The sequence below is a fragment of the Bacillus sp. AMCV2 genome, assembly GCF_056033925.1.
In genome coordinates this window covers 650,001-707,671 of the sequence record NZ_JBVYIB010000002.1, presented here as the reverse complement: position 1 = coordinate 707,671, position 57,671 = coordinate 650,001, and the positions used below count along the sequence as shown (strand labels likewise).

Sequence of the window (57,671 nt, the reverse complement as noted above, 5' to 3'; positions counted from 1 at the left end):
TCTTCATGTGTGGAAGTATCAATGCCGTAAAAGCACGGATGAGCGATCGGCGGTGAACTGATTTTCACATGCACCTCTGTCGCACCTGCTTCTCTAAGCATCGTCACAATCCGGCGGCTAGTTGTTCCGCGTACGATAGAGTCATCCACCATCACGACGCGTTTGCCTTCTACAACCCCGCGCACTGCAGACAGCTTCATTCTGACGCCTTGCTCACGCAGAGCCTGGGACGGCTGAATAAATGTTCTGCCGACATAGCGGTTTTTGATTAAGCCCAGCTCATACGGAATGCCTGTTGCCTCTGCATAGCCGATCGCCGCAGAAATACTGGAATCCGGAACCCCGGTTACGACGTCAGCTTCAACTGCGGATTCCTGAGCCAGCATTTTTCCAAGGTTTTTACGGGCACTGTGCACATTAATACCGTCAATATTGCTGTCTGGTCTGGAGAAATAAATGTACTCCATGCTGCAAATGGAACGGTTGATATTCATGGAAAAACGCTCTGATTTCATGCCTTCATCATTAATGATCAGCATTTCCCCCGGCTCTACCTCGCGAAGGTATGTTGCGCCGACGACGTCAAATGCGCATGTTTCTGATGCGACCACATAAGCGTCGCCCATCATGCCGATGGATAGCGGTCTCAGCCCGTTTGGATCAAGCGCGACAATCATTTCTGTTTCGGTCATGATCAGGAACGCGTAGGCGCCTTTCAGCATAGAAAGCGAGTTTTTAATTTGGTCCTTCAGCGTGAAATGTCCGCTTCTTTTGATCAGGTGAGCCAAAACCTCTGTATCCGAAGAGGTTTGAAAAATGCTCCCTTGATTTTCGAGCTGCTGCTTCAGCTGAGTGGCGTTGACAAGGTTTCCGTTATGAGCAAGCGCCAGGCTGCCGTTGTTTTGGGAACGGAAGAGGAGCGGCTGAACATTTTCGTATCCGCCGCCTCCAGCCGTTGCGTACCGAACGTGCCCGATAGCGCCTTTTCCCTTTACTTTGCTGAGTTCGCCATTTTGAAATACTTCAGTGATCAGCCCTTGGCCTTTGTGAGCCGTCAGCTTTTCACCATCAGTCGCTACGATGCCCGCACCCTCCTGTCCTCTGTGCTGAAGGCTGTGGAGACCGTAATACGTGATCTGCGGGGCTTCTTCATGTCCCCAAATCCCAAAAACGCCGCATTCTTCATTTAAGCCTTTGATTTCAGCAAGCATGGGATAGCTCCTTTCCATACGCGTTCAAGCTCTTTCGTTTGCGCATGAATCATTTGTTGTCCATCTTGGTTTTGAATCGCCAGAATTCCGTCAGCCGTTACCTCACCAATATGAACCGCATCTTTGACAGTTGCTTCAAACGCTTCTTGATGTTCTTTTTTCACTGAAACAACGAAGCGGGATTGAGATTCAGAGAATAATAATGCCGCTTCCCCTTCTACAGTCACATTAGCGCCAAGGTTTTCCGTCGTCATGACACTTTCCGCAATCGCTACGCCTAAGCCGCCTTCAGACACATCATGCGCAGATTGAACGAAGCCTTTTTTAATCGCGTCAAGCAGTGCTTTTTGACGAGACAGCTCTACATCAAGATCGATTTGCGGCGCTTTGCCGTAAATACGGCCTTCTGTCATTTTTTGCAGCTCGCTTCCGGCAAACTCTGGTTTTGTTTCACCGATCACATATACGAGATCTCCCGCTTGTTTGAAATGCTGTGTTGTAATGTGTGCTGTATCTTCAATTAAGCCAACCATGCCGATAACTGGTGTCGGATAGATCGCCGTGCCGTTTGATTCGTTATAAAGCGATACGTTACCGCCGATAACCGGTGTGCTGAGAACATTGCACGCTTCGCTTATGCCGTCTGCCGCTTTTTCGATCTGCCAGAAGATTTCCGGCTTCTCCGGGTTTCCGAAGTTAAGGTTATCTGTGACCGCAAGCGGTTCTGCGCCTGAGCAAATGATGTTGCGCGCTGCTTCAGCGACAGCAATTTTCCCGCCGACTTCAGGATCAAGATAGAGATAACGCGCGTTACAGTCTGTCGTCATCGCCAGCGCCTTTTTCGTTCCGCGGATTCTGAGAACACCAGCATCAGACCCAGGAGCGACAACTGTATTCGTGCGCACCATGTAGTCATACTGATCGTAAACCCACTCTTTACTCGCAATCGTCGGCTGCTGAAGAAGGGCCTTCAGCGTTTCATTCGCATCTTCAATTTGCGGAGCCGGAACGTCCGTTTCCAAAAACTCGCGATAATAAGCAGGCTCTTGAGAAGGCTTATGGTAAACCGGTGCTTCTTCTGCCAAGGCATCAACAGGCAGCTCGCACACAACCTCTCCTTTGTGTGTCAGGCGAAGCATTTTATCATCTGTCACATGTCCGACAGAAACCGCTTCAAGATCATACTTGTCAAAAATATCGATGATTTCCTGCTCACGTCCGCGCTCAATAACCAAAAGCATCCGTTCTTGTGATTCAGAAAGCATCATTTCATACGCGGTCATGCCTGTTTCTCGCTGAGGAATCAGGTCAAGGTTCATTTCAATGCCAGAACCGGCTTTACTTGCCATTTCTGCACTTGAGCTTGTTAAACCGGCAGCTCCCATATCCTGAATGCCGACTAAGGCGTCGCATTGGATGACTTCCAGACATGCTTCAAGCAAAAGCTTCTCCATAAACGGATCGCCGACTTGGACAGCAGAACGCTTTTCTTCAGACGAGTCTGACATTTCTTCAGAAGCAAACGTAGCGCCGTGGATGCCGTCACGCCCTGTTTTCGCTCCTACGTACATTACTGTGTTGCCGACACCCTTCGCCTGGCCTTTTTTGATGTCTTCATGGTTGATTAAACCGACGCACATGGCGTTGACGAGCGGATTTCCTTCATAGCTGCTGTCAAACTGCACTTCTCCGCCGACTGTCGGGATGCCGATACAGTTGCCGTATCCGGCGATACCCGCTACTACTTCTTCAAACAAGTACTTCACGCGGGGTGAAGTCAGTTCACCAAATCGAAGAGAGTTCAATACAGCGATTGGACGTGCACCCATTGAGAATACATCACGGATAATTCCGCCTACGCCAGTCGCAGCGCCTTGGTAAGGCTCGAGAGCTGATGGGTGGTTATGTGATTCAATTTTGAACACAACCGCTTGGTTATCACCGATATCAACGATTCCGGCGCCTTCTCCCGGCCCCTGCAGCACACGCTCGCCGCTTGTCGGGAATTTACGCAGAATCGGCTTTGAGTTTTTGTAGCTGCAATGCTCAGACCACATGACAGAAAAAATTCCGATTTCTGTGTAGTTCGGCAATCTTCCAAGAATGGATTCTATCAATGCAAACTCATCATCACTGACACCCATTTGCTGATACAGTTTCTCTTCTTTTATTTGTTCTTTACTTGGTTCAAGCAGTAGTGACATGAGTTTCCCTCCAATTTTTCACGATAGACTGGAACAATTTAAGACCGTCGGCGCTTCCAAGCAGTTCATCGACCGCGCGCTCAGGGTGAGGCATCATGCCTAATACATTGCCTTTCTCATTCACGACACCGGCAATGTCGCTGACACTTCCATTAATATTAGAGCCGTATGTGAAAGCAATTTGATTGTTTTCCTTTAATGAAGCAAGCGTCTCGTCATCACAGTAGAAATTCCCTTCACCGTGGGCAACCGGGATTGTAATCGATTGTCCCTTTTCGTAGGAAGCTGTGAATAATGTTTCGTCGTTCTGAACAATTAATTCAACCGGACGGCAAATGAACTTCAAATCTTTGTTGCGTCTCATTGCGCCTGGCAAAAGGCCAAGCTCCTGTAAAATCTGGAATCCGTTGCAGACGCCAAGAACAGGTTTTCCTTCAGCCGCTGCTTGTTTGACAGCTGGCATAATATTCGCAAATCGGGCGATAGCGCCGCATCTTAAGTAGTCGCCGTAAGAAAATCCTCCCGGAATTAACACGCCGTCGAAGCCGTCAAGGCTTGTTTCCTCATGCCAGACGTATTCCACTTCATGGCCGAGCTCATCCTTTACAGCATGATACATATCGATATCACAGTTGGAGCCGGGTAACACAATCACCGCAAATTTCACTGTGCGACTACCTCCTCAACCTCGTATCTGTAATCTTCAATCACTGTGTTCGCAAGAAGTTTTTCGCACATTTCTTTCACTAGCACGTCAAGATCACGGTCAGATTTTTCAATGGTAAGCTCCATGTATTTCCCGATGCGCACATCTTGAACTTCGTTATAAGTCATACTGTGCAAGGCATGCTGGACAGCGCTCCCTTGTGGATCTAGTACACTTTCTTTTAAGCTGACATAAACTTTTACTTTATACATGATGAATGCCTCCCAGTCTTTTGAAAATCTCTTCGTATGCGTCGGTTAAGCTTCCCAGATTGCGTCTGAATAAATCTTTATCCAGCTTTTCGTTCGTATCTTTATCCCACAAGCGGCATGTGTCAGGAGAAATTTCATCCGCCAAAAGCACTTGCCCTTCTGCATCTAAACCGAATTCAAGCTTGAAATCTATTAATCTGACATGACAATCGTCGAAGATGCTTTGAAGCTCTTCATTTACTGTTTTTGTAATGGACTTAATGGTTTCTACCTGCTCAGGAGTCGCCGCCTTCAAAAGCCAAATATGATCTTCTGTGATGAGCGGATCACCCAGCGCGTCATCCTTGTAGTAAAACTCGATAATCGGCTGTTCAAGTTCCGTGCCTTCTGGAATGCCGAGACGTTTGGACATGCTTCCTGCCACAACATTTCTGACGACGACTTCAAGCGGCACGATCGTTACCTTTTTAATGAGCTGTTCTGTTTCAGAAATGCGCTCGATAAAATGATTGTTAATGCCCTTTGCATGAAGATGTTTGAAAATCAAGCTTGAAATCTCGTTATTTAAGCGCCCTTTTCCGCTGATTTCTGCTTTTTTCTCGCCGTTAAAGGCAGTAGCGGAGTCTTTATACACGACATACAGCGTGTTATCGTCATCGGTTTTGTAGATCTTTTTTGCTTTTCCTTCGTATAAAAGTTCATTCTTCACAATATTCACGGAAGGCCTCCTAACCCGAATGTTGGGAATTTTCAAACTGCGGCGGCTTAGAAGAAGCCGCTAAAAGCTTCTTCTATGCTAAACCTAAACGTTCAAAGATCAGATCAACATTTTTCAGATGGTAATTGTAATCAAAGCAGTCAGCAATTTTTTCCGGAGAAAGACGTGACGTGATTTTCTCTTCCGCTTCCACAAGCTCGCGGAACGGCACTTGTTTTTCCCACGCTTCCATTGCTTTCGGCTGCACTGTATCATAGGCTTCTTCACGTGTAAGGCCTGTGTCAATCAAAGCAAGCAGCACACGCTGAGAATAGATAAGGCCGAGAGTGCGGTCCATGTTGCGCTTCATGTTTTCCGGGAAGATCGTTAAGTTCTTCACGATGTTGGAGAAGCGGTTCAGCATGTAGTTCAGCGCAATTGTCGCATCCGGAAGAATAATCCGTTCTGCTGAAGAGTGAGAAATATCGCGCTCATGCCATAATGGAACATTTTCGTAAGCTGTCATCATGTAGCCGCGGATCACGCGCGCCATGCCTGTCATGTTTTCAGAGCCAATCGGATTTCGTTTATGCGGCATTGCAGATGAACCCTTTTGCCCTTTCGCGAAAAATTCCTCAACTTCACGTGTTTCACTCTTTTGCAGTCCGCGGATTTCCACAGCAAATTTCTCGATGCTTGTCGCGATCAAAGCAAGTGTTGCCATATAGTCAGCATGGCGGTCACGCTGAAGGGTTTGAGTGGAAATCGGTGCTGCTTTCAATCCGAGCTTCTCACAGACATATTGTTCAACAAATGGATCAATGTTCGCATATGTGCCGACAGCGCCGGAAATCTTTCCAACCTCGATGCCTGCTTTCGCTTGTTTGAAGCGCTCAAGATTACGTTTCATTTCTTCATGCCAAAGCGCAAGTTTTAAGCCGAAAGTTGTAGGCTCAGCGTGTACGCCGTGCGTGCGCCCCATCATGACTGTGTATTTATGTTCTTTCGCTTTTTCTTTTATAATGTCAACAAATCTCTCAAGATCCTTGAGCAGAATATCGTTTGCCTGTTTTAATAAGTAGGAAAGGGCCGTATCAACAACGTCAGTTGACGTTAATCCGTAGTGCACCCATTTTCTTTCTTCGCCCAGTGATTCGGAAACGGCGCGTGTAAAAGCGACAACGTCATGGCGCGTGTCCTGTTCGATTTCTAAAATGCGGTTGATGTCAAATGACGCGTTCTCGCGCATCAGCTTTACGTCTTCTTTTGGAATGACGCCAAGCTCCGCCCACGCTTCACAGGCAAGAATCTCTACCTCCAGCCATGCTTGAAATCTGTTTTCATCCGTCCAAATCGCGGACATTTCAGGTCTTGAATAACGTTCGATCATTCTGCTTGTCCTCCGTCTCTATTCATCCATTTATTTGTGATCTCCTGAATCCATTCGTCTTCAGGCTGCTTCATAAATGTAATATGCCCCATTTTGCGGCCTTTTTTGATTTCATGTTTTCCGTATATATATAGCTTTGCCTCTTTTAAAAGCTCCGGGTCTTCCTCAACAAGCTTCACTTCATCGCCGAGAAGATTCACCATCATGCCCGGCTTCAGCAAATCTGTCTTCCCAAGCGGAAGCCCGCATACCGCTCTGATATGCTGTTCAAACTGGCTCGTCTCGCAAAGGTCCAGCGTATAATGCCCAGAATTGTGCGGTCTTGGCGCCAGTTCATTGACCAAAAGCTCTCCGTCCTCTGTCAGGAACATCTCAACTGCAAGCGGTCCGACAAGGTTAAGCTCATCTGCAAGCTTACCTGCGAGATCAGCAGCCTTCTGCTGAATCCCTTTCTCTACCCGTGCGGGCACGATGCTTTGGAAAAGAATATTGTTGTGGTGAATGTTTTCAGCTGTCGGAAATGTTGAAATTTCACCGTTTACCGATCTGACGACGATCACCGACAGTTCCATTTTAAAAGAAACCCAGCTTTCAAGAATGCAGGTTCCGTGTTCTAACAGAGCGGCTGCCTGCTCCATTTGCGCCGCTTCTTTTATCACAAATTGGCCTTTGCCGTCGTACCCGCCGCGGCATGTTTTCAGCACTGCCGGAAGCCCAAGCTCCTGTACCGCCTGTTTCAGTTCATCCTTTGTTTTGACGATGCTGTACGGTGCGACTTCACATCCCGCGGCTTGAATTGCTTTTTTCTCTGTTTCACGGTTTTGGGTAATGAGCAGCAGCTCACTTCCTTGCGGGAGATACGCATGATCTTTTAGCCAATGTAGCGCATCATAGTCGATGTTTTCAAACTCATATGTGATGATATCGCTGATTTCAGCCAATTTTCGAATCGCTTCACGGTCATTATAATGAGCGGTAATTTCGACATCCGCAACCTGCCCGCACGGCGAATCTTTCACCGGATCAACGACCGCGACTTTATACCCCATTTGTTTGGCGGACACAGCCATCATTTTCCCAAGCTGGCCGCCGCCGATAATGCCGATTACAGCTCCCGGATAGATGATTTGTTTAGACAAGCTGATCACTGCTTTCTAACACTGTCTGTTTTGTATTTTCTCTTCTCTCATCCAGCTTACGGGCAAGGTCTTCGTCAAAAGCTGACAAAATTTGCGCCGCTAACAGGCCTGCGTTCACAGCACCCGCTTTGCCGATGGATGTTGTCGCAACAGGCACGCCTCCAGGCATTTGGACGATGGAAAGAAGTGAATCCATTCCGTTCAGCGCCTTGGACTGAACCGGAACTCCAATGACTGGCAGTGTTGTTTTCGCAGCCGTCATCCCTGGCAGATGCGCCGCTCCTCCGGCACCGGCAATGATCACCTTGATGCCTCTTTCTCTAGCAGTTTCAGCATATTCAAACATGAAATCAGGCGTCCGGTGAGCGGAAACGACCTTTTTTTCGTACGGAACATTGAGTTCGTCAAGTATGTCGCATGCGTGTTTCATTGTCTCCCAATCGGAAGTGCTTCCCATGATGATTCCTACTAGCGGCTGCATTCTGTTCCCCACCTTCTAATGCTTTTGTTTTCAGAAAATAAAAAATACCCGCTCTGCATTGCACTTATGAGGAAGCAATACAAACCGGGCATGGTACATGTATCGTCAGTCGTTCGCTTCTGCGATATATCCATGTCAGTTTTATCGATCACTTTCCTGCATAGTCCGGCAATTTACGGTTGCCGGGTAGAAACTTATGGGCCATATTCCCAAGATTATATGAGGTCGTGTTTTGATTTCATGTTTATCTTAACAACGGACATGGATAATGTCAACGATATTATCGAACGATACAAAAATTCATTCTACTAATGTTCGTGTTTTAGATCAATTTCCCTTCAAATACGATTTTTTTCCCGCACGGAACGATCTGAATTGACCCATTTTCCTTTTTTTTCCATAAAAATAGGCTCTTCCATTCGCCTTACAGGCAGATATCCTTCTTCTTTCATTTGCTGAAGCACCGCATCAATCGTTTGCTGCTCTGTCACTTCAAACTTTTTCTTCTTCGGCTTTGCCATTATTCTTTAATTCTCCTCTTCTTCACCGCTTTGACCCAGAAGCCGCCGTGGATTGTTTTTGGTTCGTACGCAATAATAAAGGCTTTTGAATCAAGTGTTTTAATCGTATCATATAGCTGGAGTTCATATTTTCTCGGCGTCAGGATCTGAAGGGCTGTGCGGTCGCCTTCAAGCCCGCCTGCCACCCAATTTGTCACGCCGTAGCCTTTTTCACGGAGCTGCTTCGGAAGATCAAGATCGAGCTCCTTCGTAATCACATTGACCATAATATAGCCAAGCGCTAACTTTTCTTCTATTTTCATGCCGACAATTACGCCAAGACCGTAACCGAGCGCGTACGCGATCACATTTTGAATCTGGTCTAAGTTATCTAGCACCAGACTCAGCCCTGTCACATAAACCAGTATTTCAATCGTACTGATGCCGGCCGCTAAATAACGCTGTCCTTTCAGCGTTAAAATCATTCTTATCGTAAAAAATGACACATAGACAATATTAATAATGAGAATTATGAGAACCATGGCTATCCCATTTGATAAGATGGTTTGCATCATTTTATTCATCCCCCTACTCTTCAGCTTGCACAAAGCATTCATATTCTACTAGAGAAATGAGCCGTTTACAATCAGCTTCGCCCGTAAGCTTAAGCAAAATATTTCGACATGCTTTTATGCGTTGAACAGTAGTAGTTTACCCTCTTTCTCGCCTTTTCAAAATCAAAACAAAAAAGCCCGCTTTTCAGCAGACTCACCTCTTTATATCTATTGTCAGATCTCTTTTTTCATTTTCTGAAGGGACTTGTATTCTTTCTCAAGCTCACTCAGCGTGTAGTCAGCAAGCTGTTCCCCTCTTCCTTGATAAAATTCCGAGAGCAGTAATTTGGTTTTTAAAAATTGCTTCTTTTGTTTAATTGCTCGGCGAAGCACATCAGCCATGTCCATCATCCTCCTTAAACATAAAGGTTTTTGCGCTGGACGTTTTCAGCATTTTCCCCATCATACACGGGTTAATCCTACAAATCAACTATGTTTTTTAGATATATTTGTAAAAAGTGTGACATAAAAAAACCGGCTAGGATTAGCCGGTTTTTTCATTAAAGCGGAATCAGCGACGCCGTAAAATATTCAGAAATAAACGGCCAAGTCACTGCCGTAAACAGCAGCGCTATCGCAACCACTGCAAATACACAATAGATATAATCAATTGGTGCATCTTGTGCCGCCTGGTACACACGCTGTACATACAGCGCGATGATAAAAAAGATGGAAAACAAGATCAGCACCGTAAACAGTACTGTCAGCATTGGGATATTTACGATCGCAAAGATCAGCCAAAGGATTGAAACAGCAATTACCGGTACAAGCAATGAACCCAATACGGCAGCCGCTTCTCTGAACGTCACCTTCTGCTTCATCATATAGCGGGAGACAGCCCATATAGCAAAGACCATTACCGCGAAAAAGATCAGCAGATACACAAGAACAACTAAAAACCCGTCATAGAAAGCATGATGGCGTTCTCCGAAACCGAGCGGCCGATTCCAGCTTGCCTTTAACTGAAACCAATTCCCAATTGAAAAAATGATACTGAATATAAGCATTGAAATGAGACCGTACTTATAATGAGAAAAACCATCCGTTACGACAGTTTTCGCCGGTGATTTTAAAATCGAGAACGCAAAACCGCAATATCTGTTGATGGCTGCCCAAACAGACGCAAGCTTGTCTTTAACAGTTGATTCACCGCGTTCTTGGCGCGGTTTCTGCTTTTGTTTTTGCTTCTGCTTGCTTTGCCGGCTCGCCTTTCTGGACATTCTCGATAGCGGTTCTTCATCTGCATCTATTCTTTCACTCTGGTTAATTTCTTCTTCAAACGTTTCTTTTCTTTCTTCCGTCATGTCAGCAACTCCTATCAAAAAAATACGGCGGAATACCATTCAGCAAGAAAATAAAACACTTATATAAGGTACCGAAGCCTTCCTGAACAGTCAAGTCATTTCCATTTAAGTAAAGCATGGCGGCACATCTACATGACGGTATATCGTATGAAATGGTTTTATCTTTTGCAACAAAAAAACCAGCTGCCGGTGCAGCTGGTTTTTCAATTCTTATTTTAAGAAGATAAAGTACAGGATAAATACGATAAATAGCCCGTACATGATTGGGTGTACCTCTTTGGCTTTTCCTTTACACACCATCGTAATCGGATAGAAAATAAATCCGATGGCAATACCAGTCGCGATGCTGTACGTTAACGGCATCATGATCATGGTAAGGAAAGCAGGAACGGCCACTTCGAACTTATCCCAAGCGATTTTGCCAAGCGGCGCCACCATCAATGCACCAACGATAATAAGCGCCGGCGCTGTTACATTTGACGTAACGACTGATAGGAGCGGAGAGAAAAACGTAGCCAGTAAAAAGAGAATCCCTGTTACAATTGCGGCAAATCCTGACCGGGCACCCGCAGCGACACCTGAGCTTGATTCCACGTAAGAAGTTGTTGTAGACGTACCAAGCACGGCACCGATCACAATAGAAGATGAATCAGCTAAAAGCGCACGGCCCGCACGCGGCAATTTGTTTTCCTTCATTAAACCAGCTTGTGTTGCCACAGCAACAAGTGTACCAGCTGTATCAAAAAATCCGACAAACAAGAATGTTAAAATAACGATCAGCATTTGTACAGAGAAAATATCCGGGAGGTGAATCCACGCTTGTCCGAAAGTCGGCGCAAGGCTTGGCACACTGCCGATAATTTGAGTCGGAACCGGAACCAAACCGAAAATCATGCCGGCTACCGCTGTTAATAGCATCCCGATAAACACGCCTGCGTTCACCCGAAGCACCATTAAAATAACCGTGACAATCACACCGAAAATCGTTAATAGCACAGGACCGCTGTGAATGTTTCCGATCGTGACGAGCGTAGAAGGATTTGCAGTAATGATTCCTGAGCCTTGCAAACCAACGAATGTAATAAACAGGCCGATCCCCGCACCGACTGCCAATTTCAGCTCAGGCGGAATGGCGTTGATGATTTTTTCACGAAAACCTGTTAAAGAAAGAGCAACGAAAATAAGACCTGAAATAAAAACACCAGACAAAGCTGCCTGCCATGAAATGCCCATACCAAGGACAACAGAAAACGCAAAAAACGCGTTCAGCCCCATACCCGGCGCGATGGCAATCGGATATCTCGCTATTACTCCCATTAAGATACAGCCTGCTGCAGACGCCAGCGCTGTCGCCGTAAAGACCGCACCCTGGTCAATTCTCAGCGCCTCCGGAAAATCTTTCACGCTCTCCAAAGCAAGCGTAATCGGATTGACGAACAGAATATATGCCATAGATAAAAAAGTCGTTAATCCGCCAATGATTTCATTGCGATAGCTGGTGCCCAGCTCATCAAACTGAAAATACTTTTTCAAGCTATTTGACTCCCTTCACTCTTTGCTATTTATTCTGTCCTGAAATCGCCAAATAAAAAACGCCCCAATAATTTTGGGACGCTTGACTACAGACGGATTTCAGTTCGAATAAATAAACGTGTTTTATTTATATCAAACGAAAGAAATGTTTACGTAGTCAAGCCATTTACGGTAGCTTGGTAGAGACTTGCGAGCCATATTCCCGCGATTATACGAATTCATCTTATTTGATTTCTGTGTCTATTGTACCAAGTTCATTTTGAATTGACAATATAAACAACGAACATTACTTATTAAAAAAATTGGTTTATTCGTCTATTGACTAAATTGGTAACAATGATAAAAACCGTATGTATGGCAACATACGGCTTTTCAACTTATGATTATTTTTTTTCGGTCGGCTGACTCACCTGATGCACTGGTACAGTAAACGAGAATGGCTTTAGTTGAATCAGGTCATTTAAAACGCCGTTATCAATATACAGACCGTATTCATTAAACTCAAAATGCTTTAAAGACAGCTTATCATTATAATCATCATCCAGTTCAAAAGTAGATACCATTTCGGCTGTTTTCATATTTTTCACTTTAGCAATATTTCCTTTCAAATAATAACCTTCTTCATAATCACCTACTGGATCAGGCCAAGATTGCATTTTTTTTATATCACCAAGGCCAATCGTTTCACCGATATTCACTAATTTATTTTCGTCCACGCTTGAGGTATCAATTCCAGTGAAATGGTAATGAACCAATACTTTCTTTCCTTTTTGGTTAATGTTGTTGATTTCAATCCCTATGTTTTGATGGTTTGTTTCTGAAACATGAAATGGCATCTCTGCATTTAACGGGATAATTTCACTGCCCTCTGCCTCAGATTTAATATCAGCTATTAATGTTAGCTTTTTCGCTTTTGGATTAATTGGTGATTCTAACTGTGTTTGTCCTTTTGCTCTAACCGTTCTCTCGTTTACTTTTTTGCGGTCTCCAAGTTCGATGTTTGACGATGTCATCTCATATGTGTTTCCTAAATCATCTTTGACTTCGTTAATTTCAACCGTATCATGCTTTGCTATGCCTTGATAATCGATTGTAAATTGAAGGACAGATCCAAGTTTCCCGTTTTCCACTTGAATATTGGAAAATTGATAACGATTATGATAAGCCGATATAACTTTTGAGCTTTCTAAATAACCCGCATTCTTTTTGGTAATAGGCAGTTTGAATCTCCAATTTCCCTGTATTTCATTGATATGAGTAATTACAAAGGGCACGGTTTCCCCATTTTTTATTTCAGTACCATTTGTATAAATCCTTAATTGTCCTGCGTATTGCTTGTTATTTAATTTTTTAAGCATTAAGGAATCGTAGTTGATTGAAAAGTTGTCGCTATAACTCGTTTCGTCGACATCATACATGATCTCTTTTTCATCAGAGTGGAAGTTATCAACAGTGAAGTTATAAACAAGCTGTCCGGCATCGTAATAGGAGCTGTTTACAGAAACAGTGATTCCCCTGGAGTCTGCTTTTTCATTTAAAGCTGTGACCAAATTGCTTTTAAACAATGATAGACCAACTTTATCTTGAAAATCCTTATAAATTTGTCCGACAATGGGTATGCTCCCCATCGCTTTGTTTACAGAGGGAAGAAAAAGACCAGATGATAAATACAATATACATACCACAGCAGCAATAGCCATTCCATTTGTAATAGTTCGTGCCCATTTAAAACGGCGCCTTGTGTTACTTTCATTTTCAGCACGAACGACAGCTTGATGTATTGCCTTTTTGAGTGCTTTCTTTGGCACTGCTATGTCATCATACATCTGCTTCATTTGGTGTTTGTCCATTTGTTTTGATCCTCCTTTTCCAGCTCCTGTTTCAATGCTTTTCTCGCTCTATGTAAATGGGTTTTAATTGTGCCTTCTGCCATTCCTGTTTGTTCAGCTATCATTGAAATCGAATAATCTTGAAAATAATAGAGCTGAATCGTGAGCTGAACATGTTCATCAAGTGTATCAAGTGCATTTCGCAGGTCTATATATTCCTCAATATTACCTTGATCGATTCCAGTATCGTGATGTTTCTCGAACGGAACCAATTCTCCTTTCTTTTTATTCATGGCAAAAATGGAATTGATCAATATTCGAGTAAGCCACGTTAAAAAATACTTTGGCTCTTTTAGTTTTTCTATACTGATAAAAGCTTTATAAGCTGTTTCCTGTACAGCATCAAGTGCATCTTCTTTATTTCTTAAATAGAGATAAGCTGTTTTATATAAAGTCTCCTGATGTGCCAGCATAAGCTTTTCAAAGGCCCGAGCATTTCCTTTTCTCGCCTTTGTAATCAATCTTTCTTCCTTCACCTTATCCACCTCCTATGTTGTTAGATACGAAAACTGTCGAAACGGTTTCAAAAAGTTAACAAAAAAAACGCCCCTTTTGAAAGGGACGTTTTTCCTTTGTTATTTACTTATTCCCACTCAATCGTCGCAGGCGGCTTACTTGTAATATCGTACACCACGCGGTTAATGTGCTTCACTTCGTTTACGATACGTGTCGAAATGACTTCAAGCACATCCCACGGGATACGCGCCCAGTCAGATGTCATGCCGTCGATTGATGTAACGGCGCGGATTCCGATTGTGTAATCATATGTTCTTGCGTCACCCATAACACCAACGCTGCGGATGTCAGGTAGAACAGTGAAGTATTGCCAGATATCACGCTCTAACCCGTGATTTGCAACTTCTTCACGCAAGATTGCATCTGATTCACGAACGATTTCCAGTTTTTCTTCTGTTACTTCGCCAAGAACACGGATTCCGAGGCCCGGTCCTGGGAACGGCTGACGCCATACGATTTCATCCGGAATGCCGAGCTCTGTGCCAAGCGCGCGCACTTCGTCTTTGAAGAGCGTGTTTAACGGCTCGATCAGCTCAAACTGCATGTCTTCAGGAAGTCCGCCGACATTGTGGTGAGATTTGATCGTTTGCGCCGTTGCTGTACCGCTCTCGATGATATCTGTGTAAAGCGTACCTTGTGCAAGGTAGTCGATGCCTTTGAGCTTGTCCGCTTCATCATCAAACACGTAAATGAATTCATTACCGATGATTTTGCGTTTTTGTTCAGGATCAGAAACGCCTTTTAGTTTGTTTAAGAATCGATCTTTTGCGTCTACTTTAATCACATTCATGTTAAAGCCTTCGCTGAATGTTTTCATAACACCCTCAGCTTCGCCTTTACGGAGAAGACCATGGTCTACAAAGATACAAGTCAGCTGGTCGCCGATCGCTTTATGAATCAAAACAGCAACAACAGAGGAATCAACGCCGCCGCTTAGCGCGCAAAGAACCTGTTTGTCTCCGACCGTTTCACGGATTTTTTGCATTTCGATTTCGATAAAGTTCTCCATTGACCATTCGCCTTCGCATTCGCAAACACCGAATACAAAGTTTTTCAGAAGATCATTGCCGTATTCAGAGTGGCGCACTTCCGGGTGGAACTGAACGCCATACCATTTTTTGTCCGCTTTGCTCATTGCTGAGTTCGGGCAGTGATGGCTTGTCGCGTCAACAGTGAAGCCTTCAGGAACTTCTACAACCAAATCGCCGTGGCTCATCCAAACCACTTGTTCGTTTGGAAGATCTTTGAACAAATCAGGTGTGCCTTCGATGCGGATGTTTGCTTTTCCGTATTCACGCTGGCTTGCCGCTTCAACTTTACCGCCAAGGTAATGAGTCATCAGCTGCATGCCGTAGCAAATTCCCAAAACAGGAATATCAAGCTCGAAGATTTTCTCGTCACAGCGGAAAGAGTTTTCATCATACACACTGTTTGGACCGCCGGATAAAATAATTCCTTTTGGATTCATTTTTTTAATTTCTTCAGCCGTCAATGTATGTGGATGCAGCTCGCTGTAAACACCGAATTCACGGATACGGCGTGTAATCAGCTGGTTATACTGACTGCCGAAATCAAGGACAAGAATCATTTCATTCACTAACTTTGTCATGGTTGTCACCTAATCTCCTCTAAGTTTTTTGACACAGAAAAAAACGAGGACAGATATGAAGCTCGCTCCGCCCTCTTTGGCAAGGCCGTTTGCCGGAGTCAGGCCAACTCGCTCCCAGACTCCGATAATATTCACTAATTCTAACAACACGTCGATAAGTGGTCAAGACCATCTTCTTTTAATTAAATTTTCCCATAACTCTCTCGAATCATTCCATAGCGCCGAAGAATCTTCATTTCTGTAAAGCGCCCTTTCATAGCTTAATGTCAGCTTTGACATGTCTTCTATGTCGTATTTTTCATCGATTCGTTTTGCATAATCACGCAGCGTTTCACTGCCTCGTTTCGGCAGCCCTTTTCTCTTCAGTTGTTTCAGCAGCGCGTCATATGCCTCAAAAAACGCGTGCTGATCGCTGCGCCGCTTCAATTTCCTCACGGCGAAAACAGGAATCCATAACGAGCGGAAAACATACAGCAATACAGCTGCCACCAGGAGGACTGCAAGAACCGCAAGCGCTGCATACAAGCCCGCACCGGCATTGGTATGCGAAGCGGACGGCTTTTTAGAAACAGCTGGCTCCCGCTTTTCCTTTTGTTTTTCCTCTTTTTGCGGCTGTTTTTTCTCTTCTTTCTGTTTCTCTTTTGCTTTCTTCGGCGAGCTGCTGTTATCGCTGCCGGAGTCCTTTGCGTCAGAAGAAGTAAATTCAGCCGGATTTGTAAACCCTTTAGTCGGCTCAAATGTAACCCAGCCCTGTTCCGGGAAATACACCTCTACCCAGGAATGGGCATTGTTATTTGTCACTTCGTAGATGCTGCCATTTTTGTTTCCTGCTTCTTTGTATTCGCCGGACGTATAACCCTTTACCCAGCGGGCCGGAATCCCGGCCGAGCGCAAGAGCACCACCATGGCGGAAGAAAAGTTATCACAATAACCCATTTTCGTTTCAAAGAGAAATTGATCGACATAATCTTCATCATTCTTAGGAATGGTCACGTTTTCTGTTTCATATGTGAACGCATTTGACCCTAAATAGTCCTCAACCGCTTTCACCTTATCAAACATATTGTCGTGATCCTGAGTCAGTTTGACCGCAAGGGTTCTCACCCGCTCTGGCAGTGAATCTGGAAGCTGCATGTAGCGATCGCTGAATGTGTACTCCTCACTGTTTTTTCTCACTTTTACCTTTCTCAGTTCATCCAGCTTATAGACCGGGGAATTGTACGTTACAGTATAATTCCCCATATTTCTGATTTCACCGGCTTGTTCACTGATCGGAGAAATTTGCTCCGTGTTGCCGTTCATTTCAAGTGAGACAGCCTGCTTTGGCTGAATGGTTTCCGCACCAATCGGATACATCAGATGGTTATACCCGTAGTGCTTATCGATTTTTACACGGACGGTGCGGCGCTCTGTCGCAACCTTATGGTCAAACCACAGATTTTCAACTTTTCCATTGCTAAGCTGATACGACATGCCTGTGTCTGTTTCAATCCAGCCTTTTCCGGTATACGTGTCCTTCGTTTCCACACGGAAATACGTACGCTCTTTTCCCTGCCATGTAAAAACAGGTGTAGCATCCTGCTGGAACGGGCCGCCGAGTGATTCATCATGATTCCCGTATCCGATTTTGCTTTCCCCTGCAGACACGCGGTCTTGATGAGTGATTTTTTTAAGAAAAGGCACCGGATCAGGCCAGGCCGGCTCTGATTTTGGAGCGGCGAGTCCGAATCCCGTTGCAGCCAAAACCAATACAGATAAAGGAAGAAACCATTTCAGGACAGATGTTTTTGGCAGTGTGATTCTTTCCATCAGCTTAATGCGTTCCAAGTATAAAAGGCCCAGCATAAAGAAGCCGATCAGCACGATACGGATGACGGCAAAAGTGGCATCATATGGCGTAAAGGTATCAAGAATCGTAATATACGCTACTGTCATCAAAAAGAAAAACAAAATTCTTCTCTGGTAAATCACCCAATAATGCAGGAGATAGACCAGCAGCCACAGCAGCACAAAAAACAGCAGGGTCCGAAATGAAGGAATCATGTCATTCCATTGCCCAGATTGAATCAGCGTGATATTCAGATAGACATCCTGCAAAAAAGAGCTGACCCAGCTCAAGTCGAATATAGATCCTTGATAGAACAGGATGTGTATCGAGATCAATGTAAATATGACACAAAAAGGAACGGTGACAAACCACCTCATCCTGAAAAAAGTCAGCAGAAACGTCAAGCCGATAAAGACACTAAAAAAGCCTGTATGTTTCGTTTCAGTAAAACTGTCCAGCGGCCTGAGCCACTCCCACAGCAATAAAAAAGCCAGAAAATAAAATAACAGCAAGCTCAAACGGCTTCCCTTGTGATCATCGTGCGGCATGTGAACCAGTCACCTCTCTTTCTAAACAACACGCGAAACTCGCCCGCCCCTCATGACCCGAACTCTGATTTGGCGTTTCATCATGCGTTCAATCATGACATTTTCAGCTTGAGAGAGCTCAGCATCTTTCTCTTTTGCCAGTATCACCGTAACCCGGCCGCCTCCTATTTCTGCGAGGTGCAGCATATCTTCCGTTAAATGTCCCGTGACAACAACTTGATCAGCTTGGCGAACAGATGGCTTTCCCAGCTCTTCCCGTGCATGTCGGCTTATCGGGTCTGCCGCATCACAATGAGCGATGGCTAAATGCCGAAGCATGTGCTTAAAATGCTGATCCCCTTCCTGAATAGGGAAAATGTTTTTTTCCTTTCCGATGGAAGCCAAGCCAGCGCCAGCGCCGTTTTTTAAAACAGAATGAAGAATCGAAGCTGTCACTGAAACGACCTCTTCGAATGCTTCTGAGGAAAAACGGTCCATCAGCAGAAACAGATTTTTGCTGCGAGAAGGCTCAAATTCCTTCGTCATCAGCTGGCTCCGCCGTGCAGAGGTCTTCCAATCTAACGCAGCAAACCGGTCTCCGGGCTGATAATTCCGCACACTTGCTGCGACTGAGGAATGGTGCTGATGAATAGGAGAAGAACCGCTTACACCGTCTTCCTGATGCCTCTCATTCACCTGATAGGAAAAACGCTGAAAGAATGGATAAACAAACAGGGTATCATCCAGCTCAAAAAATGCTGTTTTTTCAATCAAGCCAAGAACATCCCCGGTTCGCACCCTGACAGAATGAAAGTGATGCTCTCCGCGCGGTACCCGAGCTAATTCATACGACATCGTCATGCTCCGTTTAAACCAAGGAAAAACGAGCCGTTTGGCCGCGGCTCCGTCTCGGTTGAAGGACTCAATTCCTTCTGGCAGGCAATCTTCAATTACCATATACATCAGCGGAAACGGCAGCTTTCTTCTCAGCGTAACAGTTACGCCCAGCCTGTCCCCCGCATGCAATTGTGTTCTATCCATTTGCCTTGAAGCCTGAAAAGAACGGAGCGGATACAAGGCCAGCAGCCCGGCATACAAGACAAAAGGGAGAAACGCGTAAAACAAAAACCAGCTGACAAAGCCGCCCTGAAACATCGCATAAGAAAAAACAGCAGCCGTCAATAAAGTTAATATAATCAGCTTCCAACCATATACGAGCCATTGCCATTTCTTATTCATCAGCGGACCGACGACCTTTGAACCGGCACCTTCACAGCTGACATGATCTCCCTTACGATCGCTTCTGCCTGAATCCCTTCAAATTTTGCCTCAGGATGAAGCATCATCCGGTGCGGCAGCGTGAAAGGAGCTAAATATTGAATATCATCCGGGATGACATAGTCGCGATGATGCAGCAGCGCGTATGCCTGTGCCGCTTTCATGAGGGCGATTGAGCCGCGCGGACTGACGCCTAATTGAACAGAAGGATGCTGTCTCGTTTTCTGCACGATTTCAACGATATATTCCTTAATGCTGTCATCAGCACGGACATTTTGCACTTCCCGCTGTAAACGGATGAAGTCTTCTTTTGCAATGACCGGCTCAAGCGTCTCAATCGGATGGCTTTTTTCCTGAAGAGATAAGACGTCAAGCTCTTCATTAAAGGACGGATAACCCATCCGAAGTTTGAATAAAAAACGGTCAAGCTGAGCTTCAGGCAAAGGATAGGTTCCTTCATATTCGACCGGGTTTTGCGTTGCCATCACAAAAAACGGAGCGGCAAGCTGCATCGTATGGCCATCTACCGTGACGCTTCCCTCTTCCATCGCTTCGAGCAAAGCCGACTGTGTCTTCGGAGAGGTACGGTTGATTTCATCGGCCAGCACGATATTTCCCATAATCGGGCCGGGACGATATTCAAATTCCATCGTTTTCGCATTATAGATAGATACCCCTGTTACATCAGATGGCAGCAAATCCGGAGTGAATTGGATTCTTTTGAAATCGGCGCCGATAGACTTTGCCAGCGCGCGGACCATCATCGTTTTTCCGACTCCGGGTACATCCTCAAGCAGCACATGCCCTTTGGCAAGAAGGGCTGCTAAGCTGAGTATGGCGATGTCTCGTTTTCCAACCATTACTCTATTAATATGTTCAACTGCTTTCCCCAGCAAAGGATGCAGGTCTTCTTGATATGCCATTATTGTCCTCCTAGTCATCTACAAAATTCATCATAATGTAACCTAACTTTACCACAAAAAGCAATCTGTATAAAAAAACGATTCTAGCAAATTGTTTCCAATAAAGCTGGCCAAAACACACAAAAAAGCTTCCTGTGGCAGGAAGCTCCAGATTGTTGACAAAATCCTAAAATGCTTTTCATTTTAGGGTTTTGTCATCTTTTCAGCGTGATTGAAAACCCTTGAAGTCTAGGAAGGACGAGCATAGGAGCGGAGCGAATGTTCTAATTCGTGAGCACCGAAGCGTAGTCCTGACAACGAATGCGAGGGTTTGTCGACACGCTGAAGCTTCCTGTGACAGGAAGCTCCATTATTTGTGTTCTAAAGGCTCCATATGAACATGCGAATAATCAATCGCATGCTCCTCCTTCATTCTCCGCTCGATTTCATTGGCTATATCGTGGCTTTCCGTAATATTTAAATCTGCCGATACCTCAACCACCACATCAACATGAACCGTACTGCCCAAGTATCTTGCTTTTATGTCTTTTAAACGGCTCACACCGGAGATTTTTTCGATTGTCTGTTTATAAGCAGAAATGTCCTTTATGTCGAATCCATCTGTCAAAGAGTGAGATGACTCTTTAAAAATATCCCATGCGGTCTTGCAAATAAGCAGACCGATCACAAACGCAGTGACCGTATCAATCCAAGCAAGATGGAATTGAGCAGCCACAATGCCGATAAATGTGCCGATACTGACGAATGCGTCTGATTTATTATCAGCAGCCGCAGCAAGGAGCGCCTGGCTCTTCACCTTTTTGGCCAGCCTTTTATTGTACCGATAAACAATCAGCATCAGGACTGCCCCGCCCGCTGCCGTCCAAGCCGCAATCATATCAGGCGTCTCTTGTTTAGCAGAAAAAATAGATTCTCCGGCGCTGAACAGCACTTGCAGTCCGACAACCATCATAATAAACGATGCGATAAGCGATGCAATCGTTTCCGCTCGAAAGTGGCCGTATGGATGATCTTCGTCAGGAGGCTTTTGAGAGATGCGCAGGCCAATCAGCACAGCAACAGAAGCAATAATGTCAGTTGTGTTATTTAACCCGTCTGCCGTAAGTGCTTCCGAGTGAAAAAGATAACCGATGATCAGTTTAATTGCGGAAAGAACAAGATACGCGGCAATGCTGACCAGCGCTCCGGATTCTCCCTTTTTCAGTTCATCATATCTCTCCATACAAAACCTCCTCCCCGCTCACATTTGGCTATTATTATCTTACAAAGCTGAACCGCAGTGGGTCTACAGAAACATGATTCACCCGCCACAGAAAAATAGTGACGATGGAACTCTTTTTCACTCATCCAATTTATTTGCTCCGCCAAAAAGCCCATCAGATCCAATGACACCAGCGCTTCTCGCATTCTATCGAATTGTAAATAGTACACAAAATCACACAGCGAATAAAAAACGAAACATTTTTTCCACACATTCGCTGAAAGCGCAAACAAAACACTACAAATTTGAAATAAGCTGGTATATTTTCTTACACGAATTTTCGACAAACTGTATATTTATGATAGAGTTTCAATTATCATAATATTCAGTAATGATTGCATTTTAAAAGGAGGTAACTTATGAACCAGTCTCAATCAGGATTAAAAAAGGAATTAAAGACCCGCCATATGACAATGATTTCGATTGCCGGTGTAATCGGAGCCGGCCTATTTGTAGGCAGCGGTTCAGTGATTCACTCGACCGGTCCGGGTGCCGTTGTTTCTTACGCGTTAGCCGGATTATTGGTGATTTTTATTATGAGAATGCTCGGTGAGATGTCTGCCGTAAACCCGACGAGCGGATCGTTTTCTCAATACGCTCACGACGCCATCGGACCGTGGGCAGGATTTACAATCGGCTGGCTGTACTGGTTTTTCTGGGTGATCGTCATCGCGATCGAAGCCATTGCCGGTGCTGGCATTATTCAATACTGGTTCCATGATATTCCGCTGTGGCTGACAAGTTTGATCTTGACCATTGTGCTCACCCTGACAAACGTCTACTCCGTTAAGTCTTTCGGTGAGTTTGAATATTGGTTCTCCCTCATTAAAGTTGTGACTATCATTGCTTTTCTAATCATTGGTTTTGCCTTTATTTTTGGCTTTGCACCGGGCAGTGAGCCAGTCGGTTTATCGAATCTTACAGGCAAAGGCGGATTTTTCCCGGAAGGCATCAGCTCCGTATTGCTCGGCATTGTCGTTGTCATCTTCTCTTTTATGGGAACTGAAATCGTTGCCATTGCAGCAGGGGAAACATCCAACCCGATCGAATCTGTGACAAAAGCCACCAGATCCGTTGTATGGCGCATCATCGTCTTTTACGTGGGCTCAATCGCCATTGTCGTGGCGCTGTTGCCATGGAATTCAGCAAATATTTTAGAAAGCCCTTTCGTCGCTGTACTTGAGCATATAGGAGTGCCCGCAGCCGCACAGATTATGAACTTTATCGTCCTCACAGCCGTACTCTCTTGCCTGAATTCAGGTTTGTATACCACATCCAGAATGCTGTATTCTCTTGCAGAAAGAAACGAAGCGCCGCGCCGTTTTATGAAATTGAGCAAAAAAGGCGTTCCCGTACAAGCCATTGTGGCCGGGACATTTTTCTCTTATATCGCGGTCGTAATGAACTATTTTTCACCGGATACCGTCTTTTTATTCTTAGTCAACTCATCAGGCGCAATCGCTTTACTCGTCTATCTTGTCATCGCTGTTTCCCAGCTGAAAATGCGGAAAAAACTCGAAAAAACAAACCCAGAAGCATTGAAGATCAAAATGTGGCTCTTCCCTTTCCTAACCTACTTGACCATCATCGCCATTTGCGGAATTTTAGTATCCATGGCGTTTATTGATTCCATGAGAGACGAGCTGCTGCTGACAGGCGTCATCACGGGAATCGTTCTGATTTCTTACCTTGTGTTCAGAAAACGCAAGGTGAGCGAGAAAGCGGCTGCCAACCCAGTTACACAGCAGCAGCCCGATATCCTGCCTTAATGCTGATCAAATCCTAAACGGCCTGCCGTTTAGGATTTTGTTATTTTCTTCTTCGGGCGGGCTGCAGCACGAAGATTTTTTGTAACCATCACGTCCTTATTGTCATTAACTATAGTACCAATTTGGAAAATTTAGATAAGGACAGATGAAAATGACACTTGAAAAATTTGTGGATGCTCTCCCAATCCCAGATACACTAAAGCCAGTACAGCAATCAAAAGAAAAAACATACTACGAAGTCACCATGGAGGAATGCACTCATCAGCTCCATCGCGATCTCCCTCCAACCCGCCTGTGGGGCTACAACGGCTTATTTCCGGGGCCGACCATTGAGGTTAAAAGAAATGAAAACGTATATGTAAAATGGATGAACAATCTTCCTTCCACGCATTTCCTTCCGATTGATCACACCATTCATCACAGTGACAGCCAGCATGAAGAGCCCGAGGTAAAGACTGTTGTTCATTTACACGGCGGCGTCACGCCAGATGATAGTGACGGGTATCCGGAGGCTTGGTTTTCCAAAGACTTTGAACAAACAGGACCTTATTTCAAAAGAGAGGTTTATCATTATCCAAACCAGCAGCGCGGGGCTATATTGTGGTATCACGATCACGCCATGGCGCTCACCAGGCTAAATGTCTATGCCGGACTTGTCGGTGCTTATATCATTCATGATCCAAAGGAAAAACGCTTAAAACTGCCTTCAGACGAATACGATGTGCCGCTTCTTATCACAGACCGCACGATCAATGAGGATGGTTCTTTGTTTTATCCGAGCGCACCGGAAAACCCTTCTCCGTCACTGCCTAATCCTTCAATCGTTCCGGCTTTTTGCGGAGAAACCATACTCGTCAACGGGAAGGTATGGCCATACTTGGAAGTCGAGCCAAGGAAATACCGATTCCGTGTCATCAACGCCTCCAATACAAGAACCTATAACCTGTCACTCGATAATGGCGGAGAGTTTATTCAGATTGGTTCAGATGGAGGGCTCCTGCCGCGATCTGTTAAACTGAATTCTTTCAGCCTTGCGCCTGCTGAACGTTATGATATCATCATTGACTTCACAGCATATGAAGGAGAATCGATCATTTTGGCAAACAGCGCGGGCTGCGGCGGTGACGTCAATCCTGAAACAGATGCGAATATCATGCAATTCAGAGTCACAAAACCATTGGCACAAAAAGACGAAAGCAGAAAGCCGAAGTACCTCGCCTCATACCCTTCGGTACAGCATGAAAGAATACAAAACATCAGAACGTTAAAACTGGCAGGCACCCAGGACGAATATGGCAGACCCGTCCTTCTGCTTAATAACAAACGCTGGCACGATCCCGTCACAGAAGCACCAAAAGTCGGCACAACTGAAATATGGTCGATTATCAACCCGACACGCGGAACACATCCGATTCACCTGCATCTCGTCTCCTTCCGTGTATTAGACCGGCGGCCGTTTGATATCGCCCGTTATCAAGAAAGCGGGGAATTGTCCTATACCGGTCCGGCTGTCCCGCCGCCGCCAAGTGAAAAGGGCTGGAAAGACACCATTCAAGCGCATGCAGGTGAAGTCCTAAGAATCGCGGCGACATTCGGTCCGTACAGCGGACGATACGTATGGCATTGCCATATTCTAGAGCATGAAGACTATGACATGATGAGACCGATGGATATAACAGATCCCCATAAATAATCCGACAAACTTGCCTCTAGCAGGCAAGTTTTTTCTTTATGAAACCTTCGGCCCTATTTATCGTATTACGTAAAAACAGCAAAAAGGAGCTGCTTTTTATGCTGACACACGACCTACATGAAAAAATAAAGCAATACATTTCCATTTATGCTGAATTAAAATCAAAATTAAAATGGAAAGTTTCACAAGACCAGATATTAATGCTCATTTCTTCTGCATATATTGTGAATAAAAGAGAGTTTGATTTTCAGCGCTTTTATGATTTGAGCAGCTATATCAAATCAAACATCGGCAGCTTCTCAACACTCAATTCACACCACCGCTTTACTGTTGCATCTATTCTGGACATTCATTTTCAGCATGAGGCAAAACAAACATTTCATACATTTCATACTTTTATCGATGTATACAATGAAATGGTGAAGCTAGGATATAAGCGGGATATGTTCACATACCTTTCCGCTCTGATCTTGCTCACTGGAAAATCTGAAACGACAAACCAAAAAGAACAGATGAACATGGGGCTAGCTGTTTATCAGCAGATGAAAAAAAATCATTATTTCCTCACTTCAACTCAGAATGTTCCGCTTGCCGTACTGCTTGGAGAAAACGGAGAAGGTTTGCAGGCGCTACAGAAGGCGGAAACATGCTATCAGCTGCTGGCAGCCAACGGCTTTAAAAAAGGACAGTACTTACATCAGGTCAGTCATATTCTGGCCTTGCAAAGTGAAAAAGAGCCCGAAATGCTTGTTTCCGCTTGCAAACAGATATATCAATCGATCACTGAATCTGTCAAAAAACCAAAGGATTATCATTATCCAGACCTTGCTCTCCTCACCTTTCTGGAGGAGCCAGATATCAAAACCGTTTTGTGCATCACTGACGAATTAAACCAGGAAAAAGCTTTTAAATGGCAAAAGGAAATGAATTTTAAAATTGCTGTCAGCCTCTATCTCAGTGAGCATATGGAGAAAAATCTGCTGATGGAATCAGGACTATACACCGCTATCGAAACAGCCATTCAAGCGCAGCAGGCAGCCGCGACAGCTGCCATCATCAGCTCAACAGCAGCCAGCCATACTCATGATGGAAACTAAAGGAGGAGAAACATGCCATACATCACATTAGAAGATCAGACACGCCTTTACTATGAAACACACGGGAACGGGACGCCGATCCTGTTTATACATGGGGTGCTGATGAGCGGACAATTTTTCCACAAACAATTTTCGGCGCTTTCTGCCAATTATCAATGTATTCGTCTTGATCTTAGAGGACACGGCGAATCTGACAAAGTGCTTCATGGGCACACCATTTCCCAATATGCCCGTGACATAAGGGAATTTCTAAATGCAATGGAGCTTGACCATGTCGTTCTTGCCGGCTGGTCAATGGGCGCTTTTGTCGTATGGGATTATCTCAATCAGTTTGGGAATGATAATAACATTCAAGCCGCTGTGATCATCGATCAATCCGCTTCCGACTATCAATGGGAGGGCTGGGAACACGGTCCATTTGATTTTGACGGCTTAAAAACAGCGATGCACGCCATTCAAACTGACCCGCTGCCTTTCTACGGAAGCTTCATCCAGAATATGTTCGCAGAACCGCCTGCCGAGACCGAAACAGAATGGATGCTGGCAGAAATCCTCAAACAGCCGGCTGCCATTTCTAGCACGATTTTATTTAACCAAACGGCCGCTGATTACCGGGGCACCCTCCAAAACATCAATGTGCCGACATTGTTGTGCTTCGGGGAAGACAAGAAATTTTTCTCTACAGCAGCTGGAGAACACTTGCGCAGCAATATTCCAAACGCGACACTCGTTACCTTTTCTAAAAGCAGCCATTGCCCGTTTTTAGAAGAGCCAGATGCTTTTAACAGCACAGTCCTCTCCTTTTTAGATGGGGTTATTGGAAAGTCATAAAGAAAAAGGAATTAGGAGATTAGGGAAAAGTATGAGACAATAAGAAATGTGCAGTAAAATACATGAGGGAAGAAGTGACTTTATGTCTTACTATAACAAACGAAATCAAGAACCGCTGCCAAAAGAAGATGTGAGTACTTGGGAATGCACAAAAGAAGACTGTAATGGCTGGACCCGAAAAAACTTCGCCAGCAGTGATACGCCATTGTGCCCTTTGTGCGGAAGTAAAATGGTCGACGGCATCCGTTCATTAGTGAATCTCCAAAACAACAGCCAAACGAAAACAAGCTAGTTCTTCCCTATAACAAATGCAGTCTCCTTCAAGCAAACAAACCCCGAACGGAGACAAAATTCTATATTTCAGAATAAAAGCCTCTTATTGCAAGAGGCCAAATACGAAGAAAGAAGCCCAAAACTGTAAACGTTTAGGGCTTTTTTGTCTGTTTTAATATGGATATAAGAGGAGTGATAACGTGATCTCAAACCAGCAGCAAAAAGAAGATCTGCGTTCAAAAAGCTGAATGTTGCAATGAACTCATATGTTGAACTTCTGTTTTTGTCGGTACCTCTGATTCATATCTTTAAATGGCTCGGATCATTAGCCCTGCACCTCATCCATTAAAAAAGCCACTCAGCTCATGCCGAGTGGTTTTTATTAGTTAATCACCGAAAAGCTGTTGATGATGCCGTTCGGATTTTCCCATACTTTTTTGAAGGTCTTATCTTCAAGGCTATAGGAATAAATCGTCCGCACCTTAGCTTCACGCCCTGTTTCGTCCTTCAGCTTTTTAGCCCCCTTGGCTTCGGCAAGAAAATAAATGTTCTTCCCATCCTTAGAGAACTGAGGCTGTGCGTCAATTAACAGCTTAAATGATTTTTGATTTGAGATGATGCTTTCATATTTTTTCGTATCCGCATTGAGCATTTGAATAGAAGCGGTTTGCTCCGTTCCTTTCTGCGTATATGATGTGAATAAAATACGTTTATCATCATCAGAAACAGCAATATCGCTGATAAATTGGTTCAGGCTTTTCAGCTCATTAAATTTATTTTGGCGGCCTTCCGCAAAATGAATCGTTGTCGGTTCAGGGTCGATGCCCTTTTCGTTTGCTTCATCTGTTTTCTTGTAGTCTTCTTCTACAGAATAATGAAGCAATGCAAATGAATCGTTTTTTTGGTTATAAAAGAAGCTGCTGACGGTGTCATCTTGATCATTAGCGGCAGGATAAAGATTTTTGTACTTTTTCGTTTTTAGATCAAAAGCGGTGATCCGAAAATTGCTTTCGTCCGCTTTTCCTAAGCGGAAATAGATGGTTGAACGGTCCTTTGATAAAAACAAACTGTCCGCACTCTCCGCGCCTTTATAAAGCATCGTCTTTTTATTAGACTTTAGATCCAGTTTAAAAAGCCTCATTTCATTCTGTTCATTATTGCCCGTATAATAGAGCACCTGCTGTTTTTGATCCAAGGCAAATGCCGGATAGCTGGTCAGCTTCTCCTCATGGATCACCTTGTCATTTTCATAATACTTTGTCAGCAGTTTCGTATCTGTAATTGAAACCAGCAGCTCATCACCGCTTTCGGTATTGACTGAAACATCAGCAGCCTTTTCATGGCCTTTATCCTTTGTAACATAAAACGCAACCCCCGCGGCAGCTGCCGCTATCATCACTGCTAACAATAATATGATTATTTTTTTCATCTTTTATCTCCACCAATAGAAAAAGCAAGAATGTGACTTCTTGCTTTCCAGATTATATATGTACATTAATAGCTGTAATGCCCCGCTACTTTACCTTTGCTTAATGGATATCCAAGCGCTTTAAACGCTTTAGGGCTAACATCCAGCACTGCATTAGGCATTCTGCCAACATCATTTTTATAAACCGTAATCACCTTTTTAGGCTTCGCTTTTGCATAAGCTCTGATTTTTGTCCCGTTTCTAGGAACATCAAATCCGATTTTGGTCGCACAATCCCAATGTCCAAGTTTCTTACCTGAAGAGCCTTTTTTCCCGACTCCATTATACCAAGTAATATTTCCGTTCACATGTTTCGCACTGGCATCTGATGAAAAACTAAAAGCTCCCAAAGTACTTCCTACTAAGATAAAAGCGGCTAAAATGACTTTCTTCAACATTTCGTCCCCCTGTTTGTTAACATCTAGGAAGATTATACACGATCAACCAGCTATTTTTTATTTCAATATCCTTACAGTAATGTTACAAAGTCAAAAAAGTTACCTCTGCTAAATTAAACCATGGAAGATTATCCTATTATAATAGCGGTATTAGCGTTATAATTATTGATAGAGTAGTTGTCGCATTCAATATGAACGAACCATTACCGTATTGTTCAAACCAAATTCATAGCTATGTAAACGATTGATACTCTCATATAAAGAAAAAAGAGTGTGCGAGACCCTTTTTTCTTCAAAGTTTCTTTTTTCAAAAAAACGTAGATTATATTATATAAAAATTTCATTTCTTTTTTGGTTTTAAAAATGGCGATTTTGTGAACAGTTCATATTGACCGGTGCGGAATTACTCACATCAAAAGTTATAGGAGTGGTAATCCATGAAGGCAGCAAGATGGCATAACCAAAAGGATATCCGTATTGAACATATCGAAGAGCCAAAAACGGAGCCGGGAAAAGTAAAGATCAAAGTCAAATGGTGCGGCATCTGCGGAAGTGATTTACACGAATATCTGGGCGGCCCGATCTTTATTCCGGTTGACAAACCGCACCCATTAACAAATGAAACGGCACCTGTCACAATGGGGCATGAATTCTCCGGTGAAGTTGTCGAAGTCGGAGAAGGCGTTGAAAATTATAAAGTTGGAGACCGCGTCGTAGTCGAGCCGATTTTTGCTACACACGGCCACCAAGGCGCCTACAACCTTGATGAACAAATGGGATTCCTCGGCTTAGCCGGCGGAGGAGGCGGTTTCTCTGAATACGTCTCTGTAGATGAAGAGCTTTTGTTCAAACTTCCTGATGAATTATCATATGAACAAGGCGCGCTCGTTGAACCTTCTGCAGTTGCTCTATACGCTGTCCGCTCAAGCAAACTCAAAGCAGGCGACAAAGCGGCTGTATTCGGCTGCGGCCCGATCGGACTTCTTGTCATTGAAGCGCTGAAGGCTGCCGGTGCAACTGATATTTACGCTGTTGAGCTTTCTCCTGAACGCCAGCAAAAAGCTGAGGAGCTTGGCGCGATCATCGTTGATCCGTCTAAAACAGACGATGTAGTCGCTGAGATTGCAGAACGTACAGGAGGCGGTGTTGACGTAGCATTCGAAGTCACTGGTGTCCCAGTGGTGTTACGACAAGCCATCCAGTCCACTACAATTGCCGGTGAAACCGTCATCGTCAGCATTTGGGAAAAAGGTGCTGAAATCCATCCGAACGATATCGTAATCAAAGAACGTACAGTAAAAGGAATTATCGGATACCGCGACATCTTCCCGGCTGTATTGTCATTAATGAAAGAAGGCTATTTCTCAGCCGACAAACTCGTAACGAAAAAAATCGTACTAGATGATTTGATCGAGGAGGGCTTCGGGGCTCTTATTAAAGAGAAAAGCCAAGTCAAAATCCTTGTCAGACCTAACTAACTTGAAACCAAAAAGAATCCGCACTCGGGTGCGGATTCTTTTTTTAATTATCCAATCACTTCAGCCGCAGAATCCTTCTTTGCCCCGCCGTGATCATAAGCTCGGAAGTTTTCCTCCAGCTGCTCAAGTGAAAGTCCTTTCGTTTCTGGCAAAAACTTCTTCACAAACAGGACAGAGCAAATTCCTAATCCAACGAAGATAAAGAACGTTGTGGACAGCCCGATGGCTGCCAGCAATATTGGAAACGTGAAACTGACTGCAAAATTCACCATCCACAGACAGAATACCGTAACACCCATTCCCAGTCCGCGAAGGCGAAGCGGGAAAATTTCAGATAGCATCAGCCAAGTCACTGGTGAAATGGCGCCCTGCTGAAAAGCAAGAAATGTGACCGTTAATGAAAGGACTACATATGGAAGTGCCGGTGATCCTTCAAGTACAAGTGAGAATATCCCGATTAGCAATAATGCTGTTGTCGTACCGATCAAGCCTGTCATCAGCATCGGCCGGCGCCCCACTCTTCCCAGCAGCCAGATTCCAACGAATGTTGCCAATACCGAAATCACGCCATTCGCAATATTTCCGATTAAAGCGGCTTCCGTTTGGAAACCGGAATTTCTTAGAATTTCAGTCCCATAATACATAATCGAATTCACACCTGTAATTTGCTGTACAATCGCAATCCCTAATCCAATAAACACAATACGGCGCACCCATGGGACCGAAAGATCTTTAAACGTCGCTTTTTCAAGCTGATCTTCTTTTTCGAAAGCGAATTCAATTTCTTGCAGCTCAGCTGCTGCCCGTTTTTCATCCCTGATTTTTTTCAATACACGTAAAGCATCTTCTTTTCTTCCTTTAGAAACAAGCCAGCGGGGACTCTCGGGCATTCTGATCATGCCGAAAAACAGGAACAAGGCTGGAAGTGACGCAATGACCAGCATAAATCTCCACACATGGGAGTTGTCTCCCATTGTTGTTCCAAGGATCGCATTAAAAACAAAGGCCAAAAGCTGTCCTGATACAATCATCAATTCGTTCTGCGTCACCATCCGTCCCCTGCTTTCCACAGGAGACATCTCTGCTAAATAGGCAGGCACCGTTACTGATGCACCCCCGACCGCAATACCAAGCACAAAACGGGAAATAATCATGACCGTAACATTTGGTGCAAACGTACACCCGATCGTTGAAATAAAAAATATAACAGCGAGGAACAAAATATTTTTGCGGCGGCCGTTAAAATCAGACATCCTGCCGCCAAACACAGCACCTAGCGCCGCTCCAAAAAGAAGTGAACTGGTGACAAGGCCCTCTGTGAAGGCATTGAGATTAAGCTGATCCGGCTCTCCCATATACGGCAAAGCTCCATTGAGCACACCGGTATCATAGCCAAAAAGAAGCCCGCCGAAAGTCGAGACTAAAATAATTGTGCGTAAAAATGACATTTGATTGCCTTGTTTATTCATACTGTTTCCCCCAGTCTTTTTCAAAATGCGTATGTCAAAAACTTATTCCAGGGCTGATGCCTTCCCCACATTTCGTAAGCAGGCTTCAGAAAATAGTTGTTCATGTTTTTATCCAATAACCTCATAACCTTCCCTTCTTCTTAGCATGTCAGTCCCAATGGAAGCGGTTTCATTTCTCACTAAAAGAACAATGGTCATTTCTTTGTGCATATCCTTGTTGGTATTTATTAGTCACTTAATAGTTCAATTGTAGTTATGTTATAGTGACATTTTTGTTATATCTGATATTATCATAATTATAAAAACGCTTTCAGTCAATATAAATTTCTGAAAATTTTTTACTCTATAAAAGAAAAATCACCAATTCAAGGGGAAAATGAACGTTTTTCTTCATGAAAATGTGTGAATCAAGTCAAAAACCCTGTGATTTTCTGTTCATATCGATAAATGAGTAAGTGTTGGGTAACTTCTCCTGTTTTTCTCTGTAAAATCAAACATTCGTTCAATTGTTTCAGACTCAGGATAAAAGGAAATAGAGAAGAAAATAAAAGAAGGCTGACTTAAGGGAGGCAACCAAAATGAATGAGGGTTATATCATTGCAGGCCTTTTATTATTGACAGCGGGGATGATTGATTTTTTATGGACCACGTTATGGTTAGAGAGCGGTGCAGGCCCGATCACAAGATGCCTGTCTGCCTGGCTGTGGAAGGGCTGCCGCAAAATCAGCGGTGACCACGCAAAGGTTCTAAGTATGGCTGGTCCTCTGCTGTTATGCCTGACGTTAGTGATATGGATCAGTCTATTTTGGAGCGGGTGGGTTTTGATTTACTCGAGTGACCCTCACTCACTTATGGAAACTCAATCAAAAGAACCGGCTTCCTGGTCAGACCGAATTTATTTTTCCGGCTATGTCATGTTTACATTAGGAAATGGCGACCTCGCTCCGAACGGAGGCCTATGGAAGCTTGTCACGATTATTGAAACAGCTCAAGGACTACTTACCATCACGTTTTCTGTCACGTATTTGATTTCCGTCTTGAGTGCTGTTAATCAAAAACGCTCCTTTGCCCAAAGTGTATTAAGTCTAGGGCATGACGGAACAGAAATCGTCCATAATGCATGGAATGGCAAAGATTTTCACGACATTGATTTTCTTCTTGTCGCTGCCTCATCAGAACTGGGAAAGCTGACCGCTCAGCATAACGCCTTCCCCATCCTTCATTTTTACCACAGCACGCAGCATCAGGAATCATCCATTATAGCTGTTGCTGTATTGGATGAGGCTCTAACCATTTTCAAATACGGAATTCCTGAACAATATCAGCCGAATCAGCTTCACATCAAAGAAGCGCGCTCAAGTATCAAAAACTACCTGGATACCGTTCATACTGCCTATATCCATCCTGCAGAACAAGCGCCGCCGGAACCAGACATCTCAAAGCTTCAACAATCAGGCATACCGGCTTTATCAAAGCAATCATTTCAAATTGCCGTCAATTCAATAAAGGAACGTCGTCAATTGCTGCTGGGAATTATCCAAGCGGGTGCTCGAAAATGGCCTGTGCAGGAGCAAGCAATAGGTAACGCATATTCTCCTAAATAAAAAAGTCCGGAGTGTCTGATCACTCCAGACTTTTCACTGTCTTATACAAGCTTCTGGCCGCAATTCGGGCAAAAATTAGCTTCACCGGTTTTTGTTCCGCAGTTTGGACAGAAATTCGGTTTGCTTCCGCTGCCAGTTGACTGTGGGCCTGATGACTGTGCCTGATGATCCTGATTCATTTGGTTCATCATCTGATTGGCCATATTCATTCCCATCATCATTCCAGCCATATCCGAAGCCGCTCCGCCTCCGCTCATCTTTCCGGATGCCATTCCATCCGTCATTGATATTTGCTGGTATCTGTTCACATCCCCAACCATACCGTAGGAAGCGTTCTTTGTAATCATATCTTGAACCTCTTGAGGATAATTAAAGCTCATGATTTGAAAACGAGTGACCGTCATCCCGTCGCTTATTAATTGCATATCTAAGTCCTCTTGAATTCCCTTGGCAATATCAAAAGCGTTTGCTTGAAGATTAAACATATCTTTCCCTTCTCTTGTGATCCACTTCATGAGAAGCTGATCCAGAATAGAAATGATACGGGTTTTAATATCCTCTACAAAATATTGATCTTTCACGCCAGCGATTTTATCAATCAGGCTGATATAGTCCTGCACCTTGAAATTAAATGTGCCGTTTGCGCGAATAGGCATCCCGCCTGGCATTCCCGCTGCCGGAATATTTATCGCCTGTTTTGTTCCCCATCTTACGGTAAATTCCTTCGTATTGACAAACAGCACCTCAGCTCGCATGCCGCTGTTAAAGCCAAACTTAAAGCCCTTTAATGTTGAAAGGAATGGAATAATTTCTGATTCAATATCATAATCGCCATCATCTTGAAAGACTCCTTCAATCCGCCCATTGTTCAAAAAGACAGCATCCTGTCCGGGACGAATGATCAAACGGCTCCCTTTTTTGATTTCACGATTGTTCCATTTATAAAAAATCATATCATCTCTAAATTCTTCCCACTCTATTACATTTGCTAATTGGTTTCTGAAAAACGACATTACGCCTCTCCCTTTCTCTATTTCTTACATTTAGAAACTGCCCCGGCTCCCACTGTATGACGTGCCGCCTTTCGTAACACCGCCATCGCTGCCGCTGTCTTTATCTGATGGTTTTCTTTCTCTTGTTACAGTCGTTCTAATATAAGTGTCGTATTGATCAATCACATCAGACGTACGCTGATCCATATATGTATTTCCATTAACCGTTACTTTGCCGCCTGCATGATAAAGCATGATTGAAACCGCAATTCCCCCGACTGCGATGGCAGCAATCAGCTGAAACCACCATGTAAAGAATATGTTGTCAGGGTTTACTCCCGGTTTTATGCCCATATCTTTATAGGAAAGCTGAATATATGTCTCAAAAGCTTTAAAATAATTTTCATTGGATAAATCAGATGAAATCGTATTTCTGATGCTATTGAGCCTGCTGTTGTCCAAATACTGTTCGGCTTTTTTGAAGCCTGCGATAAACACTTCTCTGTTTGTCATATCAATCGTCAGAATGGCTGTGCTGCCTTTTCCGTAACGATCATAAAAATCGCCGGTATAGTCGGCAATATCTTCACCGTTTGTGCTTTTGGTCGTAATAATGATGAAATCAGTGTCCCTCTTTGCACCCAGCTCTGCCGAGAGAGATTCAAGTTTTCCGATCTCCGCTTTTGACAATAGATGAGCACGATCGTACACATGCTGCTGCGATTCAGAGGCTCTTGCCGCTTCGATACCCAGTAAAGGCATCATGATGAAAACAGCCAGCACAACAAAGATCGCTTTCCCAAAAAATCCACGCATCAAAATCCGCCTCCCATCATCAATGAGACGAGCTTCAACGCAAGAAATGTCCCGCCTGCTATTCCGCTAAACCATGCCGCCACTTTTCCTCGACTGATCGGCGGCTTTCCAACAACCTTTCCTGTTTGCCCGTTCATCGCAAAGATATGCTCCGCTCTTTCATAATCGTAACTGACCATCCAAACAGGAAGCAAAACGTAAAAGCTGTTCACGTTTTTCGTGTGAATATGTTTGTCCCTCACATTGACTGACGTATATCCGGAAAAAGTAGAATGGATGTATGAATCTATATAACTGCTGATTTTCTCTTTTGCCCTCGGAAAAAGCTCCTCATCGGTATAATTGTACTTTTCCGCAATATAACCGGCCAAATATGCCGTTTGAAAGTCCTTCAGCTCTTCGTATGAATAAGGCTCCAATTTGTCCATTAATTCGTCTTTCATTTTTTCAGAGGCATCGACAGGGATTTTCAAATAATCGAGATTGATATCACGAAACGCTTCAAAGTGCTCTGTTTCCGTGCAAATATAATCCCCTTCTTCATACCGGTGGACCCGGGTACAGTTTGCTCTCACCTGTACTTCACTATTTAAATCAAACATCCAAAACGGAATATACATGCCGGTGATGCTTTTAATGCGATCGGCAGACATGAAACCTCTTGGTGTCAGAAGGCCTTTTTTGCACCACTTTCGAAATGCCTGCTCCGCTTCTTGTTTACTGATTGTAAATGGGATGACTTTCGCCGGTGCCAAATGACCCGATAAACGATCGGCAAGTATTGCAGCACCCCCGCAGAAGCTGCACGTCGTTGCTGTCGTTTCAGCTTCCGTGATCAAAACGGCGCCGCAATTTTCACATTGATATTCTTTTGCTTCATCATCAGAAAACCGTGCCACAATGTTTTCTTTCGGAAGGCTTTCAATATTGTCCTGTCTTCCGCAGCTGCCGCAGGATAACGAGCCGGTTTCACTGTCAAATGCCATATCACTGCCGCAGTTCGGACACTTATAAGATATTATCATTACCGTTCCCTCTCACATCTTATGATAAAATGACGCCGCAGCCGAAAGCTGTGGCCTCCTATGTATTACTTATCGAGCATCATTTTCGCTTTTAACGCCGCAAGTTCATCATCAACCTGGCTTGAACTGCCAGTGTCATACTTTGCAGTCAGATCAGCCATATCATCCTGCGGAGCGCTGTTCAGTTCAGCCATTGCATTGGCCTGATCAAGTGCCTTATTTACTTTGTCCTCCATTCGGCCGAATGCAGACATTGATTGGCTTGTACTTGAAACAGAAGCGCCCAGTTTGTTCATTCTTTCTTGCGTTTTCGCTACTGCCCACTTCGCCTTGATCATATTTTTACGTGCTTCCAGCTCTCCAATGTCAGATACCAATTTGTCATGCATCTTTCTCATCTGTGCGGCATTGGTTGCAGCAATTTGATTCGCCGCCTGCAGCTCAGAAAGCTTTGACTCCAAAGATGTTTTTCTTTCAAGAAATTTTCTCGCATCGCTCTCATTCCCGGCTTGCAGCGCCCTCATTGCATAGCTTTCCATCTTTTCCATATCCGCCTGGCATTCGTGATATTCTCTTTTTGCTCTCTGCTCCTCGGCCATAACAGCTGCTGTTTCTGCCTTAACCTTAGCCAAATCGCTATTCATATTTCTTAAATATTGATCTACCATTTTCTCCGGATTTTCAGCCTTGTCCAATAAAGCATTGATATTCGCAGACATAATATCTTTAAATCTTCCAATGATACTCATTATATCGTTCCTCCTAAAGCTAATTCGTTAACCTTTGTTACATATACTATTTATTATCGTTAAAAGTTTCACTTTTTTAATAAAAAATGACATTTCAAACAAAAAATATACAACTTTTTACCTGAACAAAAATGTAAGCAATAAAAAAAGATGCCCCCAAAAGTCCAAAGACTTTCAAGGAACATCTTCAATGATTTACAAAGAAACTTCAATCTCATCCAAGCTCGGCAGTGCATCAATCGCTCCAATTTTAGTGCACACAAGAGCTCCGACCTTATTGGCAAACGCCACAATCTCACGCAGTTTCACAAAATCTGCTTCTACAGATTGAATATGGTCCGTGTTTGCCAATTGATATAAAGCCGCACCGACAAAAGCATCTCCGGCTCCTGTTGAGTCGATTGATGTCACCGGAATGCTTGGAATGATTTCATGATCTTTTCCATTGGAAAGAAGCGTTCCGCTTTTCCCAAGTGTCACAGCGACAATGTTGGCTCCGATCCCATGAAGGATCGCAACACCCTTTTCATGATCCTTCACACCGCTTATAATCTCAAGCTCCTCGTCACTGACTTTCACAAAATCACTTACAGCGATCGCTTTTTTCGCAACACTTACAAACTCTGAGACTCTTCCCCTCCATAAATCTTCACGGTAGTTAGGGTCAAACGAAATAAACTGTCCATTGTCTTTCGCAATCGACATCAGCCGTAAATAGGCTGAGCAAAACGGATCGGATAACAGTGCCGTCGCAGAACCGAAATGAAGAATTTTCGCTTCGTTTAGTTTTTCCTGGTCAATATCCTCCAGCGTAAACAAAGCGTCCGCGCCTCTATTAAAAACAAAGTCACGCTCTCCATTTTGTTTTAATGAAACAAAAGCAAGCGTTGTAGGCGCTTTCTCATCCATCACCAGCATAGAGGTATCGACATGTACAGCGTCCAATGTTTGCTTCAGAAAATACCCAAATGGATCCTTTCCTACTTTTCCGCTGAAAGCGGCGTCTCCGCCCAGCTTAGCAATTGCTGCTGACACATTCGCCGGTGCCCCGCCGGCACTTTTCAGGAAATGGCGCCCTTCCATTAAATCAACGTCAACATCGGTACAAAAGAAATCAATCAACAATTCCCCAATACAAACTACAGAATGACTACGCATATTATCACACTCATTTATAAAGTCTAGATTACAGTCTCAGTATATTACTTTCTGCCATAAATACAACATTGAATATTAAAAATTTTACATATGTTTATCTCGCAGACCTTTGCTCCAGCTCAGAGATGATGTGTTTATATCTTTTTTCCGTTAAAGGATAGAAGGCGATAAGAATAATAGAAAGCAAAATGAAAAATCCCGGAATCAAAGCATTCATATTTTTAATGGCATTCAATGACGCAACTGTCTGGTCTGTATTCGCCACATACCCGGCGAACCCTAAATAAATGGCCGAAAATGACCCGGCTAATGCAACACCCAGCTTATTAATAAAGCTCATGCTCGAAATCACCACACCATCCGCGCGAATTCCGGTTTTCCATTCCGCATAATCAACACAATCCGCAACCATTCCCCAAGCAAGCGTATTTAAAGGCGTTGTGAAAAATCCTGAAGCGAAAAGCCAAATGAAAATGAGTGGAATTGAAGAATACGGCGTAAAATGCAGGCCGGCATAAGAAATAAGCGATAGAGCTGCCGTGATGATCATGACTTGTTTTCTGCCCCACTTCTCAGAAAAGAAAGGAATAAACAAATTGCTGATCAGCGCTGCTCCGAAAAATAAAACGATGCCCATAAACACGAACTCTTTATGGTTTACGTTATACGTAAAATAATACACCATCGTGCTGAGCTTAATATTAAACCCGATCGCAAAAGCCAAAAATGATGAAATTAACATGAGCAAGGGTTTGTTTCGGAATAAAACGGATAATGTCTTTTTGATCCCTTGTTTGTTTCTCTTTTTAGGCTGAATCCGCTCCCGTACAGTAAAGAAACTGAATAGATTCAAAACAATGCTAACCGCCGCATAGATGAGCGCAGTCATTTGAAATCCAAACGCCTGATCCTCTCCTCCGATAGCAGTTGCAAGCGGTGTCGCACAGGAAATGGATAAAAGAATGCCGATATACACCAAAATCATCCGGGTTGTGGTCAGAACCGTTCGTTCCTCCACCGAATTCGTCATCCGCCCCGTTAAGCTGTTCACCGGGATCGTTTGCATACTAAAGGACATCCCAAGCAGAATATAAGTGACATACGCATATACCATATTTCCGGTCTCACCAAAATGAGGCGTCGTGAAACATAAGAATGTGAATAGCGCAAAAGGAAATGCCACCCACAGCAAATATGGTCTTGCTTTTCCCCACCTTGTATTCGTTTTATCTAAAATCAATCCCATGATCGGGTCAAAAATAGCATCCAGCACACGCACAACAAGAAACAAAGTTGCGATCACCGCAGGCTGAATGCCGCCGACGTCTGTATAATAAAATAATAAGTATGCGTTTACAAACTGAAAGATAATATTATACGACATATCGCCGAATCCATAACCGATTCGTTCAAACCAGGACAGTCCGGTACTGGATTTTGACTGATGCTTCACTTTCATTGCCGTTACTTTTTCTGTTTCAATCATCATTTCCCACCCCAAGAATCCGTTTTCATTTCCAGTAAACAAGAGGGAGAATACGAAGATCCTCCCTGTTCACTCAGCGATTTGGATACACCATCACTTTTAAACATTCATTCTTAAATTGAAGCGCCCGCTCCATCGCATCTTGCGTCTGCTCCAGCGAATATTGGTCCGTTACTAGATGCTTCGTGTCCACAATGCCTGAAGCAAGAAATTCGATTCCCTTCGGATACGTATTGGCATAACGGAAGATCCCGTAAATATCAATCTCATTATCCGCAATAAACGGTACGTTGAGCGGAATCTCGTTCTGTGAAGGCAAACCGACAATCGCCAATTTTCCGCCCCGGCGCACAGAAGCCAGTGCGGATTGCAATGCCGCTGGATTCCCTGCTGTTTCCCAAGCAACATCAACGCCTCTATCATTCGTGATCGTTTTAATCTCTTCAAGTGCATCCTGTTCACGTATATTAATAATGTGAGTCGCTCCCATTTTTTTCGCAGCTTCTAACCGCAGCGGCTCTAAGTCGGTGACAATGATTGTGCCTGCCCCAAATGCTTTAGCTGCGGCAACAGCCATTAACCCAACAGGGCCCATCCCCATAATCGCAATCGTTGATCCGGGCTGTAGCTTCGTTCTGGCCGCCGCATGGATGCCGACAGAAAACGGCTCGATCAAAGCAGCATCTTCATAAGAAAGTGAGTCTGGGATTAAAAAAACAAAGTCCTGACGCATTTTAATATATTGGACAAACGCGCCGTCTACCGGCGGTGTAGCCAAAAACTGTACATCCGGGCAAAGATTATAGCGCCCTTCTTTGCACGCTTCACAGCGCCCGCACGTAACACCCGGTTCTACAGCGACGCGGTCTCCCACCTTGAATTGATCGACAGATGATCCGACAGCGGCAATTTCACCCGCACATTCATGCCCAAGGATAAATGGTTTTTCCACAACATAGTTGCCTATTCGGCCATTTGTATAGTAATGCAGATCAGATCCGCAAATTCCGACAGCCATCACCTTAATCAACACTTCATCATGATTGATATCAGGCAGAGGCAATGTTTCAATTTTGATCTCTCTTGTGTTGTGCATAACAGCCGCTTTCATGTTTTGAGGTACTGTGTGAGTCATTTGGCAAGTTCCTTTCTTTAGAAAATAAAATGTAAGTGCATACATTTTTGTTTTCTCTGTTACTGCCCCCATTTTATCTGCTTTTCAACACGTTCAACAGCCTTTCCTGCTGTATAAAAGGACAGCGGCACTGTACTTTTATTTTTTCATATACAAAAAACGCTGGATTGATAAAATAGTACTAATAGGAGGTGCAGGCTTATGGCTGAACTTGAAAACCGAAAACAATTTGCACAACTGCTGGCACCTGGCGTCAAAACGCTAAAACTTCATCCTGATTATAAAGTCAGAAGGAAAAAGAATGAAAAAACAGGACAGTCTTACATAGATAAAATCGCACTCCAGCTGGGAGTCTCCCCAAACACGATCAAAAGCTGGATCGGACAGATGGGGGCAAACTACATTCCCGGAAGAATCGACGACGGAAAACTGTTCGGAATGATCTGGATCATTCTCGAAAAGACCGACTTGGATATCGAGTGGTTGACCGACTTGCTGGAAGCCACCACTATCCCAGTCATCAAACCCGCATTGCCTGTATGGGCAGCATCCTGTTTGAAAAAAGCGAAAATACTGCGAAAAGACGGATTATTCGGGGCTCCGAGTGAAGGCGAAATTGAAAATGTAGTAAAACGGCTGTTTCATGACAGACCCGGCCATGAAACGAATGCGCTTACAGAACAGCCTATCACTCATAATTTACCCTCACGCTGGTCCGGACGCTTTATCGGACGCAGCTTTGATATGGAAGCGATACGGCAATGGATGCTTTCTCCGTCACCAGTCTGTTTAATCACCGGCTGGGCTGGTATGGGTAAAACCACAATCGCTCTTGAAGCCGCCTATTCCTGTGTCGACGATACTTCAGATTGGCCGGCGTTCAACAGCATCATTTGGGTCAGCGCTGATTGGAAAGGATTGAGCTTTAGCGATTTTTTAAATACGATCGCCTATCAGCTCGGACGCACAGAACAAATCGATAAATCAATCAATGAAAAACGATTCGTCGTCCGCAATGCGTTAGCTAATTACACTAGAGAAAAACCGATCCTGCTGATCGTTGACAGCATTGATACTGCAGAACGTGACATTCATGAATTTATCACCAGCCTTCCGCAAGGCGTGAAAGTTCTCCTCACAGCGCGGGAAAACGTAAAGCAAACTTATCGGGAAAGCTTCGGAGAAATGACAGCTATTCAGCTGAGCGGCCTTGACCAAACAGATGCCTTGGATTTTTTTCAGCAAGAAGTGCACCGATGCTTACAAACATGCAACATTCAAAATAAACGGGAAAAGCTGGAGCAGCTGTTACATCTATCATCTGACCTGAAAAACGAATTCATTTCAGCGACTGCCGGAAACCCGAAAGCCATGGCACTCAGCATTGCCTATATGTCAGACGATGACATCCCCGCTCAGCAGCTGATTCATGAGCTTGGAAAAGCAGGCTACTCACTGCTGGAATTGTTTGAATTCCTCTTTGGCCGCACCTGGGATAGATGCAATGAAGATACGCGAAAGCTATGGCAGACGCTTTGCTTTTTCAGCAAGCAGCCTGATGAAAAAAGCCTGGCGGCAGCAGCCGGATTAGACGCCCGCCGTTTTCATTACGCTATGGAACAAATGCGGTCATATGCGCTGATTCAGCCGGAACGAAGCCAAGGCAGGATACAATACTTAGCGCACCAAACCGTTGTCGCTTACGGAGAACAGCACTTGTCCGAACAGCACGAATATGAAAAAGAAGCCCGCAATCGCTGGGCGCACTATTATGTTGATTATGCCGAAACCCATTTAAAGCGGGAACAGCCCAACTCTATCTATTGGAGCTACCTGCTGGGACGGAACTTAGATCAAATGAAACAAGAATGGCCAAACATCTTAAAGGTCATCCAATGGGCAAGTGAAACTGAACAAAAAGAAATCCTAATCGAACTCATCACCCGCATTAGCCATTTTCTAAGCAGAATCAACCTGCCCTTGCGAATCGAATACGGACGCAAAGCCGCCGACGCCGCCCATCAATTAGGCCAACACACACGAGAAGCGTACTTCCGAATCGACACAGCAGGCTGGGCTCTGATGGAAGTCAATGATTTAGACAGGGCCTTACAGCAAATTGAATCCGGGCTGAGGATTCTGGAACAATCAGACGCTCACGATGCCTATGATCTAAAGGTTTGGGGACACGCACTCAAAGCAAGGCTTTTTTTAAAAGACGGGCAACAGGAAAAAGCAGAGACCATTTTAAACGAAATCGAAAATCAACCGATTTCCCCTACCATTCAACACAGAGTTCTATTGGTTCGCGGTGACTTAAGCTTTGCGAGAGGTCATCATGAAGAAGCCATTCAATTATACGAAGCGGCAAATGAAATCAGCTCCACGTACGGCGGCGAAAAAACGATAGAAGCCTATTTCAATCTAGGTGTCGCTTACGTGAAATGTGGTCAATTTGAGAAAGCGGAAGAAGCCTTTGAGCAAATGCTCTATGACAAACATAACGCCAATCAGGTTGAGTTGATCTATTATTTTTACGGGATGGCGCAGCTGTTGTACCGTAAAGGAGAGAAAACGAAAGCGATAGAATCTAATCAAAAGGCGATTCGTTTGATTGATTCGTGGGAGCCTGCGATTGGGATTCGGGGAGAGGTGGAAGAACTGGCAATGGTGATTAAAGAAAACGACTAGTACGCATAATAGTTCTGTCAGCAATCTCACTCAGTTTCTTTATTATAAATAGGAAAGGCCAACTGAAGTTGCAGTTGGCCTTTCGTTTCTTATTAAGGTCTACAAATTAAGGTCTACAAATGTACTGAACCAGGTTTTCTCGTATTTATCCTTTCTCTTATAAAGGAAAGCGTATCATTTGCCAGCTTTTTGCGACAAAGAACAATACCGGAATGACCACAATTGTAGACATATCTTGTGGGTTTCCCCCAGCTTTCCCATAAATAATCTGCATCTTTTAAGTCAATATACTGATCATGTTTAGCAGAAATCAGCAGAATGTTATCTTTATTAACTTTCGGCAAGGCTTGACTAGGATCTGTGATATTCCAATATTTTGTTAAATCTTCATAGGTCACACCATTTTGTTCTAATTCTTCTCTTATGAATTTACCTGGGATCGTGTTCCATATTGAATAAGAAAGGCGATTGGCATAAAAGATTGATACCACTACATCAATTTGGGATTCTAGGGTTGCAATTAGATTAGTAACCCATCCCCCTAAGCTTACCCCCCCTATGATAACAGGGCCTTTTTTATTTGCTTTTATCCAGTGAATTAATGCCCGTAAATCGACAATGGCCTGTCTTGTCGACTCAATTGTACGATCAATATTTGCACTAATCATCAACTCGCCACTATACAGTGAATTTTCTGGTTCTCTTTCAAAATGGTATGGAAGAGAATAATAATACATATTCCAGCCTAAATCGTTCATTATACGTTTATGAAATATTTTTTTGATTCTATCGAACGAATCCATGCGCCAGCCGTGTACAAAGATGACATTGGGTTGATCTATATCATTTTTATTTAAAAAAACCTCCCCTTTTAAAGTATCATTAACAGGATTCCCTGTTTGAATTAAGGATTCATAACGAAATGTTCCAACCCTATAATTTTTTTTAGATTCATTCAAGTCCATTGAAACATCAGCTATATTTGCACTGTAAAATTCCTCTCTATCATCGATATCGGCTGCAATAGCAGCAGAAAAATGTTTATCTTTGCTTCTTTTTCTGTGTAAATCATATAAAGCCAAGCGATCTATCATTTCTGAAAAATGCACTATTAAGTCCTCCTTGGTAATCATAAAAAACTAATATTAGATTTAATAATTGGAATGTCGGTCTCCATAGAGTAGGGATGAATATTATCAAGATGTTGGTGGAAGAACCTAACTACAGCGCCAGTGAATTTTTGAGAATCAGATTATTCTGCCGTTCTATATATTTAACATACATCGTCTTAGTAGCTAAAAAGCAGCACAAATAGAAAATTTAAAAGGATTTCTCTTTGACAGTGTTTTGCTTTTAGAAACGTCTAAGAGTGTTGGTGACACTATTTATTTAGATAACTGGGGCTTTTTTGTCTTATGAGAGGATACCATCTCCTGTCTGCATTAGGGAGAGAAGTAACAGAGGTTTGGACGAATAATTTTTAAACCCTTTTTATAATCATAACAGAAATGCAGTTTACTGAAGTTACAGTAAGCCGTTTGTCAAAGAAGACGTACACAGGAATCTGAGCCGGTAGAATTTTGTATTTTGGTCAATTGAATAATTCATATCGGGATTATCAAAACTATTGAAAATCGATATAGAACAGTGCTGAAAAAATCAAACTACGAAAGACAGAAAAAAAGAAGCCTCTCACAAGCTCGGTGAACTCATGAGAAGCCTCGAAAATTTATAAATGGATCAATAGGGCATCAAAAATGAGGTCCATTGCCGACAAACCTTTGTAAATCAAGGTTTTTTTGTCGGTTTTACATCATACCGCCCATACCGCCCATGCCGCCCATGTCAGGCATTCCGCCGCCAGCGTTTTCTTCTGGCTTGTCAGCGACAACGGCTTCAGTTGTTAAGAACATTGCAGCTACAGACGCAGCGTTTTGAAGAGCTGAGCGTGTAACTTTTGTTGGGTCAACGATACCTTTTTCGATCATGTTTACCCATTCGCCAGTTGCAGCGTTGAAGCCTACGCCGATTTCTTCGTTTTTGAGGCGTTCAACGATGACAGATCCTTCAAGACCCGCATTGTGTGCGATTTGACGGATTGGCTCTTCAAGCGCGCGAAGCACGATGTTGATACCTGTTTGAGCATCGCCTTCAGCTTCAACTGCAGCGACTTTGTTATATACGTTGACAAGCGCTGTACCACCACCGGATACGATGCCTTCTTCAACAGCTGCGCGAGTTGAGTTCAGGGCGTCTTCGATGCGAAGTTTACGCTCTTTCAGCTCAGTTTCAGTCGCAGCGCCGACTTTGATGACAGCTACGCCGCCAGCAAGTTTTGCAAGACGCTCTTGTAATTTTTCTCTGTCGAATTCAGAAGTTGTTTCTTCCACTTGAGCGCGGATTTGAGTCACGCGGGCAGAAATTTTGTCTGTTTCGCCAGCGCCTTCAACGATTGTTGTGTTTTCTTTAGTAACGACAACTTTAGAAGCGCGTCCCAATTGAGCGATTTGAGTAGATTTCAGGTCAAGGCCAAGATCTTCTGTGATGACTTCTCCGCCAGTAAGGACAGCGATGTCTTCAAGCATTGCTTTACGGCGGTCACCGAAGCCAGGAGCTTTAACAGCAACTGCGTTGAATGTGCCGCGAAGTTTGTTCACAACAAGTGTTGCAAGTGCTTCGCCTTCAACGTCTTCAGCGATCAGAAGCAATGGTTTGCCTTGCTGAACAACCTGCTCAAGCACAGGAAGGATTTCTTGAATGTTTGTGATTTTTTTGTCTGTGATTAAGATGTAAGGATTGTCAAGAACCGCTTCCATCTTATCAGAGTCAGTTACCATGTAAGGAGACGCATATCCGCGGTCGAATTGCATACCTTCAACAACTTCAAGCTCAGTTGTGAAGCCTTTAGACTCTTCGATTGTGATAACGCCGTCGTTTCCTACGCGCTCCATTGCTTCAGCGATAAGGCTTCCGACTTCCTCATCAGCAGCAGAGATCGCAGCAACCTGAGCGATAGACTCTTTGCCTTCGATTGGCTTAGAAATTTCTTTTAAGTTTTCGATCGCAACCGCTACAGCTTGTTCCATCCCTTTACGCACGCCTACAGGGTTAGCGCCTGCTGTTACGTTTTTAAGGCCTTCACGGATCATTGCTTGCGCAAGAACTGTCGCAGTTGTTGTACCGTCACCGGCAACGTCGTTTGTTTTGCTGGCTACTTCAGCAACAAGCTTCGCACCCATGTTTTCAAACGCGTCTTCGAGTTCAATTTCTTTAGCGATTGTTACACCGTCATTTGTGATTAACGGAGAACCAAATTTTTTCTCTAGAACCACGTTGCGTCCTTTTGGTCCTAAAGTTACTTTAACAGCATCAGCAAGTGCATCGACACCGCGAAGCATTGCGCGGCGAGCTTCTTCACTAAACTTAATTTCTTTTGCCATGTTTACAAGACCTCCTCAAATGTTTTAAGTATTGTTTATTTAAGAATTAGCCGATAACAGCTAAAATGTCGCTTTCACGTAAGATTAAGTATTCAGTACCTTCATATTTCACTTCAGTACCTGCGTATTTTGAGAAGATAATGCGGTCGCCCTCTTTTACTTCTAAAGCAACGCGCTCTCCGCTTTCTAACACGCGACCTGAACCAGCTGCCACGATTTTGCCTTCTTGCGGTTTTTCTTTTGCAGAATCCGGCAACACAATTCCGCTGGCAGTTTTTTCTTCAGATTCTACGAGTTCAATGACAACGCGATCACCTAATGGCTTTAACAATGTAATAACCTCCTCAATAGTATGAATATGTAATTTTAGCACTCAGCACTAAAGAGTGCTAACACAATTCTTATAATAAAGAATCTCCCTTCCAATTTCAAGTGATAAGATAAAAAATTTTTCACGCTTACATCATTCTTTTCCGCTCCCTTTTCCGTTAGCTTTTTCACCCCCGTACCGATTATGTTACAATAGCTGTAGATGAACGAAACCCACTTAACAAAGGAGTACATACCATTTGAGAAAACAGTATTGGTTTATTATTTTGACATATATCATCATGCAGTTTTCCGCATTAATCGCGATTCCCTTGTTATTTAAATTCGGTTATGCCGGAGGACAGCCTACAAATGAAAATATGCTGCATGCACAAGGATTATGGTCCGTCATCAGCTTTATCGCCTGTCTCCTTATTGTTCTGCTCATTCTGAGAACCGTTCCGAAAGAAACGCTGCGAAACGGACAGAAGGACTCAATCGGACTTTCTATCCTTTGGGCGATAGCCGGTTTTTTCATTGCCCTTTTCTCTCAAGGAATAGCAGGCTCTATTGAATATTATGTTTTTGGCATCGGAAGAGAATCAGAAAATACACAAGCGATTCTGGATGTCATTCAGGCAGTCCCGCTCATGATTATCGTTTCTTCCATCGTCGGGCCTATATTAGAAGAAATCATCTTCAGAAAAATCATTTTCGGCGCGCTGTACGAAAAAACGAATTTCTTTTTTGCAGGACTGATCAGCTCGGTTATCTTCGGTATTGTTCACGCTGATTTGAAGCATCTCCTTCTATATACAGCAATGGGCTTTACATTTGCATTTTTATATGCGAGAACAAAACGGATATGGGTGCCGATTTTCGCCCATTTAATGATGAATACATTCGTCGTCATCATGCAGCTTGAGCCTGTTCGGAATTACCTTGAACAGCTGAGCACACAAATGCAATTGATTATTGGAGGATTATTTTTATGAGAAACCCGGTAGTTTGGGGAATGATCTACTTTGCCGTAGGGTGCATCTTTACTTATCTTGCCGCAAGCTCGCCAGGCAGCATGTGGTCATTTTACTCCATCCTGCTGATGGTGTTCGCCGCTTACAACATCAGCATTTCTTTTAAGATGTTCGCCTTTTCATTTAAAATCAAAAAGAACCAAAAATAAAGAAAATCCATTTCTCGCATGAGAAATGGATTTTTTATTATTGCCCAGAAGACACGTCCCGATCGGCTGCACTGCTTTTCTGTGCTTTCCGATAAGCGGCCTTCGATATAAGGATACTGATTTCATATAAAATCAAAAGCGGGACTGTGACCATCATATGGGACAGAAGCTCAGGCGGTGTAATCAGGGCTGCGATCACCAGCAGCGTAAAATACGCATACTTTCTGATTTTCGCCAAGAACATCGGTGTCACAATTCCGAGCCTGGTCAAAAACATGAGGATGACCGGCATTTGAAACAGCAGTCCAAACGGAATCGTCAGCTGCAGAAGAAAATGAAAATATTCATTAATTCCGATCACCTGATTGACATTCAAGTCCTGAGAGATCCGCTTCATAAAATCAACAACAAAAGGAAATAAAATATAATATGAAAAAGATAAGCCCGCTAAAAACAGCAAAATAGAGATCGGAATGTAGCTGAGCGTTACTTTGCGCTCTTTCTCATAGAGACCCGGGCTCACAAAAGCCCAAAGCTGATAAAGAATAACCGGCGAGGTCAGGACTATGCCGATGATAAACGCAAACTGCATAAACACATAAAGCGGGTCTGTCAGGTTAAACGCGTTAAGCGTAAGCTGCTTCGCTTCATCTGTTTCTTGCAGATACACAATAATCGGCTTTGCTAAAAAAAATCCAGCAATAAAGAAAACGACAAACGCCAGCGCTACAATCAGCAACCGTTTTCGAAGCTCAGCAATATGCTCCAGCAGCGACATTTGATTCACTTTCATTCGTGTCATCCTAACTTACTGATCTTCTTTCTTTTTTTCCTCTTCATCACTCGTTAATCCTTTAGTAGCGTTTTTGAATTCACGAAGTGTGTCTCCCGCTGCTTTCCCCAATTCAGGCAGCTTTTTGGGACCGAAGATAATCAGAGCAACGATTGCGATAACAGCAAGGCTTCCAGGACCGATCGGCATATTTGGGCTCCTCCTTTCCCTCTATTCGATTTCCTCTAAAACTGAGTAATGCTTCAAAAAATAAACCAGTGACTGAAGCTCAACTGCTAAATCTATATGATGAATTCGAATGTGTTCCGGCACATTCAAACGGGCCGGCGTAAAATTAAGGATTCCCTTGATTCCTAATGCGACCAATCTGTCTGTAATGGATTGAGCGGCAACTGCTGGCACTGTAAGAATGGCAACTGATTCATCTTTTACGTGTTGTTCAAGGTCATCAAGGTTATAGACGGGCACGCCGCCTACCTCAGTTCCTATTTTACTCTCATTTATATCAAAAGCCATAGAAATTTTTGTGTTATTATTTTTTGTGAAATTATAGTGAAGAAATGCCGTTCCCAAGTTCCCGACACCAATCAAGATGACGTCTGTCATCTCGTCCTGATCAAGCGTTTTTCGGAAAAAAGACAGCAAATAATCCACATTATATCCGTATCCTTTTTTGCCAAGAGCTCCAAAATAGGAAAAATCCCTCCGAATCGTGGCAGAATCAACCTTTACGGCATCACTGAGTTCAGCGGATGATACACGCTGTTTTCCAGACGCATGCAGATTCTTTAAAAAGCGATAGTAAAGCGGCAGCCGTTTCGCCGTCGCCTGCGGAATTTTTGATTGATCCTTATTCATTTTTGGTCCTCCAAATTATACTCGGATAGTTCTCTTTTAAAGTCACCGTTTTTCCCGCCTGTCTTCTCCAGCAAGAAAGTAGGGCCGATGACCATCCCCTTATCAAGGGCCTTGCACATATCGTAAACGGTAAGAGCGCACACCGATGCAGAAGTGAGCGCTTCCATTTCCACACCTGTACTCCCTTTCGTTTTGACCTGTGCTTTTATATGAAGTATAACTTCTGCTTCTTTTATTTTCCAGTCAAACGATATATCTACCCCGCTCAATGAAAGCGGATGGCACATCGGAATGATATTCGACGTTTGCTTTGCGGCCATAATGCCTGCCACCTGTGCGACAGCCAGTACATCTCCTTTGCCGATATCGTGACTCTGTATTTTCTCGTACACCTCATTCTTCATGTGTACGCTTGAAACAGCCGCCGCAGTACGGACAGTCGAAGATTTTTCGCTGATATCCACCATCTGGGCTCTGCCCTGTTCATTAAAATGAGAAAATCCATTCATACTAAAACGCTCCTTAAACAGATCATACACTATTTTCTTCTCTATGTCTTATATGGCCAATGTATTGTTTGCTGACTTCTGGTTCATAAGCTACACTTAACTTATTATAGCAGAGGTGAAATAATATGATGATCTTACAAATTAATCAGCTGTCCAAATCGTTTGGTGCTGATACTATTTTAAACAATATAAAGCTGGAAGTCAGAAATCGTGATCGCATCGCCATTGTAGGAAGAAATGGCGCCGGAAAATCCACGCTCCTTAAAATTATCGCAGGCCAGCTTTCGTATGAAAAGGGCGAAATTATTAAACCGAAAGATATTACAATGGGATATCTCGCCCAGCATACTGGCTTGGATTCTAAGCTTACCATAAAAGAAGAGCTGCTGACTGTTTTTGACCACTTAAAAGCAATGGAAAAGGAAATGCGGGCTATGGAAGAAAAAATGGCGGCAGCTGACCCGGGTGAATTAGAAAGCATCATGAAAACCTACGACCGCCTTCAGCAGGAATTCAAAGATAAAGGCGGCTATCAATATGAAGCGGATGTAAGATCTGTGCTGCATGGTCTCGGCTTCAGCCATTTTGACGATTCTACACAGGTTCAAAGCCTCAGCGGAGGCCAGAAAACAAGACTGGCTTTAGGTAAGCTTCTGTTAACACAGCCTGATTTGCTCATTCTCGATGAGCCGACAAACCATCTGGATATTGATACGCTTACCTGGCTTGAGCATTATTTACAAGGCTATTCAGGCGCCATCCTCATCGTTTCGCATGACCGCTACTTTTTGGACAAAGTGGTAAACCAGGTATACGAGGTATCAAGAGCAGAAAGCAAAAAGTATCACGGCAACTACAGCGCTTATCTCGACCAAAAAGCCGCGCAGTATGAAAAAGATCTTAAAATGTATGAAAAGCAGCAGGACGAGATTGCAAAGCTGCAGGACTTCGTAGACCGAAATCTGGCGAGAGCCTCTACCACCAAAAGGGCGCAAAGCCGCAGAAAGCAGCTTGAGCGAATGGAAGTCATGTCAAAACCGCTTGGCGATGAAAAATCCGCAAACTTTCATTTTGATATTACAAAACAGAGCGGAAATGAAGTCCTTCGTGTTCAGGATCTCACAATCAGCTATGAAAACCAGCCGCCGCTTTTAACAGAAGTGTCATTCATGCTCACAAGAGGAGAAAGCGCAGCGCTTGTCGGTCCTAACGGCATTGGTAAATCGACATTGCTGAAAACATTAATAGACACCCTAAAACCAGATCAAGGAACGATCTCATACGGCTCAAATGTCAGTGTCGGCTATTATGATCAGGAACAGGCTGAGTTGACTTCCTCTAAACGTGTCCTTGATGAGCTGTGGGACGAGTACCCCGGGCTTCCAGAAAAAGAAATCAGAACGTGTCTCGGAAATTTCTTATTCTCCGGAGATGATGTGCTGAAACCAGTTCATTCACTGAGCGGAGGCGAAAAAGCAAGATTGGCTCTAGCTAAGCTGATGCTTCAAAAAGCCAACTTTCTCATCCTTGATGAACCGACGAACCATCTGGATTTAGACAGCAAAGAAGTTCTCGAAAACGCGCTGATTGATTATCCAGGCACACTGTTATTTGTCTCACATGACAGATATTTTATTAACAGAATCGCCACAAGAGTATTGGAGCTTTCTTCAAGCCATATAGAGGAGTATCTGGGAGATTACGATTATTATACAGAGAAAAAAACAGAGCAGCTTGAATTGGAGAAAATAAATCAGCAAGAGGAAACTGAAAAAACGCCAGCTACAGTGAAATCTGACTCCAAACGTTCCTACGAGGAAGAAAAAGAATGGAAAAAGAAAGAGCGCCAACGACTCCGTCGGATTGAAGAAATTGAAACCACTGTTCAAACCATTGAAGAGAACATCAGCCGCAATGATGAATTACTATGTGACCCTGAAGTCTATCAGGACCATGAAAAAGTACAAGCTATCCATGCAGACAATGAGAAGCTTAATCAGGAGCTGGAATCTCTTTTGTCCGAATGGGAAGAACTATCCACAGAAGAAGATTAAAAAAGTCAAGCACCTCTTTTTAGAGGTGCTTTTTATCCACAGAACATACCCTAATAAGCAAAACAAAGTAAGCGCTTTATACACAATATCCACAAAATATTCTGAATTTATCCACTTTATTAACAGCGACTTCAGCCCTTTATCCATCTATATCTCTATAATTACTCACAGACATGTGGATAAATTGTGAATTATCTGTTAATAACAAACAGATAAAAAGTCTCACGCTATTATCTCGTGAGACTTTGATAAGAAGTCAATTCGAGGCCGGGCTGGCCATTCATATCATATGCACCGCGAATTCCCTTTTCAAAAGCAATTGTACCAGCAGCAGCAATCATCGCAGCATTATCCGTGCATAAAGCTAATGGAGGAATGACAAGCGTAATCCCTTCATGCTGGGCAAATTCCTTTTCTAATGCAGCTCTGAGGCCTCTGTTTGCAGCTACTCCTCCGGCTAAAAGGACCTGTTTGACATCATATTCCTTTGCCGCGCGCGCCGTTTTGGTTACCAAGACATCGATCACACTATTTTGGAAACTGGCAGACAAATCTTCCGGAGCAATCTCTTGCCCTTTTTGGGATGCATTATGAAGCGTATTGATCACCGCAGACTTCAATCCGCTAAAGCTGAAGTTGTAAGAGCCTTCTTCAAGCCATGCGCGAGGAAGCGGAATATTGTCATTCCCTTTTTCAGCTAGCTTGTCAATTTGCGGTCCACCCGGATATGGCAATCCCATCGTCCGCGCCACTTTGTCGTAAGCTTCTCCTGCCGCATCATCAAGGGTTTCCCCAATGACTTCAAATGATCCATGTTCCTTCATATAAACCAGTTCTGTATGGCCTCCTGAAACGACCAATGCCAGTGCCGGGAACACGATGTCTTCTACAAGACGGTTCGCGTATATATGACCGGCTATATGATGAACGCCTACTAACGGAATGTTATGTGCAAAGCTCAATGCTTTAGCGGCATTCACTCCAATAAGAAGCGCCCCCACCAGTCCCGGACCTTCTGTTACTGCAATCGCATCAATATCACTATACGTCATGCCAGCTTTGCGAAACGCCTCTTCTATAACCAAAGTGATTTGTTCAACATGATGTCTTGAAGCAATTTCCGGCACAACGCCTCCGAAGCGCTTATGGCTTTCAATTTGAGAGGCTACTACGTTTGAAATGATCTCTCTCCCGTTTTTCACAATAGCTGCAGCAGTCTCATCACAGCTTGTTTCAATTCCTAATACGTACATGTCTTTTTGCTCACTCATTTATCGTCACCCACATAATTAACGCATCTTCCCCGTTATCAGTATAATAGTTCTTTCTTATTCCGCCGGGCTGCATCCCGAATTTCTTATATAAGCCTTGAGCAGGATGATTCGAAACCCTCACTTCAAGCGAAAGCCGCCTTGCGTCTTTTTCTTTGCACAGTTCAACAGCTGAGCGAAAAAGCGTTTCTCCTAAAGACTGGCCGCGATACTCTGGTTTTATCGCTATATTTGTAATTTGGGCATCATCCATCACAATCCAAATCCCGCAATACCCAGCAACATGGCCGTCCTTTTCAATCACGAGATAATGAGCATATGGATTTTCCAGCAGCTCATGATAAAACGAATCCTTCGTCCAAGGAGACGTAAAGGAGGATGCTTCGATTTCGTATACGTGATCTATATCTTCAAGCCGCATATTTCTGACCGCTGCTTTTGTTTTCATCCTATCACCCTACTTTTGACTTTCAATCCATTTCGCTTCAGCTTCTGCCAGCCGCAAGTAATCCGGGACAAGCCCATGAACATCAGCTGCTTCCTTTTCCTTCCCGAGAAAAGCCAATTCTGAAGGACGCGGGTTATGCTGAGCAGCAGTTCCAATGAATCCTTTTGTTCTAAGAACATCCTTTATCATTTGCTTGTGAATAGAAGTGTCGTGACCTAAAAACAAAACAGGACAATCCTTTTCTTTTAGCATCTCCAGCCAATCTGCCAGCATCACATTTTGATCTGGAGCAACTTGCTCTAAAAGCCCATTTTTATATTGATACAGACCTGTGTACACCTGTCCCCGTCTAGCATCAAAGATTGGGCTGATCAGACCGTCAAAATGCCGGCCATTTGCCGCAAGCGTCTCAAGACTTGATACAGCACTTATTGGAATGTCTAAAGACCAGGCAAGTGTTTTGGCCAACGTCACACCTATTCTTACTCCTGTGTATGAACCTGGGCCTTTTGCAACGACAATTTTAGAAAGGTCCTGCGGTGCCATATCACAATCATTCAGCAATGAATGAACAGCAGGCATCGCTCTTACAGAGTGGTTCTTTTTCAAATATGTAATGTATTCTGCTATAACAGTGTCTTCTCGAAGCAGCGCAATGCCCAATGTATAATTTGATGTATCAATTGCTAATATTGTCATGTCTACTTAACTCCTCACAAAGCATTTCATACCGATTCCCGACAGCAGTAAAGGTAATTTCCCGCTCATCATCACCAGCTCTTTTGATGACAATTTGCAGTCGCTCCTGCGGCAGCTGTTCTTCAATTAAATGAGCCCATTCAACGAGACAGACACCTTGTCCGTGAAAATATTCATCAAGTCCCAAATCTTCACTTTCATCTTCCATTCTATACACATCCATATGATAAAGAGGAAGTACGCCATCGTTATATTCTTTTATAATTGTAAAAGTCGGACTGTTTACAACACGTGTAATTCCCAGCCCTTCTGCAAAACCTTTCGTAAAAGTCGTTTTTCCAGCACCTAAATCGCCCTCTAATGTCAGGACGTCTCCCGGTTTAGCAAACGATGCCGTCAGCTTGGCAATTGCTTTTGTTTCTTCTGGATTTACAGTTCTCCATTTTAATTGCTTCACACGAGTCACCCGTCTTATTTAAAATGATTATATCCCTTTTTCTCTAAGATCATTGATGTTTGATCTGTTTTTAGGATCACTTTAGATTTTGTTTTTTCCCTGACATGGCCAATCTTTGTAATGGGAAGTTGACGTGCTACGCACTGCTGCTTCAACACTTCCCACTCCTCTTTTGAAACCGTCCCTGTCAGCTCAAAATCCTCACCGCCAAACAAAGCCCATTCTTTCCAGTTAGGATGAAGCTTAGGTAAATCAGAATGAATTGGAAGCATGCTTTCAACAATTTCAATTGAAACACAGCTGGCTTCTGCAATCTCGTTCAGTTCACTAGCCAATCCGTCACTAACATCATTTAAAGCTGCCCGTTTAAAACTCGAGCATAATCTGCCGACGCTTACTCTTGGCTCAGGCCGTTTATGCCTGTGGATAAAGTAATCCGTTTCCACAGATGAGTTTTGAGGATTAGTTTCTTCCAGCAATAAAGAAAGCCCTGCTGCAGAAGAACCGATTTCACCGGTTACAAACACAATATCATTCGGTTTTGCCAAGCTGCGCAAACAGGCCTGTCCCTTTTCAATTTCACCGATCACAGTGACTGTAACGACTAATTTGTCAGCGGTAGAAACTGTATCGCCGCCAATCAGATCCATATGATATAGTTTCGCCAGTTCATTCATTCCTTCATACATCGCCTTGATTTCAGATTCAGTCCATTTTGAAGGTACCGCAAGTGATACCAGATAAAACTTCGGAATGCCTCCCATCGCGGCAATATCACTTATATTAACGGCTAACGCCTTGTACCCGATATCTTCAGGTGAGGAATAGTGTAATTTGAAGTGCACGTCTTCTACCATAGTATCAACACAAACAATTTCCTGAACGCCGTGTTTCGCAGTGTAGAGCGCTGCATCATCACCTATTCCTACATCAACGGAAGAATGGTGAATGGTCCGCGGAGTAATGCTATGTATCAAATCAAATTCATCCATGAACCAAAATCTCCTTTCAACCCTGCTTATGCCTATATGTGCTCTTCCTAGTTTATCGAATTTTGCTGAATTATCCAAGATGTTCCCGATATAAAGAAAGCTTGGCTATGACACCAAGCAGAAGATACAGTAAAAGAAAACACAAAAAAAACGAAAACATGATCGTTTCGTTTACATTAATGGCGGTCCGGACGGGACTCGAACCCGCGACCTCCTGCGTGACAGGCAGGCATTCTAACCAACTGAACTACCGGACCATATTTGTATAAGATTATTTTGGTTGTACCCTTAGGGCACTCCTTATTTAATCATATATTTGGTTGCGGGGGCAGGATTTGAACCTGCGACCTTCGGGTTATGAGCCCGACGAGCTACCGAACTGCTCCACCCCGCGATGATAAAAGTAATGCTTGGCGGCGTCCTACTCTCACAGGGGGAAACCCCCGACTACCATCGGCGCTGAAGAGCTTAACTTCCGTGTTCGGCATGGGAACGGGTGTGACCTCTTCGCTATCGCCACCAAACAAATTGAGAGTGTTCTCTCAAAACTAGATAACAGATGTGACATCATTCAAAAATATGGTTAAGTCCTCGATCGATTAGTATCTGTCAGCTCCATGTGTCGCCACACTTCCACCTCAGACCTATCAACCTGATCATCTTTCAGGGATCTTACTTCCTTGCGGAATGGGAAATCTCATCTT

At 43.7% G+C, this 57,671-nt stretch carries 53 protein-coding genes, 2 tRNA genes, 2 rRNA genes, 2 pseudogenes and 2 riboswitches (2 of these 61 cut by a window edge); of the genes and pseudogenes, 13 read left to right on the top strand and 46 right to left on the bottom strand.

Translation table 11 applies throughout. From position 1 onward, the window contains the following. The 20 genes and pseudogenes from purF to mneS all read right to left on the bottom strand — a co-directional run. Positions 1-1,211: the 5' portion of an amidophosphoribosyltransferase gene (gene purF / locus AC0OMA_RS03755; protein ID WP_003233947.1), read on the bottom strand. The gene continues 220 nt to the left of window position 1, outside the view; 1,211 of the gene's 1,431 nt are visible here — the first part of the coding sequence; the start codon lies at positions 1,209-1,211; the stop codon falls past the left edge of the window. Next, the gene (gene purL / locus AC0OMA_RS03750; RefSeq protein ID WP_049140793.1) at positions 1,187-3,415 is read right to left on the bottom strand and encodes a phosphoribosylformylglycinamidine synthase subunit PurL; all 2,229 of its coding nucleotides are present in this window, start codon (positions 3,413-3,415) and stop codon (positions 1,187-1,189) included. Before purL ends, purF begins: the two co-directional genes overlap by 25 nt. Beyond that, a complete protein-coding gene (purQ, locus tag AC0OMA_RS03745) occupies positions 3,399-4,082 on the bottom strand; it encodes a phosphoribosylformylglycinamidine synthase subunit PurQ (RefSeq protein WP_014663062.1) in 684 nt (227 codons plus the stop codon). Before purQ ends, purL begins: the two co-directional genes overlap by 17 nt. Beyond that, the gene (gene purS / locus AC0OMA_RS03740; protein WP_003219409.1) at positions 4,079-4,333 is read right to left on the bottom strand and encodes a phosphoribosylformylglycinamidine synthase subunit PurS; all 255 of its coding nucleotides are present in this window, start codon (positions 4,331-4,333) and stop codon (positions 4,079-4,081) included. The genes purQ and purS overlap by 4 nt, the downstream gene beginning before the upstream one ends. After that, positions 4,326-5,051, bottom strand: coding sequence for a phosphoribosylaminoimidazolesuccinocarboxamide synthase (gene purC, locus AC0OMA_RS03735; protein WP_047182206.1), 726 nt, complete (start codon positions 5,049-5,051; stop codon positions 4,326-4,328). Before purC ends, purS begins: the two co-directional genes overlap by 8 nt. A 73-nt stretch (positions 5,052-5,124) precedes the next feature. Beyond that, the gene (gene purB / locus AC0OMA_RS03730) at positions 5,125-6,420 is read right to left on the bottom strand and encodes an adenylosuccinate lyase (protein WP_474221918.1); all 1,296 of its coding nucleotides are present in this window, start codon (positions 6,418-6,420) and stop codon (positions 5,125-5,127) included. Then, positions 6,417-7,559, bottom strand: a complete 1,143-nt coding sequence (purK, locus tag AC0OMA_RS03725) for a 5-(carboxyamino)imidazole ribonucleotide synthase (RefSeq protein WP_047182205.1) — start codon at positions 7,557-7,559, stop codon at positions 6,417-6,419. The genes purB and purK overlap by 4 nt, the downstream gene beginning before the upstream one ends. Further along, the gene (purE, locus tag AC0OMA_RS03720; protein WP_003244134.1) at positions 7,552-8,040 is read right to left on the bottom strand and encodes a 5-(carboxyamino)imidazole ribonucleotide mutase; all 489 of its coding nucleotides are present in this window, start codon (positions 8,038-8,040) and stop codon (positions 7,552-7,554) included. Before purE ends, purK begins: the two co-directional genes overlap by 8 nt. A 141-nt stretch (positions 8,041-8,181) precedes the next feature. Further along, a riboswitch (purine riboswitch) is annotated at positions 8,182-8,283 on the bottom strand. Positions 8,284-8,362: 79 nt separating this feature from the next. Continuing rightward, positions 8,363-8,561 (bottom strand): annotated as a pseudogene (locus AC0OMA_RS03715) (NETI motif-containing protein). Further along, positions 8,561-9,115: a DUF2179 domain-containing protein gene (locus tag AC0OMA_RS03710; protein WP_015482896.1), complete on the bottom strand. Its 555-nt coding sequence runs from the start codon at positions 9,113-9,115 to the stop codon at positions 8,561-8,563. Before AC0OMA_RS03710 ends, AC0OMA_RS03715 begins: the two are co-directional and overlap by 1 nt. Positions 9,116-9,328: 213 nt before the next feature. Then, positions 9,329-9,496: a Fur-regulated basic protein FbpA gene (locus tag AC0OMA_RS03705; RefSeq protein ID WP_015482895.1), complete on the bottom strand. Its 168-nt coding sequence runs from the start codon at positions 9,494-9,496 to the stop codon at positions 9,329-9,331. Positions 9,497-9,654: 158 nt separating this feature from the next. Next, positions 9,655-10,458: a hypothetical protein gene (locus AC0OMA_RS03700; protein ID WP_014479057.1), complete on the bottom strand. Its 804-nt coding sequence runs from the start codon at positions 10,456-10,458 to the stop codon at positions 9,655-9,657. Positions 10,459-10,668: 210 nt separating this feature from the next. Further along, positions 10,669-11,991 (bottom strand): hypoxanthine/guanine permease PbuG, encoded by a 1,323-nt coding sequence (pbuG, locus tag AC0OMA_RS03695; RefSeq protein ID WP_181218470.1) that lies wholly within the window; start codon positions 11,989-11,991, stop codon positions 10,669-10,671. A gap of 134 nt (positions 11,992-12,125) precedes the next feature. After that, positions 12,126-12,227, bottom strand: a riboswitch (purine riboswitch). Positions 12,228-12,374: 147 nt separating this feature from the next. Then, positions 12,375-13,841 (bottom strand): DUF4179 domain-containing protein, encoded by a 1,467-nt coding sequence (locus AC0OMA_RS03690; protein ID WP_181218467.1) that lies wholly within the window; start codon positions 13,839-13,841, stop codon positions 12,375-12,377. Beyond that, positions 13,823-14,356, bottom strand: a complete 534-nt coding sequence (locus AC0OMA_RS03685) for a sigma-70 family RNA polymerase sigma factor (RefSeq protein ID WP_015482893.1) — start codon at positions 14,354-14,356, stop codon at positions 13,823-13,825. Before AC0OMA_RS03685 ends, AC0OMA_RS03690 begins: the two co-directional genes overlap by 19 nt. Before the next feature lie 107 nt (positions 14,357-14,463). Then, positions 14,464-16,005, bottom strand: a complete 1,542-nt coding sequence (guaA, locus tag AC0OMA_RS03680) for a glutamine-hydrolyzing GMP synthase (protein WP_031315522.1) — start codon at positions 16,003-16,005, stop codon at positions 14,464-14,466. Positions 16,006-16,167: 162 nt separating this feature from the next. Further along, positions 16,168-18,381 carry a DUF4129 domain-containing transglutaminase family protein gene (locus AC0OMA_RS03675; protein WP_474221917.1) on the bottom strand — a complete coding sequence of 738 codons (2,214 nt, stop codon included), beginning with the start codon at positions 18,379-18,381 and terminating at the stop codon, positions 16,168-16,170. A 21-nt stretch (positions 18,382-18,402) separates the two neighbouring features. Continuing rightward, on the bottom strand, positions 18,403-19,599 hold the full coding sequence (locus AC0OMA_RS03670; protein WP_474221916.1) for a DUF58 domain-containing protein: 1,197 nt from the start codon (positions 19,597-19,599) through the stop codon (positions 18,403-18,405). Beyond that, positions 19,599-20,561: an AAA family ATPase gene (locus AC0OMA_RS03665; RefSeq protein WP_041337788.1), complete on the bottom strand. Its 963-nt coding sequence runs from the start codon at positions 20,559-20,561 to the stop codon at positions 19,599-19,601. Before AC0OMA_RS03665 ends, AC0OMA_RS03670 begins: the two co-directional genes overlap by 1 nt. A gap of 349 nt (positions 20,562-20,910) precedes the next feature. Next, positions 20,911-21,783: a manganese transporter MneS gene (gene mneS, locus AC0OMA_RS03660; RefSeq protein ID WP_015382984.1), complete on the bottom strand. Its 873-nt coding sequence runs from the start codon at positions 21,781-21,783 to the stop codon at positions 20,911-20,913. Between the two features lie 73 nt (positions 21,784-21,856). On the opposite strand from mneS, the gene AC0OMA_RS03655 reads away from it, so the two are divergent. The 7 genes and pseudogenes from AC0OMA_RS03655 to AC0OMA_RS03625 all read left to right on the top strand — a co-directional run. Then, on the top strand, positions 21,857-22,144 hold the full coding sequence (locus tag AC0OMA_RS03655) for a hypothetical protein (protein WP_046340212.1): 288 nt from the start codon (positions 21,857-21,859) through the stop codon (positions 22,142-22,144). A 37-nt stretch (positions 22,145-22,181) separates the two neighbouring features. Next, on the top strand, positions 22,182-23,591 hold the full coding sequence (gene gabP / locus AC0OMA_RS03650) for a GABA permease (RefSeq protein WP_015382983.1): 1,410 nt from the start codon (positions 22,182-22,184) through the stop codon (positions 23,589-23,591). A gap of 151 nt (positions 23,592-23,742) precedes the next feature. Next, entirely contained in the window at positions 23,743-25,284 is a 1,542-nt protein-coding gene (gene cotA / locus AC0OMA_RS03645) for an outer spore coat copper-dependent laccase CotA (protein ID WP_014479048.1), read from the top strand. Between the two features lie 98 nt (positions 25,285-25,382). After that, complete coding sequence (locus AC0OMA_RS03640; protein WP_474221915.1) at positions 25,383-26,381, top strand: DUF4003 domain-containing protein; 999 nt, start codon at positions 25,383-25,385, stop codon at positions 26,379-26,381. Positions 26,382-26,393: 12 nt separating this feature from the next. Then, on the top strand, positions 26,394-27,212 hold the full coding sequence (locus AC0OMA_RS03635) for an alpha/beta fold hydrolase (protein WP_015382980.1): 819 nt from the start codon (positions 26,394-26,396) through the stop codon (positions 27,210-27,212). A gap of 82 nt (positions 27,213-27,294) precedes the next feature. Continuing rightward, on the top strand, positions 27,295-27,504 hold the full coding sequence (locus AC0OMA_RS03630) for a cold-shock protein (protein WP_003234008.1): 210 nt from the start codon (positions 27,295-27,297) through the stop codon (positions 27,502-27,504). 201 nt (positions 27,505-27,705) lie between these two features. Beyond that, a pseudogene (locus tag AC0OMA_RS03625) lies at positions 27,706-27,834 on the top strand (hypothetical protein); the annotation flags it as partial. Positions 27,835-27,867: 33 nt separating this feature from the next. On the opposite strand, the gene AC0OMA_RS03620 reads toward AC0OMA_RS03625, so the two are convergent. Both AC0OMA_RS03620 and walM read right to left on the bottom strand, forming a co-directional pair. Beyond that, positions 27,868-28,914, bottom strand: coding sequence for a hypothetical protein (locus AC0OMA_RS03620; protein ID WP_474221914.1), 1,047 nt, complete (start codon positions 28,912-28,914; stop codon positions 27,868-27,870). Between the two features lie 65 nt (positions 28,915-28,979). Continuing rightward, complete coding sequence (gene walM, locus AC0OMA_RS03615) at positions 28,980-29,351, bottom strand: cell wall metabolism protein WalM (RefSeq protein WP_003234013.1); 372 nt, start codon at positions 29,349-29,351, stop codon at positions 28,980-28,982. A gap of 437 nt (positions 29,352-29,788) precedes the next feature. Between walM and bdhA the strand changes: the two genes are divergently transcribed. Beyond that, the gene (gene bdhA / locus AC0OMA_RS03610) at positions 29,789-30,829 is read left to right on the top strand and encodes a (R,R)-butanediol dehydrogenase (protein ID WP_003234015.1); all 1,041 of its coding nucleotides are present in this window, start codon (positions 29,789-29,791) and stop codon (positions 30,827-30,829) included. A gap of 47 nt (positions 30,830-30,876) precedes the next feature. Here bdhA and iolT read toward each other — a convergent pair whose 3' ends face one another. Further along, the gene (gene iolT / locus AC0OMA_RS03605) at positions 30,877-32,298 is read right to left on the bottom strand and encodes a myo-inositol transporter IolT (RefSeq protein ID WP_474221913.1); all 1,422 of its coding nucleotides are present in this window, start codon (positions 32,296-32,298) and stop codon (positions 30,877-30,879) included. Between the two features lie 578 nt (positions 32,299-32,876). On the opposite strand from iolT, the gene AC0OMA_RS03600 reads away from it, so the two are divergent. Beyond that, the gene (locus tag AC0OMA_RS03600; protein ID WP_181218442.1) at positions 32,877-33,902 is read left to right on the top strand and encodes a potassium channel family protein; all 1,026 of its coding nucleotides are present in this window, start codon (positions 32,877-32,879) and stop codon (positions 33,900-33,902) included. Between the two features lie 41 nt (positions 33,903-33,943). Here the strand turns inward: AC0OMA_RS03600 and AC0OMA_RS03595 are convergent, their stop codons facing one another. From AC0OMA_RS03595 to gutB, 7 genes are all read right to left on the bottom strand, one after another. After that, entirely contained in the window at positions 33,944-34,915 is a 972-nt protein-coding gene (locus tag AC0OMA_RS03595; RefSeq protein WP_181218440.1) for an SPFH domain-containing protein, read from the bottom strand. 30 nt (positions 34,916-34,945) lie between these two features. Beyond that, positions 34,946-35,710: a TPM domain-containing protein gene (locus tag AC0OMA_RS03590; protein ID WP_015252670.1), complete on the bottom strand. Its 765-nt coding sequence runs from the start codon at positions 35,708-35,710 to the stop codon at positions 34,946-34,948. Then, entirely contained in the window at positions 35,710-36,735 is a 1,026-nt protein-coding gene (locus AC0OMA_RS03585; RefSeq protein ID WP_181218438.1) for a TFIIB-type zinc ribbon-containing protein, read from the bottom strand. Before AC0OMA_RS03585 ends, AC0OMA_RS03590 begins: the two co-directional genes overlap by 1 nt. A 65-nt stretch (positions 36,736-36,800) precedes the next feature. Continuing rightward, positions 36,801-37,484 carry a PspA/IM30 family protein gene (locus AC0OMA_RS03580; RefSeq protein ID WP_181218436.1) on the bottom strand — a complete coding sequence of 228 codons (684 nt, stop codon included), beginning with the start codon at positions 37,482-37,484 and terminating at the stop codon, positions 36,801-36,803. A 195-nt stretch (positions 37,485-37,679) separates the two neighbouring features. Next, the gene (locus tag AC0OMA_RS03575; protein WP_181218435.1) at positions 37,680-38,642 is read right to left on the bottom strand and encodes a carbohydrate kinase family protein; all 963 of its coding nucleotides are present in this window, start codon (positions 38,640-38,642) and stop codon (positions 37,680-37,682) included. Positions 38,643-38,736: 94 nt separating this feature from the next. After that, positions 38,737-40,128 (bottom strand): MFS transporter, encoded by a 1,392-nt coding sequence (locus AC0OMA_RS03570; RefSeq protein ID WP_474222419.1) that lies wholly within the window; start codon positions 40,126-40,128, stop codon positions 38,737-38,739. A gap of 73 nt (positions 40,129-40,201) precedes the next feature. Next, positions 40,202-41,263 (bottom strand): sorbitol dehydrogenase, encoded by a 1,062-nt coding sequence (gene gutB / locus AC0OMA_RS03565; protein WP_181218432.1) that lies wholly within the window; start codon positions 41,261-41,263, stop codon positions 40,202-40,204. A gap of 201 nt (positions 41,264-41,464) precedes the next feature. On the opposite strand from gutB, the gene gutR reads away from it, so the two are divergent. Next, positions 41,465-43,954 (top strand): glucitol operon transcriptional regulator GutR, encoded by a 2,490-nt coding sequence (gene gutR, locus AC0OMA_RS03560; protein WP_181218430.1) that lies wholly within the window; start codon positions 41,465-41,467, stop codon positions 43,952-43,954. Between the two features lie 113 nt (positions 43,955-44,067). Here the strand turns inward: gutR and AC0OMA_RS03555 are convergent, their stop codons facing one another. The 3 genes from AC0OMA_RS03555 to groES form a co-directional block, all read right to left on the bottom strand. Further along, positions 44,068-45,063 carry an alpha/beta hydrolase gene (locus tag AC0OMA_RS03555; protein WP_322840102.1) on the bottom strand — a complete coding sequence of 332 codons (996 nt, stop codon included), beginning with the start codon at positions 45,061-45,063 and terminating at the stop codon, positions 44,068-44,070. Between the two features lie 699 nt (positions 45,064-45,762). Next, positions 45,763-47,394 (bottom strand): chaperonin GroEL, encoded by a 1,632-nt coding sequence (gene groL / locus AC0OMA_RS03550; protein WP_003234067.1) that lies wholly within the window; start codon positions 47,392-47,394, stop codon positions 45,763-45,765. A gap of 46 nt (positions 47,395-47,440) precedes the next feature. Then, positions 47,441-47,725, bottom strand: coding sequence for a co-chaperone GroES (gene groES, locus AC0OMA_RS03545; RefSeq protein WP_003155970.1), 285 nt, complete (start codon positions 47,723-47,725; stop codon positions 47,441-47,443). A gap of 238 nt (positions 47,726-47,963) precedes the next feature. Here groES and AC0OMA_RS03540 point away from each other — a divergent pair, with 238 nt between their 5' ends. After that, complete coding sequence (locus AC0OMA_RS03540) at positions 47,964-48,698, top strand: CPBP family intramembrane glutamic endopeptidase (protein ID WP_181218398.1); 735 nt, start codon at positions 47,964-47,966, stop codon at positions 48,696-48,698. After that, entirely contained in the window at positions 48,695-48,886 is a 192-nt protein-coding gene (locus AC0OMA_RS03535; RefSeq protein ID WP_003225680.1) for a YdiK family protein, read from the top strand. The genes AC0OMA_RS03540 and AC0OMA_RS03535 overlap by 4 nt, the downstream gene beginning before the upstream one ends. A 37-nt stretch (positions 48,887-48,923) precedes the next feature. Here the strand turns inward: AC0OMA_RS03535 and tatC are convergent, their stop codons facing one another. The 4 genes from tatC to moaC are packed head-to-tail and all read right to left on the bottom strand — an operon-like array spanning position 48,924 to position 51,046. Beyond that, positions 48,924-49,688, bottom strand: coding sequence for a twin-arginine translocase subunit TatC (gene tatC / locus AC0OMA_RS03530; protein ID WP_072174264.1), 765 nt, complete (start codon positions 49,686-49,688; stop codon positions 48,924-48,926). 6 nt (positions 49,689-49,694) lie between these two features. Then, a complete protein-coding gene (gene tatAY / locus AC0OMA_RS03525; RefSeq protein WP_003234072.1) occupies positions 49,695-49,868 on the bottom strand; it encodes a sec-independent protein translocase protein TatAY in 174 nt (57 codons plus the stop codon). Positions 49,869-49,889: 21 nt separating this feature from the next. Then, on the bottom strand, positions 49,890-50,537 hold the full coding sequence (locus tag AC0OMA_RS03520; RefSeq protein WP_003234073.1) for a redox-sensing transcriptional repressor Rex: 648 nt from the start codon (positions 50,535-50,537) through the stop codon (positions 49,890-49,892). Beyond that, positions 50,534-51,046, bottom strand: a complete 513-nt coding sequence (moaC, locus tag AC0OMA_RS03515) for a cyclic pyranopterin monophosphate synthase MoaC (RefSeq protein ID WP_003243499.1) — start codon at positions 51,044-51,046, stop codon at positions 50,534-50,536. The genes AC0OMA_RS03520 and moaC overlap by 4 nt, the downstream gene beginning before the upstream one ends. Positions 51,047-51,171: 125 nt before the next feature. Here moaC and AC0OMA_RS03510 point away from each other — a divergent pair, with 125 nt between their 5' ends. After that, positions 51,172-53,100, top strand: a complete 1,929-nt coding sequence (locus tag AC0OMA_RS03510) for an ABC-F family ATP-binding cassette domain-containing protein (RefSeq protein ID WP_015482882.1) — start codon at positions 51,172-51,174, stop codon at positions 53,098-53,100. Between the two features lie 230 nt (positions 53,101-53,330). Here the strand turns inward: AC0OMA_RS03510 and tsaD are convergent, their stop codons facing one another. From tsaD to AC0OMA_RS03465, 9 genes are all read right to left on the bottom strand, one after another. Further along, complete coding sequence (gene tsaD, locus AC0OMA_RS03505) at positions 53,331-54,371, bottom strand: tRNA (adenosine(37)-N6)-threonylcarbamoyltransferase complex transferase subunit TsaD (RefSeq protein ID WP_015382922.1); 1,041 nt, start codon at positions 54,369-54,371, stop codon at positions 53,331-53,333. After that, a complete protein-coding gene (gene rimI, locus AC0OMA_RS03500; RefSeq protein ID WP_014476001.1) occupies positions 54,364-54,819 on the bottom strand; it encodes a ribosomal protein S18-alanine N-acetyltransferase in 456 nt (151 codons plus the stop codon). Before rimI ends, tsaD begins: the two co-directional genes overlap by 8 nt. A gap of 9 nt (positions 54,820-54,828) precedes the next feature. After that, entirely contained in the window at positions 54,829-55,518 is a 690-nt protein-coding gene (gene tsaB, locus AC0OMA_RS03495) for a tRNA (adenosine(37)-N6)-threonylcarbamoyltransferase complex dimerization subunit type 1 TsaB (protein WP_322840103.1), read from the bottom strand. Then, positions 55,499-55,975 (bottom strand): tRNA (adenosine(37)-N6)-threonylcarbamoyltransferase complex ATPase subunit type 1 TsaE, encoded by a 477-nt coding sequence (gene tsaE / locus AC0OMA_RS03490; protein WP_015715341.1) that lies wholly within the window; start codon positions 55,973-55,975, stop codon positions 55,499-55,501. Before tsaE ends, tsaB begins: the two co-directional genes overlap by 20 nt. A 14-nt stretch (positions 55,976-55,989) precedes the next feature. Next, entirely contained in the window at positions 55,990-56,967 is a 978-nt protein-coding gene (gene thiL / locus AC0OMA_RS03485; protein WP_322840104.1) for a thiamine-phosphate kinase, read from the bottom strand. Between the two features lie 180 nt (positions 56,968-57,147). Further along, positions 57,148-57,224 (bottom strand) — tRNA-Asp (locus AC0OMA_RS03480). Between the two features lie 60 nt (positions 57,225-57,284). Continuing rightward, positions 57,285-57,361 (bottom strand) — tRNA-Met (locus AC0OMA_RS03475). A gap of 14 nt (positions 57,362-57,375) precedes the next feature. After that, positions 57,376-57,491, bottom strand: a 5S ribosomal RNA gene (rrf, locus tag AC0OMA_RS03470). A gap of 55 nt (positions 57,492-57,546) precedes the next feature. After that, positions 57,547-57,671, bottom strand: a 23S ribosomal RNA gene (locus AC0OMA_RS03465); it runs 2,803 nt beyond the window's last position.

Bases quoted from the DNA above. Each gene is read 5' to 3' on its own strand.
- purL (WP_049140793.1), bottom strand. From the start codon at position 3,415: ATGTCACTACTGCTTGAACCAAGTAAAGAACAAATAAAAGAAGAGAAA.
- purS (WP_003219409.1), bottom strand. From the start codon at position 4,333: ATGTATAAAGTAAAAGTTTATGTCAGCTTAAAAGAAAGTGTACTAGAT.
- purB (WP_474221918.1), bottom strand. From the start codon at position 6,420: ATGATCGAACGTTATTCAAGACCTGAAATGTCCGCGATTTGGACGGAT.
- purE (WP_003244134.1), bottom strand. From the start codon at position 8,040: ATGCAGCCGCTAGTAGGAATCATCATGGGAAGCACTTCCGATTGGGAG.
- AC0OMA_RS03710 (WP_015482896.1), bottom strand. From the start codon at position 9,115: ATGATGCAAACCATCTTATCAAATGGGATAGCCATGGTTCTCATAATT.
- AC0OMA_RS03705 (WP_015482895.1), bottom strand. From the start codon at position 9,496: ATGGCTGATGTGCTTCGCCGAGCAATTAAACAAAAGAAGCAATTTTTA.
- AC0OMA_RS03700 (WP_014479057.1), bottom strand. From the start codon at position 10,458: ATGACGGAAGAAAGAAAAGAAACGTTTGAAGAAGAAATTAACCAGAGT.
- AC0OMA_RS03690 (WP_181218467.1), bottom strand. From the start codon at position 13,841: ATGGACAAACACCAAATGAAGCAGATGTATGATGACATAGCAGTGCCA.
- guaA (WP_031315522.1), bottom strand. From the start codon at position 16,005: ATGACAAAGTTAGTGAATGAAATGATTCTTGTCCTTGATTTCGGCAGT.
- AC0OMA_RS03675 (WP_474221917.1), bottom strand. From the start codon at position 18,381: ATGCCGCACGATGATCACAAGGGAAGCCGTTTGAGCTTGCTGTTATTT.
- AC0OMA_RS03670 (WP_474221916.1), bottom strand. From the start codon at position 19,599: ATGAATAAGAAATGGCAATGGCTCGTATATGGTTGGAAGCTGATTATA.
- AC0OMA_RS03665 (WP_041337788.1), bottom strand. From the start codon at position 20,561: ATGGCATATCAAGAAGACCTGCATCCTTTGCTGGGGAAAGCAGTTGAA.
- mneS (WP_015382984.1), bottom strand. From the start codon at position 21,783: ATGGAGAGATATGATGAACTGAAAAAGGGAGAATCCGGAGCGCTGGTC.
- AC0OMA_RS03655 (WP_046340212.1), top strand. From the start codon at position 21,857: ATGATTCACCCGCCACAGAAAAATAGTGACGATGGAACTCTTTTTCAC.
- gabP (WP_015382983.1), top strand. From the start codon at position 22,182: ATGAACCAGTCTCAATCAGGATTAAAAAAGGAATTAAAGACCCGCCAT.
- cotA (WP_014479048.1), top strand. From the start codon at position 23,743: ATGACACTTGAAAAATTTGTGGATGCTCTCCCAATCCCAGATACACTA.
- AC0OMA_RS03640 (WP_474221915.1), top strand. From the start codon at position 25,383: ATGCTGACACACGACCTACATGAAAAAATAAAGCAATACATTTCCATT.
- AC0OMA_RS03635 (WP_015382980.1), top strand. From the start codon at position 26,394: ATGCCATACATCACATTAGAAGATCAGACACGCCTTTACTATGAAACA.
- AC0OMA_RS03630 (WP_003234008.1), top strand. From the start codon at position 27,295: ATGTCTTACTATAACAAACGAAATCAAGAACCGCTGCCAAAAGAAGAT.
- AC0OMA_RS03620 (WP_474221914.1), bottom strand. From the start codon at position 28,914: ATGAAAAAAATAATCATATTATTGTTAGCAGTGATGATAGCGGCAGCT.
- walM (WP_003234013.1), bottom strand. From the start codon at position 29,351: ATGTTGAAGAAAGTCATTTTAGCCGCTTTTATCTTAGTAGGAAGTACT.
- bdhA (WP_003234015.1), top strand. From the start codon at position 29,789: ATGAAGGCAGCAAGATGGCATAACCAAAAGGATATCCGTATTGAACAT.
- iolT (WP_474221913.1), bottom strand. From the start codon at position 32,298: ATGAATAAACAAGGCAATCAAATGTCATTTTTACGCACAATTATTTTA.
- AC0OMA_RS03600 (WP_181218442.1), top strand. From the start codon at position 32,877: ATGAATGAGGGTTATATCATTGCAGGCCTTTTATTATTGACAGCGGGG.
- AC0OMA_RS03595 (WP_181218440.1), bottom strand. From the start codon at position 34,915: ATGTCGTTTTTCAGAAACCAATTAGCAAATGTAATAGAGTGGGAAGAA.
- AC0OMA_RS03590 (WP_015252670.1), bottom strand. From the start codon at position 35,710: ATGCGTGGATTTTTTGGGAAAGCGATCTTTGTTGTGCTGGCTGTTTTC.
- AC0OMA_RS03585 (WP_181218438.1), bottom strand. From the start codon at position 36,735: ATGATAATATCTTATAAGTGTCCGAACTGCGGCAGTGATATGGCATTT.
- AC0OMA_RS03580 (WP_181218436.1), bottom strand. From the start codon at position 37,484: ATGAGTATCATTGGAAGATTTAAAGATATTATGTCTGCGAATATCAAT.
- AC0OMA_RS03575 (WP_181218435.1), bottom strand. From the start codon at position 38,642: ATGCGTAGTCATTCTGTAGTTTGTATTGGGGAATTGTTGATTGATTTC.
- AC0OMA_RS03570 (WP_474222419.1), bottom strand. From the start codon at position 40,128: ATGATTGAAACAGAAAAAGTAACGGCAATGAAAGTGAAGCATCAGTCA.
- gutB (WP_181218432.1), bottom strand. From the start codon at position 41,263: ATGACTCACACAGTACCTCAAAACATGAAAGCGGCTGTTATGCACAAC.
- gutR (WP_181218430.1), top strand. From the start codon at position 41,465: ATGGCTGAACTTGAAAACCGAAAACAATTTGCACAACTGCTGGCACCT.
- groL (WP_003234067.1), bottom strand. From the start codon at position 47,394: ATGGCAAAAGAAATTAAGTTTAGTGAAGAAGCTCGCCGCGCAATGCTT.
- AC0OMA_RS03535 (WP_003225680.1), top strand. From the start codon at position 48,695: ATGAGAAACCCGGTAGTTTGGGGAATGATCTACTTTGCCGTAGGGTGC.
- tatC (WP_072174264.1), bottom strand. From the start codon at position 49,688: ATGACACGAATGAAAGTGAATCAAATGTCGCTGCTGGAGCATATTGCT.
- tatAY (WP_003234072.1), bottom strand. From the start codon at position 49,868: ATGCCGATCGGTCCTGGAAGCCTTGCTGTTATCGCAATCGTTGCTCTG.
- AC0OMA_RS03520 (WP_003234073.1), bottom strand. From the start codon at position 50,537: ATGAATAAGGATCAATCAAAAATTCCGCAGGCGACGGCGAAACGGCTG.
- moaC (WP_003243499.1), bottom strand. From the start codon at position 51,046: ATGAATGGATTTTCTCATTTTAATGAACAGGGCAGAGCCCAGATGGTG.
- AC0OMA_RS03510 (WP_015482882.1), top strand. From the start codon at position 51,172: ATGATGATCTTACAAATTAATCAGCTGTCCAAATCGTTTGGTGCTGAT.
- tsaD (WP_015382922.1), bottom strand. From the start codon at position 54,371: ATGAGTGAGCAAAAAGACATGTACGTATTAGGAATTGAAACAAGCTGT.
- rimI (WP_014476001.1), bottom strand. From the start codon at position 54,819: ATGAAAACAAAAGCAGCGGTCAGAAATATGCGGCTTGAAGATATAGAT.
- tsaB (WP_322840103.1), bottom strand. From the start codon at position 55,518: ATGACAATATTAGCAATTGATACATCAAATTATACATTGGGCATTGCG.
- thiL (WP_322840104.1), bottom strand. From the start codon at position 56,967: ATGGATGAATTTGATTTGATACATAGCATTACTCCGCGGACCATTCAC.